At 43.8% G+C, this 57,671-nt stretch carries 42 protein-coding genes (1 of these 42 running past the window's edge); 22 read left to right on the forward strand and 20 right to left on the reverse strand.

Features of this window, described 5'->3' with window-relative positions:
• Window positions 1-35: 35 nt before the first annotated feature.
• From ACZW67_RS05365 to ACZW67_RS05390, 6 genes are all read right to left on the reverse strand, one after another.
• A complete protein-coding gene (locus tag ACZW67_RS05365; RefSeq protein WP_465182437.1) occupies window positions 36-551 on the reverse strand; it encodes a DUF2798 domain-containing protein in 516 nt (171 codons plus the stop codon).
• Between the two features lie 33 nt (window positions 552-584).
• Window positions 585-1,379 (reverse strand): siderophore-interacting protein, encoded by a 795-nt coding sequence (locus tag ACZW67_RS05370; protein ID WP_465182438.1) that lies wholly within the window; start codon window positions 1,377-1,379, stop codon window positions 585-587.
• A 12-nt stretch (window positions 1,380-1,391) separates the two neighbouring features.
• Window positions 1,392-1,835, reverse strand: a complete 444-nt coding sequence (locus ACZW67_RS05375; RefSeq protein WP_465182439.1) for a MarR family winged helix-turn-helix transcriptional regulator — start codon at window positions 1,833-1,835, stop codon at window positions 1,392-1,394.
• Between the two features lie 264 nt (window positions 1,836-2,099).
• The gene (rpoD, locus tag ACZW67_RS05380) at window positions 2,100-4,019 is read right to left on the reverse strand and encodes an RNA polymerase sigma factor RpoD (RefSeq protein ID WP_197100267.1); all 1,920 of its coding nucleotides are present in this window, start codon (window positions 4,017-4,019) and stop codon (window positions 2,100-2,102) included.
• 505 nt (window positions 4,020-4,524) lie between these two features.
• Window positions 4,525-6,699, reverse strand: a complete 2,175-nt coding sequence (locus tag ACZW67_RS05385; RefSeq protein ID WP_465182440.1) for a DNA primase — start codon at window positions 6,697-6,699, stop codon at window positions 4,525-4,527.
• 206 nt (window positions 6,700-6,905) lie between these two features.
• On the reverse strand, window positions 6,906-7,997 hold the full coding sequence (locus ACZW67_RS05390) for an outer membrane protein assembly factor BamD (RefSeq protein WP_465182441.1): 1,092 nt from the start codon (window positions 7,995-7,997) through the stop codon (window positions 6,906-6,908).
• A gap of 810 nt (window positions 7,998-8,807) precedes the next feature.
• On the opposite strand from ACZW67_RS05390, the gene ACZW67_RS05395 reads away from it, so the two are divergent.
• Window positions 8,808-10,037 (forward strand): RluA family pseudouridine synthase, encoded by a 1,230-nt coding sequence (locus ACZW67_RS05395; protein WP_465182442.1) that lies wholly within the window; start codon window positions 8,808-8,810, stop codon window positions 10,035-10,037.
• 223 nt (window positions 10,038-10,260) lie between these two features.
• The gene (locus ACZW67_RS05400) at window positions 10,261-11,157 is read left to right on the forward strand and encodes a purine nucleoside phosphorylase YfiH/LACC1 family protein (protein ID WP_465182443.1); all 897 of its coding nucleotides are present in this window, start codon (window positions 10,261-10,263) and stop codon (window positions 11,155-11,157) included.
• Between the two features lie 97 nt (window positions 11,158-11,254).
• On the opposite strand, the gene ACZW67_RS05405 is transcribed toward ACZW67_RS05400, so the two are convergent.
• Complete coding sequence (locus ACZW67_RS05405) at window positions 11,255-12,511, reverse strand: YeeE/YedE family protein (RefSeq protein WP_465182444.1); 1,257 nt, start codon at window positions 12,509-12,511, stop codon at window positions 11,255-11,257.
• Between the two features lie 490 nt (window positions 12,512-13,001).
• On the opposite strand from ACZW67_RS05405, the gene ACZW67_RS05410 reads away from it, so the two are divergent.
• The 4 genes from ACZW67_RS05410 to ACZW67_RS05425 all read left to right on the forward strand — a co-directional run bounded on the left by ACZW67_RS05410 (window position 13,002) and on the right by ACZW67_RS05425 (window position 18,496).
• Window positions 13,002-13,613 carry a flavodoxin family protein gene (locus ACZW67_RS05410; protein ID WP_465182445.1) on the forward strand — a complete coding sequence of 204 codons (612 nt, stop codon included), beginning with the start codon at window positions 13,002-13,004 and terminating at the stop codon, window positions 13,611-13,613.
• 875 nt (window positions 13,614-14,488) lie between these two features.
• On the forward strand, window positions 14,489-16,036 hold the full coding sequence (locus ACZW67_RS05415; protein WP_465182446.1) for a c-type cytochrome: 1,548 nt from the start codon (window positions 14,489-14,491) through the stop codon (window positions 16,034-16,036).
• Between the two features lie 165 nt (window positions 16,037-16,201).
• Window positions 16,202-17,803, forward strand: coding sequence for a flavin monoamine oxidase family protein (locus tag ACZW67_RS05420; protein WP_465182447.1), 1,602 nt, complete (start codon window positions 16,202-16,204; stop codon window positions 17,801-17,803).
• 30 nt (window positions 17,804-17,833) lie between these two features.
• Entirely contained in the window at window positions 17,834-18,496 is a 663-nt protein-coding gene (locus tag ACZW67_RS05425; RefSeq protein ID WP_465182448.1) for a c-type cytochrome, read from the forward strand.
• Window positions 18,497-18,828: 332 nt separating this feature from the next.
• On the opposite strand, the gene ACZW67_RS05430 is transcribed toward ACZW67_RS05425, so the two are convergent.
• The 4 genes from ACZW67_RS05430 to tolQ all read right to left on the reverse strand — a co-directional run bounded on the left by ACZW67_RS05430 (window position 18,829) and on the right by tolQ (window position 22,529).
• Entirely contained in the window at window positions 18,829-20,121 is a 1,293-nt protein-coding gene (locus tag ACZW67_RS05430; protein WP_465182449.1) for a translocation protein TolB, read from the reverse strand.
• A gap of 136 nt (window positions 20,122-20,257) precedes the next feature.
• Window positions 20,258-21,271, reverse strand: a complete 1,014-nt coding sequence (locus tag ACZW67_RS05435; protein ID WP_465182450.1) for a cell envelope integrity TolA family protein — start codon at window positions 21,269-21,271, stop codon at window positions 20,258-20,260.
• 72 nt (window positions 21,272-21,343) lie between these two features.
• Window positions 21,344-21,802, reverse strand: coding sequence for a protein TolR (gene tolR / locus ACZW67_RS05440; protein WP_465182451.1), 459 nt, complete (start codon window positions 21,800-21,802; stop codon window positions 21,344-21,346).
• 13 nt (window positions 21,803-21,815) lie between these two features.
• The gene (gene tolQ, locus ACZW67_RS05445) at window positions 21,816-22,529 is read right to left on the reverse strand and encodes a protein TolQ (protein WP_110922959.1); all 714 of its coding nucleotides are present in this window, start codon (window positions 22,527-22,529) and stop codon (window positions 21,816-21,818) included.
• 487 nt (window positions 22,530-23,016) lie between these two features.
• Between tolQ and ACZW67_RS05450 the strand changes: the two genes are divergently transcribed.
• The 8 genes from ACZW67_RS05450 (at window position 23,017) to guaD (ending at window position 38,130) form a co-directional block, all read left to right on the forward strand.
• Window positions 23,017-24,312 (forward strand): NCS2 family permease, encoded by a 1,296-nt coding sequence (locus tag ACZW67_RS05450; RefSeq protein ID WP_110922958.1) that lies wholly within the window; start codon window positions 23,017-23,019, stop codon window positions 24,310-24,312.
• Window positions 24,313-25,087: 775 nt separating this feature from the next.
• Window positions 25,088-28,339 carry a bifunctional proline dehydrogenase/L-glutamate gamma-semialdehyde dehydrogenase PutA gene (gene putA, locus ACZW67_RS05455; protein WP_465182452.1) on the forward strand — a complete coding sequence of 1,084 codons (3,252 nt, stop codon included), beginning with the start codon at window positions 25,088-25,090 and terminating at the stop codon, window positions 28,337-28,339.
• An 11-nt stretch (window positions 28,340-28,350) separates the two neighbouring features.
• The gene (locus ACZW67_RS05460) at window positions 28,351-29,040 is read left to right on the forward strand and encodes a 1-pyrroline-5-carboxylate dehydrogenase (RefSeq protein WP_110922956.1); all 690 of its coding nucleotides are present in this window, start codon (window positions 28,351-28,353) and stop codon (window positions 29,038-29,040) included.
• A 369-nt stretch (window positions 29,041-29,409) separates the two neighbouring features.
• A complete protein-coding gene (locus ACZW67_RS05465) occupies window positions 29,410-30,771 on the forward strand; it encodes a uracil-xanthine permease family protein (RefSeq protein WP_265090124.1) in 1,362 nt (453 codons plus the stop codon).
• 261 nt (window positions 30,772-31,032) lie between these two features.
• Window positions 31,033-32,661, forward strand: a complete 1,629-nt coding sequence (locus tag ACZW67_RS05470) for a xanthine dehydrogenase small subunit (protein ID WP_465182453.1) — start codon at window positions 31,033-31,035, stop codon at window positions 32,659-32,661.
• Between the two features lie 176 nt (window positions 32,662-32,837).
• Window positions 32,838-35,408 (forward strand): xanthine dehydrogenase molybdopterin binding subunit, encoded by a 2,571-nt coding sequence (xdhB, locus tag ACZW67_RS05475; protein WP_465182454.1) that lies wholly within the window; start codon window positions 32,838-32,840, stop codon window positions 35,406-35,408.
• Complete coding sequence (locus tag ACZW67_RS05480; protein WP_465182455.1) at window positions 35,401-36,471, forward strand: XdhC family protein; 1,071 nt, start codon at window positions 35,401-35,403, stop codon at window positions 36,469-36,471. The genes xdhB and ACZW67_RS05480 overlap by 8 nt, the downstream gene beginning before the upstream one ends.
• A gap of 216 nt (window positions 36,472-36,687) precedes the next feature.
• Complete coding sequence (gene guaD, locus ACZW67_RS05485; RefSeq protein ID WP_465182456.1) at window positions 36,688-38,130, forward strand: guanine deaminase; 1,443 nt, start codon at window positions 36,688-36,690, stop codon at window positions 38,128-38,130.
• Window positions 38,131-38,476: 346 nt separating this feature from the next.
• Here the strand turns inward: guaD and ACZW67_RS05490 are convergent, their stop codons facing one another.
• Window positions 38,477-39,649 carry a JmjC domain-containing protein gene (locus ACZW67_RS05490; protein WP_465182457.1) on the reverse strand — a complete coding sequence of 391 codons (1,173 nt, stop codon included), beginning with the start codon at window positions 39,647-39,649 and terminating at the stop codon, window positions 38,477-38,479.
• Between the two features lie 147 nt (window positions 39,650-39,796).
• Between ACZW67_RS05490 and ACZW67_RS05495 the strand changes: the two genes are divergently transcribed.
• The gene (locus ACZW67_RS05495; protein ID WP_465182458.1) at window positions 39,797-39,982 is read left to right on the forward strand and encodes an NF038104 family lipoprotein; all 186 of its coding nucleotides are present in this window, start codon (window positions 39,797-39,799) and stop codon (window positions 39,980-39,982) included.
• A gap of 25 nt (window positions 39,983-40,007) precedes the next feature.
• Here ACZW67_RS05495 and ACZW67_RS05500 read toward each other — a convergent pair whose 3' ends face one another.
• The 3 genes from ACZW67_RS05500 to mnmA form a co-directional block, all read right to left on the reverse strand.
• Window positions 40,008-40,655, reverse strand: coding sequence for a DUF2238 domain-containing protein (locus ACZW67_RS05500; protein WP_465182459.1), 648 nt, complete (start codon window positions 40,653-40,655; stop codon window positions 40,008-40,010).
• Window positions 40,656-40,695: 40 nt separating this feature from the next.
• Window positions 40,696-42,099, reverse strand: coding sequence for an adenylosuccinate lyase (purB, locus tag ACZW67_RS05505; RefSeq protein WP_465182460.1), 1,404 nt, complete (start codon window positions 42,097-42,099; stop codon window positions 40,696-40,698).
• Window positions 42,100-42,211: 112 nt separating this feature from the next.
• Window positions 42,212-43,438 (reverse strand): tRNA 2-thiouridine(34) synthase MnmA, encoded by a 1,227-nt coding sequence (gene mnmA, locus ACZW67_RS05510; RefSeq protein WP_465182461.1) that lies wholly within the window; start codon window positions 43,436-43,438, stop codon window positions 42,212-42,214.
• Window positions 43,439-43,712: 274 nt separating this feature from the next.
• On the opposite strand from mnmA, the gene ispF reads away from it, so the two are divergent.
• The 6 genes from ispF (at window position 43,713) to ACZW67_RS05540 (ending at window position 49,922) form a co-directional block, all read left to right on the forward strand.
• Window positions 43,713-44,213 carry a 2-C-methyl-D-erythritol 2,4-cyclodiphosphate synthase gene (gene ispF, locus ACZW67_RS05515; RefSeq protein WP_465182462.1) on the forward strand — a complete coding sequence of 167 codons (501 nt, stop codon included), beginning with the start codon at window positions 43,713-43,715 and terminating at the stop codon, window positions 44,211-44,213.
• A 123-nt stretch (window positions 44,214-44,336) separates the two neighbouring features.
• Window positions 44,337-44,687: a Grx4 family monothiol glutaredoxin gene (grxD, locus tag ACZW67_RS05520; RefSeq protein ID WP_110922946.1), complete on the forward strand. Its 351-nt coding sequence runs from the start codon at window positions 44,337-44,339 to the stop codon at window positions 44,685-44,687.
• A gap of 171 nt (window positions 44,688-44,858) precedes the next feature.
• Window positions 44,859-45,389, forward strand: coding sequence for a hypothetical protein (locus tag ACZW67_RS05525; protein WP_465182463.1), 531 nt, complete (start codon window positions 44,859-44,861; stop codon window positions 45,387-45,389).
• A 319-nt stretch (window positions 45,390-45,708) separates the two neighbouring features.
• Window positions 45,709-47,604 carry a tRNA uridine-5-carboxymethylaminomethyl(34) synthesis enzyme MnmG gene (gene mnmG / locus ACZW67_RS05530; protein ID WP_465182464.1) on the forward strand — a complete coding sequence of 632 codons (1,896 nt, stop codon included), beginning with the start codon at window positions 45,709-45,711 and terminating at the stop codon, window positions 47,602-47,604.
• Between the two features lie 259 nt (window positions 47,605-47,863).
• On the forward strand, window positions 47,864-48,823 hold the full coding sequence (locus ACZW67_RS05535) for an AEC family transporter (protein ID WP_197100289.1): 960 nt from the start codon (window positions 47,864-47,866) through the stop codon (window positions 48,821-48,823).
• A 67-nt stretch (window positions 48,824-48,890) separates the two neighbouring features.
• Entirely contained in the window at window positions 48,891-49,922 is a 1,032-nt protein-coding gene (locus ACZW67_RS05540) for an ornithine cyclodeaminase family protein (protein ID WP_465182465.1), read from the forward strand.
• A gap of 89 nt (window positions 49,923-50,011) precedes the next feature.
• Here ACZW67_RS05540 and ACZW67_RS05545 read toward each other — a convergent pair whose 3' ends face one another.
• From ACZW67_RS05545 to katG, 5 genes are all read right to left on the reverse strand, one after another.
• On the reverse strand, window positions 50,012-50,167 hold the full coding sequence (locus ACZW67_RS05545; protein ID WP_197216135.1) for a hypothetical protein: 156 nt from the start codon (window positions 50,165-50,167) through the stop codon (window positions 50,012-50,014).
• 48 nt (window positions 50,168-50,215) lie between these two features.
• Window positions 50,216-51,217 carry an LLM class flavin-dependent oxidoreductase gene (locus ACZW67_RS05550; RefSeq protein ID WP_465182466.1) on the reverse strand — a complete coding sequence of 334 codons (1,002 nt, stop codon included), beginning with the start codon at window positions 51,215-51,217 and terminating at the stop codon, window positions 50,216-50,218.
• 328 nt (window positions 51,218-51,545) lie between these two features.
• On the reverse strand, window positions 51,546-52,472 hold the full coding sequence (locus ACZW67_RS05555; protein WP_110922940.1) for a LysR substrate-binding domain-containing protein: 927 nt from the start codon (window positions 52,470-52,472) through the stop codon (window positions 51,546-51,548).
• Window positions 52,473-52,657: 185 nt separating this feature from the next.
• Window positions 52,658-53,242 carry an HAD family hydrolase gene (locus ACZW67_RS05560; protein ID WP_465182467.1) on the reverse strand — a complete coding sequence of 195 codons (585 nt, stop codon included), beginning with the start codon at window positions 53,240-53,242 and terminating at the stop codon, window positions 52,658-52,660.
• 140 nt (window positions 53,243-53,382) lie between these two features.
• The gene (gene katG, locus ACZW67_RS05565) at window positions 53,383-55,560 is read right to left on the reverse strand and encodes a catalase/peroxidase HPI (protein ID WP_465182476.1); all 2,178 of its coding nucleotides are present in this window, start codon (window positions 55,558-55,560) and stop codon (window positions 53,383-53,385) included.
• 801 nt (window positions 55,561-56,361) lie between these two features.
• Here katG and ACZW67_RS05570 point away from each other — a divergent pair.
• Window positions 56,362-57,671, forward strand: partial view of an AmpG family muropeptide MFS transporter gene (locus ACZW67_RS05570; protein ID WP_465182468.1) — the 5' portion only. 613 nt of this gene lie beyond the right edge of the window; the window shows 1,310 of its 1,923 coding nt (coding positions 1-1,310); its start codon is at window positions 56,362-56,364; its stop codon lies beyond the right edge, outside the window.

The following is a 57,671-nucleotide window of genomic DNA, read 5'->3' on the forward strand; positions in this document are numbered from 1 at the left end:
CTAGTTGGTTTTTTATTTTGTTAGACTTTTATTATTTAACTTTTTAAAAAGGCCTCAATTTTGGGCTTGATGGTCATGGACATAATGACCATTAAAGTCAATCCTACTGGCAAGGCGACCAAAAACCCTTCTAGCCAACCGTTCAAAAATGCTGTTTGATTAGCGAAACCAATCGTCTTTGAGGCAGTACTAAAGGCCAACATGGACTCCATTATACAAGCCATTAATATGCCTGTGATTAGATTGCGTTTATACGCTTTGGTATTAGGTAGCCTGTGATTAATAAATTTCGTGACCAGACCCATCAGTAATAAGCCAATTGGCATTATCGCATACGCTGCCAATAGCGCTCTAGACCAATCGTGAAAAAATGTATTGGAGTATCCGACATTCATATAGGTCATCACACCTGTTAATAGACCACCTATGACCGTCATCATGGTCAGTATTAATAACACTTTATAGAGCAACGGTGTTTTTTTGGTGCTACCAATGAGCAAAGTCTCGGTATTTGCTGGCACAGTATTTGGAGCCATAGGGTTTGGAGCCATAGTTATTTTCCTATCGTAACGAAGCACGGTTGGTTAGTCTGTGTTTTTCTCTGCTTGTCGATCGCTCACAGATTGGTCTTCAGCTACGCCAGCTTTCCAATAAGAAAAAGCATATAGCTCATCCTTTGACCACTGTTGCTCGACCTTTAAGTAATGACGCAGGGCTTTAACGGATGAAAACTCGCTAGCGATATAAGCAAAACGGCTTTGTTCAGCATTTGGTAACGTAAGAGACTTTACCGTATCGACTAGCTGACTGCCTTGCATAGGATGCGGGTTATGTAACCATGTCATGGTGATATTGGCTAGAGTAGGCAGCTCTTGCTCGTCTTCTGCACCATGCACTTCGATGATGCAGTGACCGGTCGCGCTCTCAGGTAAGGTTTCTAGTATCGAGCCAAGTACGGGTATGGCAGTGGCATCGCCAACCAGCAGAAAATTATCTGCATCGGGACAAAGGGCTTTGGTTTTAGGCTTCATTAAGATACCAATCTCGTCGCCAACTTGAGCATGAGTTGCCCAACCTGAGGCAGGTGCTTCATCACCATGAGCGACAAAATCAATCCATATCTGTTGTTTTTCGACATCGGCACCGCGATGCGTATAAGTACGGATAACGAAAGTAGATTTGTCCTCTAGGTCGAGAGGTTGCGTCTTGTCTCTAGGGATTAGTACTTTATTGTTGGCGCCTACTGTCATGGTGGCAATATTGGCGATCGTCTCTGTCTGACCTGTCAGGTATATACGAATATAGTGCGGGGTAATCATTTGCTTGTGGGCAACGGTCATGATTTCTCGTACGGGTTTTTGATTTATTGTGTTGTTCATACGAATTTTTCCTTATTTATTGGTAGTCTTGTTGGTGCTAACGTTGTCTATCATGGTGCGACTGACGCGAAAGAACAGGGCAATATCGACAGGGCTCAAATCTTGAGTCAGTTGCCTCTTGGTCCATTCCTCTGCCGCATCGAGCTTTGCCATAATTGCCTCGCCTTTGCTCGTCAACTGTAGTAATTGGCTACGACCATCCAATGGGTTGTCTGTCTTAAGGATTAGCTCAGCCGCTAATAGGTCATTTAAGGCACGAGTGATTTGCGCTTTGTCTCGTTGCATGTGCTTAGAGATGGATAATGCGGTACTCTTTGGGTTGTAACAAACCCCTTTTAGTGTTCGGATGTTTGTCACGGACAAACCCACACCTTGCTGCCGAATACCTTCTAATAATAGATTGGTATAGGTATGCATTAATTGATGCAGCGTTTCGCTCAATGAATTATCCGACATAAGAGAACCTTTAATATAGTTGATAGAAGCAACTATATAGAATAAGGTTGATAGTGTCAACTATAAAGTGGTTTTTGAAGTTAGCATTCTGCCTATGATTAGATATTGCTAGATAAGAAAGCCTTGCAGGTAGGGAGGCATGATAAGGAGTACGGAAAAGAGGGATAGAGGGTTTTATGATTAAAAAAGTCAGTAATTAACGAGTAGGCACAAAAAAGCCGAGATATACTCGGCTTTTTTATTAGTACTTAGCTTGCTTGGATATTAGTCATTTTCAAGGAAAGAGCGTAGGTGCTCAGAGCGTGATGGATGACGCAATTTACGTAGTGCTTTTGCCTCAATCTGACGAATACGCTCACGCGTTACATCGAATTGCTTACCGACTTCTTCAAGAGTATGGTCCGTAGGCATATCGATACCGAAACGCATTTTTAGGACACGTGCTTCACGCTCAGTAAGGTTGCCGAGTACATCACGAGTGGCTTCTTGTAGACCAGCAGCCGTCGCATCATCGACAGGGCTAGAGATCGTACCATCTTCAATGAAATCACCTAGGTGTGAATCTTCATCATCACCGATAGGGGTTTCCATAGAGATAGGCTCTTTAGCAATCTTAAGCACTTTACGGACTTTGACTTCGTCCATCTCTAAGCGTTCGCCTAATTCTTCAGGCGTTGGCTCGCGTCCCATTTCTTGTAGCAACTGACGTGAGACACGGTTTATCTTGTTGATCGTCTCAATCATATGCACAGGAATACGGATGGTGCGCGCTTGGTCAGCAATAGAGCGGGTGATTGCCTGACGAATCCACCATGTCGCATAGGTCGAGAACTTATAACCACGGCGATATTCAAACTTATCAACGGCTTTCATCAGACCGATGTTACCTTCTTGGATCAGATCCAAGAACTGCAGACCACGGTTGGTGTATTTCTTCGCGATAGAGATAACCAGACGTAGGTTGGCCTCGACCATTTCTTTCTTAGCACGGCGAGCTTTTGCTTCACCGACAGCCATACGGCGCGCCACGTCTTTCATATCGTGGATTTTCATATCGAGCTTTTGCTCGTAATCACGAATCTTCCGTTGTAATAAGATCACGTCATCAGTGACTTTCTCTAACGTAGCAGCAAAGGCAGGCTTGCCGCTTATACGCTCAATGAGCCAATCAACATTGGTTTCATTGCTAGGGAAGGTTTTACGGAACTCTTCACGCGGCATACGACCACGGCGAATCACCAAACGCATGATTTGACGTTCTTGCTTACGCACATCATCATAGACATCATGCATGATGGCCATGACTTGATCTGACAAGCGGTTGTTCAGCTTCAACATCATAAAGCGTTCAGCAAGTAGGGCATAAGCGGTATCTGCTTGTACACTACCACGGCCATAATCGATTAGGGCTTGCTTGGCTTTGATGAATAGGTTTTCGATCTCTTCTAGACGTAGGCGTACTTCTTCTGGATCGATACCGCTGGTTTCTTCTTCGGCCTCTTCCTCATCACCATCTTCGTCTTCATCGTCATCATCAAGTGCGGCTTTTGCACTGGCTTTTGGCTTGACTGGTGGTGGGTTTTCTTTCTCTTCTTTGATACGCTCTCTTTCTTCTTTCGCTGCTTCTTTTGCTTCTTGAGCAGCGATTTTGTCTGCTTCGGTTTCAGGATCTAAGAAACCAGTGATGACATCAGAGAGTTTTTTGTCGCCATCTTGTACTTTTTGATACTCGTCAAGGACGAACTGTACCGTACCAGGCCAGTAAGACATGGCATGCTGTACGTCACGAATACCTTCTTCGATACGCTTGGCAATGGCAATCTCACCTTCACGGGTCAGTAGATCAACCGTACCCATTTCACGCATATACATACGTACTGGGTCAGTGGTGCGACCAGGCTCAGTCTCAACAGAGGCGAGTACTGCCGCTGCCTCATCTGCTGCCATGTCATCATCACTTGAATCATCGTTCATCAAGATGTCATCGGCATCAGGGGCAGACTCAAAGATTTTGATGCCAACGTCGGTTAGCATTTGCACAATATCTTCGATCTGATCGCTTTCGGTAATAGAGTCGGGCAGTTGGTCATTCACCTCAGCATAGGTTAGATAACCTTGCTCTTTACCCATTTGGATTAAGGTGGCCAGTTGAGATGTGGACTTAGAAACTGACTTATCGTTCATAAATACTCGCTTACTTGCATCGGACATTTTTATATCGTGACGCGCTATCGCTGGCTGGGTGCGTTGATCTTATCAGTCGATTGATCAAAATATGGCGTAGAGGTTGTCAATAATATCAAAAATGAGTGGATATGAATAAAGGCTCAAAACACTACAATAACAATGCTGAAAAACAGCTAAACATTAAAAAAGACTTCAAAATAGCATTCATTAAAAACTGCTACTCAAAAATAATACCTAAAATTTGTGCCTGACGATGCATGCTTATGATAGTTCGCTAAGCAATGCTGCAAATATACAGCCGCATAGTTTAACACAGACCACAGTAATCAAGCACGAGACAGTGAGACTTACCGATCATTTTCTACTGATTATTTGCTATCAGTTGAATGTTTAACATTCTTTTAGATTCGGTTTTGACTACTCGGCATAATCATTAGTAGTGGGGGCAGCCGCTGTATTTTTAAAGGGTTGATAGTTTATTCATCAAAAATGAAGGTCAATGTCAAGATTTAACCGTGGTCATTTGCGCTGACTGCTCGGCTTGCTGTGCACGTAGCCAGTCATTTAACAGCTGTGATTGCTTACGGACAATCGCCAGCTTAATATGATCAGGATTTTTGATCAGCTCCTGCATCTTTTTTTGCAAATGTAGCTTGAGCAGTTGCATGACTAAGTTTTCGACCAATTCATCAAGGCTTAAAATATTTCTTGCCGTCAAGGTTTTATAAAAACCACCCCAACTACGGCTGAGTGTTTCTTGCGTCATCGGTCGCACGTTGGACAATATAAAGTGCGCCGCTGCGTTAGCGTCTGCTGGTAAATACCTTAAGCAACGCTTAATCGTACTGACAATATCTAGCAGGTCGGTATCTTGCAAATCTTCCCAAGCAAGTGGCCGCAAGGTATCGCTCGCAGCTTTTTGTTTGATATGTGCAGGCAGTTGTAAGTCACTGATACCTGCCTGTTGCCAAATCGACTCAATGGGATCTTCAAGTAGTGCACGTGGTTGGAACAAAAAGCACAGCTGCAACTGCTGACTGATGGTCATGTCACCATCAAAATCTAGCAGGGCGTCCTTGGCTTCAATATTCTGACTGCGTTTGCCGCCCAGCTTTTGATAAATGTCATTGTTAAGCAAATACTTAAAACTACTGCCTTTGGGCAATGCCATGGTTAATGCGCGTACTTGGGACATGAGCTTGGCTTTACCTTCTACCAAGGTCAAATCGTAGCGCTCACTTAAATACGCAAAAATATACTGAGACAAAGGTATGGCATTGGCGATTTGTGCACGCATGGCATCACCGCCCTGACTTTTGATAAACGTATCAGGGTCATGATTGTTCGGCAAAGTCAAAAACCGCAGCTCTTTGTCATCGGCAAGTACTGGTAGCGCAACTTCTAGGGTGCGCCAAGCGGCTTTTTGTCCCGCACTATCCCCATCGAAACTCAAGGTTAGTGTAGGGTTTAGCGTCAGTAATCGTGATATTTGGCTCTCATTAATCGCTGTACCCATCGACGCGATGGCACCATAAATGCCCGCTTGATAGAGGGCGATGACATCCATATAGCCTTCGACCACGAGCCAGTCATTGGCGCGCTGCTGGCGAGATTCATAATAACCATATAGCACATGTTGCTTGTGAAAAACGGGCGAGTCGGACGAGTTGATGTATTTAGGCTTTACTTCATCATCTAGTGCTCGACCACCGAAGCCAATCGTACGGCCTTGATTGTCTCGAATCGGAAAGATAACTCGATCACGTAGTAGGTCATAATCGCGTCCAGACTCTGACTGGCGCACTAAGCCTAACGCTTTAAGCCCTTCAATATCCTGCGGAAACTGATGCTCAAGATGCTGCCAACCAAAGGGTGCATAGCCGAGGCCAAAGGTCTCAAAGATGTCTTCAGTGATACCGCGAGATAAAAAGTAATGTTTGGCATGAGGATGAGTAGTCAGACTATTCTGATAAAACTGCTGAATTTGCTCTAGCAGATCGTATAGATTGCCATCTGCATCGGCACTATTATCCATACCGTGTAGGTTGATTGTCTCATCGCTGTCGCTGAGCCAAGCTGGTGAGTAGCTCGTATCATCTGGATACTCTGAACCATAAGCATCTGTTGGATAAGGCGCAGAGTCGTAAGCATCTAGCGGTGGATAATTATCGTAGCTATGAGCATCATCATAACTAGCCTGTGCCACATGGCTTGGTTCTACACCGCCTTGGTCTGTGCTGTTCTGACTTAAGTTGCTTTGGTCGACAGCTGGGCTAGGCACAGACGGTAGTGAGCTTGATTTAGGCGCACTAGTTTTAGGCGTGGTAATTTTAGAAACAGCAGGTTTGGGTGCACTACGCTGATAGCTAACGTTTTGCCGCTCTTCTTTAGGTACTTCGATGCCCGTTTGCTTGGACAGCTCATTGACTGCTTCGATAAAGGTGAGGTTTTCATAATCACGTAAGAAGCTAATGGCATTGCCACCGACACTACAGCCAAAGCAGTGATAGATGTTTTTTTGTGGATTGACATAAAAAGAGGGTGATTTTTCACCATGAAAAGGGCAGCAACCCTTAAACTCACCACCCGCTCTTTTGAGCGTAGTATGACGCCCAATAATACTGACTAAGTCAGCTTGGCTATTTAGTTGCTCAAGGATATGGTTAGGAATGCTCATACAAAAAACAGTTTACCATAGGTCAATTATGTTGGGCATCCAAAATCAGCGAGTAGTAATAGCTGATAGTAGATAAAGTATTAGATAAATAAAAACAGAAAAATAAGGCCAACATGAGCGTTGGCCTTATTTCTTATGAGACAGCTTCTAAGTCATTCATTATTCACATTGACAGAATGTGGTTGAAAAGACTATGGATTGACAGATTATGGGATGATAGGCGCATCTTGGTTTGGTTGGGTGATGCTGCGTGGTGGCTGACTGTTTTGCGGATTGCCATTTGTACCACGTGCAGGAGCAGCATTACTTGCTGGTGCATTGGCAGAAGCGGCATTTGCGCTAGGCAATCTTAGCTGGCTAGCATTACGAATCATCTGTGTTTTGGTTGCACCATTGTAGTTGCCTGACGCTACTGACTCATCGTCTACGCTTGAACGACCAAGCTTACCAAAGGTGATTTTGTTCAGCCAAGTGCTGTCACGTTTGGTCTCTAGTTTCACACTGCCATCACTGGTTAACCAGCTTGGATAGTTAATCTGTAATAGGGTTTTGTACTCGTTTGCCAAATCCGTTAAACCCAATTTTTCGTTGCTATAAGCTAGCGTGGCAAGGGCTTTTGGAATGGACTCACTGAGTGGGTAGTACTGGAATACCCATTTGGCGCGGTTGGCAGCGGCGACATAAGCTTCGCGCTCGATGTACCAATTGGCAGCACTCATTTCGCTTTCAGCAAACTGATTGTAAATGAAAGTCATGCGCTGTGCAGCATCTGGTGTATAAGGGCTGTTTGGGTATTTATTAACCAGCTCTTGGAAGTTGGCAAAAGCAATACGCAAATAAGCAGTATCACGTTCGGCTTGGTTCAGTTTGAACAGTTTTAAGCCTTCTGATGATCCTTGCATGTTTGCCACACCGCGCACATAGTAGGCGTAGCTTACTTGCGGATTAGAAGGGTATAGACGAATGAACTGTTCAGCGCTTGACGCTGCCATTTCATATTTACCGCTTTCATATTGTGCGTACATCATATCGAGTAGTGCTTGTTCAGCATATTGCCCGGTAGGGTAAAAGGTACGTAAGTTGGTCAATTCTTCGATAGCTTGTGTGTGGTGGCTCTTATCAAGCTGTTCGATGGCATCGTTATAATAACTTTGCTCTGATTTTTGAGCGGTTTCTACCGCATCGACGTCAGCACCGCCAGTCAGGTTCTTAAAAGTTTGACAACCGACTAGGCTTACACTTAGCGTAAGTAGAGTTATTGAGGACAGTTTGATAAACGTATTGCCAACAGCTTGCATACTTCTTCTCCGACACGAGGCGCATAATAACAGCAGCGCTATTATGCTACATAAAAGGTTAATAATAAAAAACGATGCTTTGAGGCATCCGCTAACTGTCTAGTATCAAGCATACTCATCGTCGAGCAGCCTCACCATCAACATGGTTTTTATTGAATGCAGTTTATTGTAATGGTGTATGGGCTTAACAGACCCTAATAAAAACGTTATTTTTTAATTCAGTGCAATAGCATACAGCAAAACATAGTCATACTTTATAGAATAACGTTTGCTTCGTCTATTTTTTCGATATGTGCAATCTATCGTATTGGATATTCGACCATGACACAGTGGCAAAGATTGTTTTTGCAAGATCTGAGTCAGGTCATGGTTGCCGAGCCTCAGTACTTATCGTGTTAGTACCTATTAGTGCTAGTATCTATGATATGGCTGGCAATACGGCTAGTAATAAGCCACATAATATCTGATTTCAGTTCGGCATTTTAGCATGAGCGGCTATCACGAGCGATATCGAATGTCGCTGATACCGATAAATATACAGTAAATTACAGCAATGTCATATTTTAGAGAGTTAACCGGCGATACTGAGTGTGTGTAAGTTATCATCAAAAATGACAGATAACGAGCAGCTTCTATAGGGCTTAAGCACTCGGCATGGTACACTATCGCGATATTGCTGCCGATTTTTTTGACGATGATTGCTATTATGATAAGCAATAAATACGTGACTGGCAGTCTGATTTTTTGTAAAATTTTTAAAAAGTTGCCTGACAGAATGAGGTTAGGCGCTTTGCTATGTATTAATTTATTATGAATAATAATGCTATAACCACCCATTTACCACCGAATCAATCGTTAGATACTGATTCATCAGCACAAGAGTCACCGATGACAAATGACGTTTTAAAAAATAGTGAGTTACTTGACGACAATCAGCCAGCGCTTGATGAGCAATTGCATGATGATGCGATTTCAGAAGAAGTGATGCGACCAGATAGTGATGCAGATGACATCGATGATGGTGATATTGACGATAGCGATGATGATGAGCCTTCAGTTTCGGGTCCAGCCGTCCCAGTAGCGATAGAGTTGACCCATACTGTCACAGAAGATCAGTCAGGTCTGCGTATCGATAAGGTTGCCTCGCTAGCATTCAAAGACTTCTCGCGTGTGCAGATACAGGGCTGGATCACTGACGGTAGCTTACTCTATAACGGTAGTGTGCAAAAACCAAAGGTTCGTGTCAAAGCTGATGATGTGTTGCATCTATCAACAACGCTAGAGCAGCATAGTGAAGACCAACCAGAAAATATAGACATCGATGTCGTCTATGAAGATGACGACGTACTGGTTATCAACAAACCTGTCGGCATGGTCGTGCATCCTGGTGCTGGCAATCAGACGGGTACGTTGGTCAATGCGTTGCTGTATCACTATCCGCAGCAGCACCATCTGCCACGTGCAGGTCTGGTGCATCGAATTGATAAAGACACCTCTGGACTGTTGCTTATCGGGAAAACCAAACCTGCTCAGATGGCACTGATGGAGCAACTAAAAGACAAGTCAGTCTATCGCCACTATCAATGTGTGGTGGCAGGTGATAAGGCAAGCCTAACGCGCCACCGTCATATTGACGCACCAATCGGTCGTCACCGCAATCAACGTACCAAAATGACTGTGATGACAGCAGGACGTGAGGCAGTCACTCATCTATTAAATGTGACGCCGCTTAATGGTAACTACTGTCTATTAGATGTAGGACTGGAGACGGGTCGTACTCACCAGATTCGTGTGCATTTAAGCCACATTACTTATCCGATAGTGGGTGACCGCGTTTATGGTGGTCGTCGTCAATTGCGAGCCGGTCTCACAGAAGCACAGCGTCAAACGATTAATAACTTTCCGCGCCAAGCCTTGCATGCTTATACATTGGGGTTTGTACATCCAACGACAGGTGAAGATATGGAAGTCACCACGCCGCTGCCTGAAGATATGCAACAACTCATAGCCGTACTTAGTGATGGTTATGATGCTGAGTAAGCAATTGTTCAGAGCAGTTGTATAAAATATAGTGTGTTCAATATAGTTTAGAAGAGACTAGACAGGCGAGTGAAAGTACTACACCTTGTAGACTGAGCGAGCCTGATATAAATCTGACTCTTTATTATCTACGTTATATAAGCTATAGAGCTAACTATAAAACCAAGTATTGAAATATTGTCAGCCACATATACATGATTCATTAAGATGGTAGATCTCAGTCATGATTAATAAGCTTCCTATGACATTGCTAGCGCAAATTGATGATGTTGTTGTTTTTCAAACGGCGGCTTTTTTGACTGATGTTGTCAATGATTCTGAGTCAAACACTCAGGAAATAGGGCAGCAAAATCCGGCAAGTTACGGTGAGCTGAATTTAGGTTTGCATGTCCATGATAATGCGACAAAGGTATTGCACAATCGTATGTGTCTACTGTCTGGCATCAATGAAAGCTTTTTAGCATCAGCATCAAAGCGCTTTCAATATGTACCGATTAAACGTTTGCATTGGGTCAGTCAAGTTCATGGTAATAACGTTCACGATGTCGATGCCACCGCGCTCAGTATGACACCCGTAGCAGCTGATGCGATGGTTAGTCAGCAACAAGGTATCGGACTGGCCATAATGACGGCTGATTGTGTGCCTATTGTTTTGTACCAACCGGCGACAGGACAGATAGCTGCTATTCATGCAGGCTGGCAAGGCTTGGCTTGCGGTGTTATCAAGACAACAGTGAATAGGTTTGATCATACGATGCCGATTCAAGCCTGGATTGGCGTTTGTATTAGTCAGGCGAATTATGAGGTGAATACAGACGTCCGCGACAAGCTATTAGCAGGGTGCAAAGAGAACCAAGCACTGTCAGAGACACAACTCGGTGATTTTGTGGCGCTCTTTTCTATACCCTCTCAAGATGACAAAATTAAGTTAGATTTACCGAAGCTTGCTGCTATGCAGTTAGAGACTGCTGGCGTGACGGTTATTAATGACTTACCTGTAGACTGTAGTTATGCCGACAGTCATTATTACTCGTATCGTCGTCAGACACATTTGCAGCAGCCAGCCACGGGACGTATGGCATTAGTGATTGCCCGTAGTATGCAGAGCAGTGATGGCTAAATGAGTGTTGTCTGATTAACACAATATGCTTTATATAACAAAAAACAGCAGGTTAATTTTAACCTGCTGTTTTTTTATTCAATCACCACTATTTTTATTAACAGACTGAGTCGCTAGACTTTGGCACTGATAAGCCGAATAAAGGACGTAAGTATAGAGCCAAGAACGTGCCAGCCATCGCGAGTATGCCCCAGATATAGCCATGTAAGCTAAAAGAAGCGATACCACCAAAATAAGCACCGATATTGCAACCAAATGCTAGACGTGCGCCATAGCCCATCATCAAACCACCAATCACTGAAGCTGCAAAGTTGCCCTTAGTAATGGTCGTAAATTTGAATAAGCCGCCAGCCGCTGACGCAATGAAAGCGCCAATAATGATACCGATGTTTAGTACCGTCGTTGAATCAGCAAATATAGACGCATTTAGCGCTGCTGCGTTTGCGCCTTGCCAATAGCCCCAACTCGCGACATCAACCCCAAAAGCGCTCGCAATTTTAGATCCCCATAATGAAAATGCAGATGTGATACCCCAAGGCTGACCACGTGTTGCTAGCGTTAATGCATTCAGTACACCCAGTACAATCGCTGCTGCAAATAGCGGCCAAGAACCACGGAAAATACGTTTCCAGCCTTTTTCAGAAGGAACAGGTGCCATTTTAGGGGCTTTGGTTCTTTTTTCAACGACCAAGGTTATCCATGCGATTATAGCAAAAAGCGCCAAAGAGACCATCCAGGCACCGCTGTAACCAAGACCGGTAGAGGTAGCCAAAGAAAACGGCTCAAAGCTCGGCAGATCTTCTGTCCAAAATGGTAGATGGTAAGCACCAATAGTGGCACCAACGATAAAGAATATGAACGTAATGAACATCACCGAACGACCACCACCGACTGCATATAGAGTACCAGAGGCACAGCCACCACCAAGCTGCATGCCAATACCGAAGACGAATGCGCCAACGAAGAGACTGACACCGATTGGCGCGACATAACCTGCGACTGGTCCACCAAAAATAGTCGTGCCAAAGGCTAGAATAGGGGCAAACAGCGTCACAGCAATGGCGAGCATCAGCATGTGTGAGCGCATCGCTTGTCCATTACCGACTGACATTAACCGCCTAAATGCAGAGGTAAAACCGAAGCGAGCATGAAAGAGGGTATAGCCCAGCAGCAAGCCAATGCCGAGCAATAGTGACTGAGAAATATGTTGCGTATCTAGCAAATAGACCAGCATGAGAAAGCTCACAATGGCACCGCCTGCTACCAGCATCTTTTGTGGATCATTCAAGCGAAGACTGTCTCTTACGATTGGATCTCGCGCCTCGTTTACGGGTTGAACTCTTAACGTTGTCACAGTAGTAGTCTCCTCTGCTTATCGGTTTGATTGTGATTTCTTTATAGCTTTCTTATGATTTTTTTAATTCATTAATTGTATTTATGCGTAACTTAGGAATAAGCGCTACATCATAATCCTATTACGGTAAAAATAGAAACAAGCCTGAAAGAAAAGCTGGAATTAACATATGCGTATATGGAATAAATAAAGGTGATTATTAACGATTATTTTTTCTTACTTAATACGCACAAGATGTGCTACATAACGTTCGACAAAGTTTCGATTTACATAAGTGAGTTGATAATTCGCTGAATATTGCTACTCTATGACAGTCTGTTAATAAGCAGTGTGATTATCCTTGCACCTGACGATAGCGTCATTAACGACAGCTATCCGGTACTAACGATATGATTACAGGCTATAATGGCTGTAATTACTCAGAAAATTCTAAACGTTACTATTATTTAGCTACTTATTATTCATCAATTCATTCATTACTAGAGCCCGTATGACTACATCTATATCGTCTGCTTCAACTGTCACTAACCAAGCCAATAATCTATCTATTGCGGTTATTTATCATAGTAATTATGGTCATACCAAGCGTGTGGCTGAGGCCATAGTGACAGGTGCTCGTCAGCAGCTACCAGAATCAAAAGCCAAGGCGGTAGATGTCCATGAGGTGGATTGGGCGTTTTTAGATCAAGCAGATCTGCTGGTATTTGGTAGTGCCGTATACATGGGTAGCGTCACGGCTGAATTTAAGACTTTTATGGATGAAACCTCAAAGCGTTGGTATCACCGTAAGTGGGAAGGGAAGTGGGCAGCAGCTTTTGCCAACTCTGGTGGATTAAGCGGTGACAAACTTGCGGTATTACAGCAGATTTCTCTATATGCGATGCAGCATGGGATGAATTGGATTGGACTACCATTGATGCCGACAGGTCATGAAACTCATGACCTAAATCGTCTATCTAGCTTTTTGGGTTTAATGACGCAGTCACTCGATGGCCCACCTGAAGAAACGCCAGGATCTGGAGATATCGACACCGCTATTTGGTTTGGTGATCATCTGGCCAAAACTATTATCAAGCATCAGCCAGCCAATACACAGAGTTAAAGCGACTTTATCGACCGTAACCTGAATACAAAAAGCAGACTATTAAGTCTGCTTTTTTTGTCTTTCTGTTCTGTTACTGGTTATTCAATTGAGTCAAATTCGATGTGACAGGAATCGGACTATCAACAAACTGGAACGACTGACAACCTGTTAACAACAGAATAGATGTGAGTATATAAGTAAGCGTTAATGACTTCATAATGATGTCTCAGGCGGCGATTGGCAACGTGGAAATAGCGCCTATCATAAACAAAATATGGTGAGGTGCAATAACTATGTGTCATATCATCATAAAAATATTATTTATAGTCAGGTGATTTTGATTTAGGTCTATGTATCCATTATGTACAGACCAAACGAATAATGATAGTAAATATCGCTTATTTGCAATGGTTCATCGCAGTGATAGATCATTCATGAGAAACGTAATATTGTTAAACAGTCTATTTAGCTATTGTTTTTAAAGGTTTTTTTGAAATACGTATTATTACTCTATAAAAACACATGATAATTTGCCAGAAATAGATGGCCGTCAGACAGTTCTTTAAGTTTTGTAAAAATTTTAGGCCAATAAGTTACCATTCAAGTAATAGTGGCGAAAAAGTCTTACATTGGTGAGGTGAGTAGACATTATCTAGAAACTATTTTTGCTAGATGCTTTCTTTACTAGGTGCTTTTTTTGTCAGATGTTTTCTATAAAGATAGTTTGCTCGTTATTTTATTTTTTAATAAATTGTTTGATGTTTGATGTTTGATGTTTGATGTTTGACACATAGAGCAGCAAAAATAAATAGCTATAAAGACGCTACTCACTATCGAATGTGTCGTCAAACCTCTCTGTGAAATACCCTAGGTACCAGCTATATGAGGATATTATGAAGCCAATTCCTATGATGTTATCGATGCTCGTAATGGGTATTACCTCCAGTGCTGTGATGGCTGAAGGGACAAGCCTCGCTGATACAAGCACGGCCAGTGCTGTGATGGCTGAAGGGACAAGCCTCGCTGATACAAGCACGGCCAGTGCTCGCTTGCCCACCACCACATTAGCTGATTCCAGTTTACCTAATGCCAGTTTGCCTAATGTGCGTCCCGCTAATAGCGATATCGTCAACCGCGGTGCCTATATTGCTCGTGCTGCTGACTGTATGGCATGCCACGGTGAGGATTATGCTGGCGGTACAGCGATTGACACTCCGATGGGGAGTATCTATTCAACCAATATTACCCCGTCTAAGCGTCATGGTATCGGTGACTATACCGAGATGGATTTGAAGAACGCGCTGCAAAAAGGTCGAGCACCCGACCATATGTTATATCCTGCCATGCCATATGCTGCATATAGCGGCATGAAGGAAGAAGACATCAGCGCGTTATTTGCCTATCTGCAAACCGTGCCAGCCATCGATGAGGCGCCAACGCAAAAAACTGAATTGCCATTTCCTTTTAACATTCGTACGCTCATGCTGGGCTGGAACTTTTTAAATGTTCCTTCTACCGAGAACCGTGATGGACTCACCCAAACACAGCAACGCGGTGAATATATCGTCAATAACCTAGAGCACTGTGGCACTTGCCATACCCCGCGTAATAGCACCATGGGTTTTGATAAAGAAAAATATCTATCAGGCGCTCAGCTTGGTCATTGGCATGCGCCCAATATCACACCTGACGAGTCAAGTGGCATTGGCAATTGGAGTGAGCAAGATATTGTCACGTATCTACGTACCGGCGAGCTTGACCAACGAGCTTATGCGGGTGGGCCGATGGGCGAGGCAGTTGCGCACAGTACTCGCTATCTTAAAAATGAAGACTTGAGTGCCATTGCTTCTTATTTAAAAGCCGTCCCTGCGATCCAAACAGAGGATAAGGTCACAGCCGTTGATATCTCTCGTCTACCAACACCAGTCAACGAGTCCATTACGCACGATTTACTCGCCCAAAATGAGTATTTGACTCAAGCTAAAGCAGAGGTTGGCAACGGTAGTGATTCATCAGAATCGCTATATCTGGTGGCTTGTGGTAGCTGTCACGGTGTCGATGGTAATGGACAGCCTGATGCACGCTATGCGCCTATCGTTGGACTCAGCAGTATTCGTCGCGACAAGCCGGATGCGCTCGTGAACATGATTCTTCATGGGGTAGAAGGGGCGACCAATACTTCGCCTATTATGCCAGGGTTTTCAGATGAGCTTAATAGCGAGCAAATCGCTGGTATCACCAATTATGTACGTGTGAACTTTGGTGGCCTTACGAGTAGTGAGGTGAGCGCTGATGATGTCGATCGCATCGCAACGACGGGTGCTGATACGCCATTTTTAATCAAATATGCGGGCCTGCTGGCAATAGTCGGTATTATCGTGGCCGTCATTATTATTGTGTTTATCATACGAGCAATCTTGCGTGCTAGGCGTCGCCGTTAATCCAGTGATTTTATAAATACGATTTAAATACTTATGACAAGAAAGGCGTTAGAGGCAACACGGTAAGGCACGACAGCTTAAACAAAAAATGAAAAATTAAGCCGAGCTGATTCATCGTATCAATGCCTTCTGTTTTGCACGAACGCCTACTTTAAGGACTTTATTATGAAAGACATGCCTCAGTCTCCAACGCGGCGCCAACTGCTCTCGATGATTGGTAAGACAGCGGGTGCAACGGCGATGTATCAGGCAATGACGACATTGGGATTTGCTTCAGAGTCGAGTTTCAAAGAGACCATGGATCTAAAAGGTGCACCTCCGGGTGCTAGCATTGTCATTCTCGGTGCTGGTCTTGGTGGACTGACAGCGGCTTATGAGTTACGTAAAGCAGGCTATGATGTCAAGGTTCTCGAATATCAGAACCGTGGCGGTGGTCGCAGCTGGACGTTGAACAGCGGTGATAAATATACAGAGCTTGGCGGTGAAGAAGTCACTTGTGATTTTGAAGAAGGCAATTATTTTAATGGTGGGCCATGGCGTTTGCCCAGTCATCACTATGCCATCTTCCATTATTGCAAACAGTTCGGTGTTGAGCTACAGCCATTTATTCAGACCAATGATCGTGCGTATTTGCATCGTAGCACTCATTTTGGCGGTGTGCCCCAACGTTTGGGTGATGTAAAAAACGATATCCAAGGTCACGTCGCGGAGTTGTTATCGAAGTCCGTTAATGTCGGCGCTCTCGATCGTTCGGTGAATAGAGAAGACAAAGAGAAACTGTTAGAAGGCTTAAAAGGTTGGGGTGTGCTCGATAAAGACTATCGCTACCATGCCAGCAATGAGACCAGCAAGCATCGCGGTTTTAGTGTGTTTCCGGGTGGCGGCTTGATGCCTGATGCGACCCCATCCAAGCCTTTACCTATCAGTGAGATATTAGAGTCGGGTATGTGGGCAGATATCTATAGCAATCATATGACTTATGGTCATCAGCCAACCATGTTTCAGCCAGTGGGCGGTATGGGTAAAATCGGTGATGCATTCACCCGTGAATGTCGGGATATGATTGAGTTTAATGCAAAAGTCACCAAAATTCATCAAGACGAAAGTGGTGTGACGGTCGATTATGTCGATAGCAACAGTCCAGATGGTGCCACTAAGACCATCCGTGCAGATTGGTGCGTCTGTAATATCCCACTAACGATATTGACGCAGATGGATATCAATGTCTCAAAACCTATGAAACAGGCGATGGCCGCTGTGCCTTATGAAACCTCTTATAAAGTCGGCTTAGAGTTCAACCGCCGATTTTGGGAAGAAGATGAGTGGATATTTGGTGGTCTGACTTATACCGACATGCCCATTGCGCAGATTGCCTATCCGTCACAAAATATGTTCAAAGATGGGACAGGGGTGTTGCTAGGCGCCTATGGTTACGGCCCGACGTCTTATAAGTTCAATACCCTAACGCCGAAAGAGCGTATCAATGTTGCGCTTGCCTATGGTAAATATATCCATCCTCAGTATCCCAAAGAATTCCGCGCAGGTACGTCAGTTGTCTGGCACCGTATCCCATGGACGCTTGGCTGTTATGGGATTTGGAATGAGTCGACCCGTCGGCAGCATTACGATACCTTGTGCAGTATTGATAATCGTATCGTACTGGCAGGCGAGCATTGCTCACACATTCCAGCATGGCAGGAAGGCGCTATTCTATCTGGTATGGATGCCGCAAAGCGCCTGCATAAAAAAGCAAAAATGCTGGGTTAATACGAATAACTATAAAATTCAGAGGCTATCATGGATAATGCAATCGTGAAGAAGACAGTCATAAAAAACATGACACCCAAACTGCTGACTGTGATGTTGCTGAGTGTGTTGAGTAGTGCGGCACTGCTAGGTTGTAGTCAACAGTCGGATGACATACAAACGATAGCCAGCGTACAAGAGAAAGAAGCTACGCAGCCTGCTGACTATCAAGCAAGCCGTAATACAGGCGCTTGGGGTGCTGTCCATATGAGTCGTGATGAGCTTGCAACACCTTCTATGAATATCGTTGATGACAGCTCACTGCCCAATATGAAAAATGACCCAAGTATTACTAAGTGGGAAGCAAAGTTTGAAGGCACCAATGCATTTGTGACAACAGATGGTGAAAAGCTATATCACGACTCTTGTGCAGCCTGTCATATGCATAAAGGCGAGGGTGCTTACGGTGCAGGTTATTATCCACCACTGGCTAATAACAGTAAGATGCAATCAAAGTATTACATCATTGATATCTTAATGAATGGTTTTCGCGGTATGCCGTCATTTCATGGGATGATGAATGATGAGCAGATGGCTGCGGTTACTCAATATGTGGTCAGTGACCTGAATGGCTTTACTGAGACGGTAACGGCTGAAAACGTGGCAAAACTGCGTCATGACAACCCACCAGCAGGTGATCCGAGTGATGATTAATACTATTTACACTTTTAGCTAATGGCTATTAAAGAAAAATATCTAGGGCGTGTCCTCATTTTAAAAATGGTGATAAAAGTGAGATAAATCGCAGTCAAACAAGGAACATAGCGCAGATAATATCGAGATATTAGTCAGCTATTTGACGCTGTTTGGCAAGATTTAGCCATTTTTAACCCATTTAGATGACTATCGATTGAATTGAGGACACGCCCTAATATACAAATTACTTCACTACTGCTCTTAGAAAACAAAAAAAGCGCTTAACAGATAGTTAGGCGCTTTTTTATATACAAGGATTTATAGATTGAGAAAGACAGCAAGTGGATTATTTACTTTGGACTGGCTGACCATACTGGTGAGCGAATAGTACCTTGTCCAGACTTGCCAAACGTCTCACCACCATTTAGTGATTTTATTGTAATAATACCTTTACCACCTTGTTTTGAAGCATAGACTACGCGCTTACCGTTAGGCGAAAAGCTCGGTGCTTCATCAATGCCCGTATTGCCCAAATTAGCCGTTATTGCACCATTGCTATTCATGATAGCGGCTGATGAGCCATTCAAAAAGGCAATTTGTGAACCATCGCTATTGAACTGCGGGCTAGTCGCATAACCACTATTTGATAGCTTCGTAGTACGTCCTGAGCCAAATTCATAACGATAGATTTGTGGCTTATTGAAACCTGCGCGGTCACTGACGAACACAAAAGATTGACCATCAGGCGCATAGCTTGGCTGTACTTCACTGCTTGGCCAGCTGGTGAGTCTTTTAGGTTGACCGCCACTGGCACTTATCTCGTAAATATCAGCACTGCCTTCAAAGCTGCTAGAGAATAATATTTTGCTGCCATCTGGTGAGAATGATGGACTCAAGTTACTACCAGAGAAGGGTGTTAATGCGGTTGCGCCGCCGCCATCAACGTTTTGTACGTAGATGACTTGATACGATTGATCACGTTGTACAGAGTAAGCAATGCGTTTGCCGTCTGGTGACCAAGCGGGTGAAAAGATAGACCCTTTGACTTCAGCAAGTGTTCTCGCATTTTCACCATCAGCATCCATAATTTTTAGGCGTGAGACTTTATTCTTACCGCTTAATTCCTCTTCAATATAAGCAATACGTCCTGAAAAATCTCCTGGCGTCCCGGTAATCAACTCATATACTTTATCTGCGATGACGTGCCCAGCATAACGCATACTTTCTTTATCGTTATTAGCCGTTAGACTTTGTTTTCCTGCTAGTATTCGCCCTGACTTTACTTCAATGACTTCATAGTTGGTGGTCACTTTACCGCGATTGGTACTGCTGCTACCGACGACTAGGTAAGGAATACCGATACTTTGCCATACGGGTAGGGTACCTGCTAACTCGTTGCTACTATACGGTTGCTGTGGCAAATTTTCGCTAGTCACTTTTAGCTCGGTTTTACCTAAGTCATTTAGGATAATAGAAGACATGACGGTGTCACCAGCGAAGGGAACAAAAGCGGCTTGGTTTTGTTGAGTAGGAATGTCGTAATCTAGTTCCAGAACGACAGGAGCTGCAAATATACTTGGAGCGACCAGCAAAGCTGAGGCACTGGCAAGTAAAGATGTGAGTAGTTTTTTATGAGTACGCATGAGTAATTCAAGCTCCTGAAAAAGTATAGTGATCATTTCTACAAGTAATCAATCAACCATAAAGGTATGGGAATACCTTTAACAGTATAAGATTATTAAGGTAACGTTATCAATAATGTGAGACATGAGCAACTTATTAGTTACTACCCCTAAACTGTATATCGAAAGTAGGATATTTTGGATCGCTAGTATCTATTGGGAAGCTATCCGCATCCCAAGCTGCTTGTTTGGCTGCCTCATTGACTCTACTATCAGGTCCTGAAACTGAGACATTGGTCACCTTGCCGCTAGCATTCACAGTAATCGTTAGAGTCGCGCGCTGAGTCGTGCCTTTCGCTCCTGTCGGTGGATTATAGTTACGTTTGATTAAGCTGATAATTTCATTGTTGCTAGCACCGCGATTGCCACCTGCTGCTGAACGACTGCTTTCTTTTGTGGTGCTTGTTGTATCGCTAGATACGACAGAGTCGCCTTTTGCTAGACTGTAATTCTTAGGTGTGCCATCAGAATCATTACTTTCAAATTCTATATTGGTGCTTTTATTATTAGGACGTATAATTTTGGGAGTGTCATTTGGCTTATTACGATACTCTTGGAGCCTTTGTTGATCTTCTATTTGCTCATCTCTCTTGTCTTGCTCAATAGCATCGTGCTTTTCTGTCACTGATTCATCTAATTGTTCTGCCAACTCAGCCATCTGTTGCTCATATTCTCTATTTCGTTCAAGCAAACGTTGATGATGCTCTTCGCTCATCAATAAAGGGCGGCCAGTAGTATCATCGGGGCGGCTAAAACTAGGTACTGGTTGTGAGCTTGATTGGGCACTATTTTGGTTGGCATTGTTACTGTTAGACTCATTTTCTTGCGTAACTGTCGACGAGCTGCTGCTAGCATTGGCTGCTTGAGCTTGCGCGGCAGCACGATTGGCCAGTATCTGATTTTGCATATCAGCCAGTTGCTCAGGTGATACCATGACCGTTTCGATACTACCAGTCATGTCGACTTCAGTGTGTTGATAGTTATAAACGAGCAGGCCAATCACAAGGCCATGTGCGAGTAAACTGAGTAGCGTAGGCAAGGTCAGCCCATTGCCTTCAGGTTGGGTAGGCACATAGACGGCAGGAGCATTATGCATAATATTTATACTCATGAACGTGGTTCATTGGGTTGACTACGATTCTATTATAAGCTTGATCGAATGTGGTGCTTATTAATCTGTTGATTACAGTGAAGGCGTGGGTAGAGGAGCGCCTGTTAGTAGTCCTACCTTTTGAATACCGGCTTGTTGTAACGTCGCCATTAGCGTCATGATTGCACCATATTGATTGTTTTGGTCGGCATTTATCATCACCTGTACGGGTGACGCTCCGGCATCACTGTTTTGAGTCTGCAAATTAGATAAGGTGTTAATCAGTTCAGGTTCGCTCACTGGCAAATCGACATTACTTTCGTAACTGATAAAAATCTCTCCATTACCAGTTAGAGATACGATCACCGGTAGCTGGCTTTGGCTCATGGTGTTGGTTTGCTCTTTTGGCAGATCGACATTAACACCTGTAATCAACATCGGCGCTGTCACCATAAATATGACCAGCAGCACCAGCATCACATCGATGTAAGGAACGACATTCATCTCCGCATTTAGCGCTTTCTTTTCACGGCGATAGGGACTTTGCTTCATGGCTTCATCGTCCTTATGCTTGACTAGTGGTAGATTGCGTTTCTCTGCTGACAGGGTTTGCTGCACTCGTCTCACGTTGGAGCATGCCGGTCATCTCATCACAGAACAGCGCCCGCGAGTCATATAAGCGGCTAGATTTTGCCGTAAAGTGATTGTAAGCCAGTACAGCAGGGATCGCTGCAAACAGACCCATGGCAGTGGCGATTAAGGCCTCGGCGATACCAGGCGCAACAGAGGCTAGGGTGGCCTGTTCTGTCTGCGACAATCCTAAAAAGGCATTCATAATACCCCAGACTGTACCAAACAATCCGATATAAGGCGCCACTGATCCGATACTGGCCAGCGTTGTCAGCCCTGATTCGAGCAGTTGCTGTTGACGACCTAGCCCAACTCTTAGCTTACGCTCAACGCCATCGATAATGTCATCTTTAGGCTGGCGCTTTTTATGCATTCTTAGGTATTCTGAAAACCCAACATAAAAAATCTGCTCAAGTCCTTGGCGTTCAGGCGAGCCTTGCACACCTTGATATAGTTTGGCTAAATCTTCACCTGACCAAAACCAAGTTTCAAACTGTTGATCGAAACTTTGAGCCGTACCAAGCCGCGCACTCATACGAAAAATAATGATCCAACTGAATAAAGATGCTAATAATAATAGTGCCATCACAATCTGCACCAATAGACTGGCTTGGGTAATAAGATCAATAATATTTAATGACTCAGGCATGTAATGAACTCACGGATAATGGACAAGAGCTGGCATGGTGCAATACGCAGGCCAAATAGGGTATTCGATAACATAAAAACTTGGTGGCGCAATAATTCTGCACACTTATATTAACCGCCTAGTGTACTGCTAAATGAAGTAAAGGTCATTTAATAAAGTGTTAAATACCAAATAATTAATGAATGTTTAGCTATGTTGTTTTATTCAAAAGGTAAATTCTGTTTGTGCATCTATCGATAGATATCTTGAAAATATGTTTTATTTACCTAAAAGCCTGTCCAAATATGATTTCCAAGTAACAGGAGAAATCGTGTTTGTACGCTTCGGGTACTGGTAGTGATTGAATTTATAGTGTAATTTCTCTAGAATGTTACACTTCGTTACTGCTGCCTTTCTAGAGATGACGTCACGATTTGTCTGCTGACGTTGTGTTGACTTTAGGCATTAATAAATTTGTTCTTTCACTAGCAAGCTGGGCGCGACACTTATGAATGCAATCGAACGCTATTTTGGGATTAACGGTGAAAACACCACGGTAAGAACTGAAATTCTTGCTGGCTTGACCACTTTTTTAACGATGGCCTATATTATCTTTGTTAACCCCAACGTGCTAGCAGATGCTGGCATGGATAAAGGCGCTGTGTTTGTTGCTACTTGTTTGGCAGCAGCAATCGGGTGTTTGATCATGGGACTCTATGCTCGTTTACCTGTTGCTCAGGCTCCTGGCATGGGTCTTAACGCCTTTTTCACTTACGGCGTGGTACTTGGTATGGGGTACACATGGCAAGTTGCGCTTGGCGCGGTGTTCTTATCTGGTTGTATTTTTGTGCTGTTGAGTCTGTTCAAAATTCGCGAAATGATCATCAATTCTATTCCCGTGTCGCTCAAGCAGGGCGTGGTCGCTGGTATTGGTGCATTTCTAGCGTTCATTGCATTACAAAGCTCAGGCGTCATCGTCAATCATGACGCTACGTTGGTTGGCTTAGGTGATATGACAAGCTTTGGACCGGCGATGGCTGCTGTTGGGTTTATTGTTATTCTCGCTTTGTCCTATAAGAAAGTCCCTGGTGCGGTGACTATTGGTATCTTGCTTGTGGCTTTGGTCAGCTTATTAACTGGCAATACGCATTTCACTGGTATTATCTCTGCACCGCCATCGATTGTACCTACATTCATGCAGCTTGATATTGCTGGCGCGTTTGATGTGAGTATGATCAGCGTTATCTTTGCTTTCTTATTCGTCGATTTATTCGATACAGCTGGTACGTTGATTGCAACCACGCAACAGGCAGGCTTGGTAGATAAAGATGGTAAAGTTAAGAACATGGGTAAAGCGATGTTTGCAGATTCTACTGCGACAGTAGCAGGGACTTTACTTGGTACGTCATCGACAACCAGTTATATCGAAAGCGTTTCAGGTATTGCTGCAGGTGGTCGTACTGGATTGGTCGCTGTGACTGTCGGCGTGCTATTTTTGCTTAGTATATTCTTTGCGCCATTAGCCAGTATGATCCCTGCTTATGCAACAGCAGGCGCGATATTTTATGTGGCGGTATTGATGTTAGGCACTCTAAAAGACGTAGAGTGGTCTGACTTGACTCAAGCAGCGCCAGTCGTTGTCGTATTATTATTTACCCCACTGACTTACTCTATCGCAGATGGTATCGCACTTGGTTTCATCACTTATACGGCAACCAAAGCATTGACGGGTAAGTTTTCTGACATTAGCATTCCAGTATGGATATTGACTTTCGTACTATTGGCAAAAATTGTCTTTGTTTAACGGTTTAAAGCCAGTCAGCAGTCTTTGCTAAACGATACAGTTTTAGCTTAGCTTGCAATAAAAACCCCTCCTTATCTGGTATAGATAAGGAGGGGTTTTTTTTGATATAAGTGCTATACCGAATATTAGCCTATTGAGATGACTGTCGCATGAATTGAAGGCATACGCTAGTATTTTTGATACTGATATCTAGCGCTGTAACGACAATCAATCGGCAATAGTAAACGAAAAAACATAACCAAAGCGTCATGGTCGGAGATTGCGACATAAGCTATTGTTATATAAAGAGTTATTTATTTATAAAAATGAGAAAAATCGTTAGTTCGAATTTTTTTTTCATGATATTATAGCCACGTTAAGCGCATCACCTCAATCAACGCCGTAGAGGTTTTTCTTACAGTGAATTAGCGTCAGCTAAGATGATAGATTGGTGTTTATTAAAGCGACTGTATGTCGTTTCGATAAACTGGTATCTGACCATCATACTCCTTTCACTACTAACAAGAAGAAGGCACTAATGCCGCTTAGCTTTGCGTTGTTGCCTTTGTATTGTTAGCGTAGCCCGTTTAACAGTCGAACGACCTACTTAACCGTCTCCAGCCTCTGCTGGATTTTTAGTTTTGTGATGGCGCCGTTTGGTCTTTTGATTATTACTGTGAGTATCCGTTAATAACCACTATTCAATTTGATAGCGGTTGTGAGCCGTCACACAGGACGATCAGACTTCCTAAAGCACCATTTATTATGGTTTTTAAACGATAGTTATGGAGTTATTATGAACCCAGTAGACCAGTTTACCCCGCAAGAGCCTATCTTGTTTTCTGCTGTTGATTTGCTGAAGCCGGCATATCTTACCCAGTCATTAGAAACGCTACATACCCGTATTTCACCGCTATATAGTGTGGATGAAGTGCGTTGGTTGTCTGAGCTGTTACCCCTTGCCAAACCTAGTGATGAAGAGCGCGATGCTGCTGCTGAGCAAACGCGTAAGTTGGTCGAGCACGTGCGTAATGATGGCAAAGCCGTCAAAATGGTCGATTCATTGTTGCTTGAGTATAGCCTTGATACCCAAGAAGGTATCTTGCTCATGAGCTTGGCAGAAGCCTTGATTCGTGTGCCAGACAGCTATACGGCCGATGCTTTGATTCATGACAAAATGAGCGTGGCTGATTGGAAAAAGCACATCAAAAATGACAATGGCTTTATGGTCAATGCCTCCACTTGGGGCATGATGATGACTGGCCGCGTCGTGAGCATTGATAGCAGCACGACAGCGTCAGGCTTCTTAGACCGTATGACTAAAAAGATGGGCGAGCCTGTCATTCGTAGTGCGATGCAAAAAGCCATGCGTATTATGGGTCATCAGTTCGTATTGGGCGAAACCATTGAAGATGCTAATAAAAACAGCCAGCCGTATCGCAATAGAGGTTACACCTACTCATTTGATATGCTAGGTGAAGCGGCCATCACGCACAGAGATGCTGAAAAATACTTCAACGACTATCTGCATGCCATCAAAGCCACGGCGAGCATCAAAGTTAAAGACGGCATGCCAAAGCCATCGGTGTCGATCAAGCTATCAGCACTGCATCCTCGCTATGAAGCCACGCAAGAAACGCAAGTCATGGGACTGCTGCGTCAACGCTGCATGTTGCTTATTGAAGCGGCACGTGAGGTCAATGTTGATCTGAGTATTGATGCTGAAGAAGCGGATCGTCTTGAGATTTCTCTAAAACTGTTTGAGTCTTTGTACCGTGATAACTTGACGTCTGGCTGGGATGGTTTGGGTATCGTTGTACAGGGTTACTCTAAACGCGCTATCGCAGTCCTCGCTTGGTTGGCTTGTCTCTCAAGTGAAGTAGGCGACCGCATCCCAGTACGCTTAGTTAAAGGCGCTTATTGGGATACAGAGATCAAACTGGCACAGCAAAAAGGTCTATCAGGTTATCCTGTATGGACTCGTAAAGAAGGCACAGATACCGCTTATCTTGCTTGCGCGCGTTTCTTATTATCAGATCATTTGCGCGGGCTAATCTGGCCACAGTTTGCGACGCATAATGCTCATACATTAGCGTCAATCATTACGATGAGCGCGCACAGAGACTTTGAATTCCAGCGTTTGCATGGCATGGGTGATGCACTTTATGATCATATTTTAGATGCGTATCAGATTCCAGTACGTATCTATGCACCAGTAGGCGCTCACAAAGACTTACTACCGTACTTGGTACGTCGCTTGCTTGAAAATGGTGCAAACAGCTCGTTCGTCCATCAGTTGCTAGACAAGTCTTATCCTATCGATAAGCTGACGGTGCATCCATACGACAAGCTGCTAACCAATGCCACGTTGAACAACCCAGATATCCCATTACCATCAGAGATTTATGGTGCGCGCCGTGCCAGCTTTGGCCCTAATATCTTTATTGACTCGCAGTGGGCACCGTTTACAGCAGCTATCGATGGCTACTTAAACAAGTCTTGGTCAGCGACCTCTATCATCAACGGTAAAGCTGTTAATGATTACGAAGTAGATGGCACAACGCATCAGCTTGATGCTCAGACAGTACGTGCACCTTGGAACCATGAAGTCAGTGCTGGTGACGTTAAATACGCCAACGCCCAATTGGCTCGTCAAGCCATTGATGCTGCTGTTGCTGGTCAAAATGAGTGGCAAAACGTATCAGCCATGAAGCGTGCTGAAATCTTGCGTAAGATTGCAGAGTTATACGAAGAGAACTATGCTGAATTGATGGCATTGTGCCAAGTTGAAGCGGGCAAGACGCTGCAAGACGGTATTGATGAGATCAAAGAAGCGGTTGATTTCTGCCGTTTTTATGCAGATGAAGCTGAGCGTTTAGACGTGACTGCTTATGAGTTTACCGATTTGTCTGGTAAACAAGCACGTCAAGTCTACAAAGCACGTGGTACTTTTGTCTGTATCAGTCCATGGAACTTCCCATTGGCAATCTATACTGGTCAAATCGTGGCGGCACTAGCTGCAGGTAATACGGTAGTGGCCAAACCTGCTGAACAAACCAGTTTGATTGCGCACTTTGCTGCACAATTAATGTATCAAGCGGGTATTCCAGCAGCGGCCCTGCAATTGGTCACTGGTGCAGGTGATGTGGGCGGCGCATTGACGGCAGCTGATAATATTGCAGGTGTGGTCTTTACCGGCTCTACTCAAACCGCGCAGCGTATCAATCAAAGCCTAAACGACCATGCCCAAGCCAGCGGTGAGCTGCCAGTATTTATCGCAGAAACGGGTGGTCAGAATGCGATGATCGTTGATTCAACGGCACTGCCAGAGCAGGTTGTTAGAGACGCGGTATTATCAGCGTTTGGTTCAGCGGGTCAACGTTGTTCAGCTTGCCGTATCTTATGCGTGCAGGAAGAGATGGCAGATGATTTGATCGAGCTACTACAAGGTAACATGGCAGAATTGTCTGTTGGTAATCCACTTTATGCTGCCACTGATGTGGGCCCAGTGATTGATGCGGATGCCAAGCAAGGTCTAGAGGCACATATCGAGCGTATGGCAGCAGAGCCAACCGCGACGATTTTGGCACAGACACCAATGAGCTCAACCTCAGTCGTGAGCCAAGATCAGTCTACGTTTGTATTGCCAACGGCGATTGAAGTCAAAAGCATCGATGTCATCGGCGGTGAGCACTTTGGCCCGATTTTGCATGTACTGCGTTATCAAGCTCGTGATTTGAACAAGCTGATTGATGCGATTAATGCGACAGGTTTTGGTTTGACTTTGGGTATCCACAGTCGTATCGAAACCACCACTGAAAACATCGAGCGCCGCGCGTTTGTCGGTAATACCTATATTAACCGTAACCAGATTGGTGCTGTGGTCAACGTCCAGCCATTTGGTGGCTGTGGTCTGTCTGGTACTGGCCCTAAAGCGGGTGGTCCACACTATGTATCACGCCTCATGCAGCTAGTCTCAGAGCCAACGACTGATATCGAGGCTAGCAATAGCCAAGCCCAAACCACCACTCAAACAGAACTTGCATAAGGAGTAGCATCATGGCGACTGAATTCAAAAAAAATCATGCACAGGTCTGTGAGTCTTGGAGATTACTGGGCGCAGTAAACCGTGCAACCTATCTACAGGCAGCCATTCCAAAGCTGGCGCTGCTAACTGGTGATGCCAACAAGGCCAAGCGCTTATTCAATCATCTGTTGAGTGCAGCACCTAGCTTGGATGAGATGCATCGTATGGTTGGTGCCACTGGCGAGTCGAACGACTTGTATGTTACAGGTCGCGGTAAGACGATGGTGGTGGGCGGTGAGTCTGCCCGTGCAATGGCCGTACTAGGCCAGCTGGTTGCAGCACTATTGACAGGTAATGAAGTCATATTACATTGCCCAAGCCAAGATGAGATGTGTGTTGAAGCAGCAAAAGTGCTTTATGAAACGGGCATTAGCGAAGATGTGTTGAGCGTTGCTAATGACTCACAGACCATTACTTTGTTGTATATCGATCGTCTTGCACAAGTGGCAGTGTCTGGTAGCCGAGCTGATGCACAGACAATCAGCCAAGAACTGGCTAAAACTGATGGTATTTTGACGCAGGTTATTAGCGTGACGGATATGGAAGGTTTGTCAGAAATGCTCACGCCTGATTATCTGCATCGTTTTGTCACCGAGCGTGTGAAAACCATCAATACCACGGCTATCGGTGGTAATGCTAGCTTGCTTGAGCTTGGGACATAAGAAAAATTAAATGTGCTAGGTAGTAAGATGCTACTTAGCATTGTTTGAATAACGGTTGATGTTTGTTTTCAAGAGCTTCAAAACTCTTAGAAAATGAGCATTAACCGTTTTTTTATGGCTGCTTTTCAAGTATTTCATATTTTAGACGGTGAATACTTAAAATCTTATGACTTATGAACGCTATTTTATCGCTTGTCGGCAAACAGCAGTAGTGATATCATCATAAAACCTGACCAAATGGTCATCTTTCAAAGCGGTGTTATCACTAACGTCGAATTGCTCAGACCAAAACTATTAGCGAGGCTGCTGACACCTGTTATCAAGAAGTGTTAGTAGACTTAAAAATATATTAATCAAGGATGATTAACAGTGCCTGAATCTATAGAGTCTCAAAAAAACAGCGAGTTGATGTATCAGCTCAATGACAATCCTAGTTTTTGGCCGGCAAGCTTCGCCGCTTTGCAACATCTACTAGCCAGTATCGTTGCTATTGTTACACCCACTTTGATTGTCGCTGGGACTTTGGGGTTGGGTGAGTATGTCCCTTATTTGATTAGCTGTGCTCTAATATCCTCTGGCATTGGCACTTATATTCAATGTAAAAAAATAGGTCCCGTAGGTGCTGGCATGTTAAGTCTACAAGGGACTAGCTTTGCTTTTTTGACAGCGATTATTTCTGCTGGCCTAATTGTAAAAGGACGTGGTGGTTCACCAGAAGATATTTTGGCCACCATCTTTGGCGTTAGTTTTTGCGCTGCCTTTGTTGAAGTCGTCCTGAGTCGTTTTATTCATAAATTAAAAAGAATATTTACGCCTGTTGTCACTGGTACTATTATTATTCTCATTGGTGTTCCATTAATCGAAGTGGCCATGACTGATATTGCAGGTGGCTTTGGTGCCGAAGATTTTGGTAGCTTACAGAATCTGTTTTTAGGTATGGTTGTACTGGTATCAGTGATTGTTTTTAACCGCTCAAAAAATCCTTTATTAAGACTTTCCTCGATTGTTATTGCTTTAGTTTTAGGTATGCTAGCCGCCTTTTTTATGGGCAGGTTGGATTTTTCTTCACTGAGTAATGTTGGCTTCGTGACAGTTCCTATCCCCTTTAGATTTGGTTTTCAATTTGATATCGCCGCCTTTATTCCATTAGCCATTCTGTATTGTGTAAGTGCGCTTGAGACGACAGGCGATTTAACGGCAAATGCCGTGGTGTCAAAAGAACCTGTCACAGGACCTGTCTATCTCAATCGCATTCAGGGTGGGGTATTGGCAGATGGTGTGAACTCTATGATTGCTGCGACTTTAAACAGTATGCCGTCGACGACTTTTAGCCAAAATAATGGCGTTATAGCGCTTACCGGAGTTGCCAGTCGCCATGTCGGGATTTATATTGCAGCTCTGATGATTATCATTGGGATGTTTCCTATCTTCGGCGCCTTATTACAAACCATGCCTCAGCCAGTACTGGGCGGTGCAACCTTGGTGATGTTCGGCACAGTAGCAGTGGCTGGTATCAAGGTATTGTCGACCGCCAAGCTCGACCGTCGAGATATGTTGATTGTCGCGACTTCTGTCGGAATGGGAATCGGTGTTTCTATGGTGCCTGAAGTATTATCACATGTGCCTGAATTGATACGTAACGTGCTGATATCACCTGTAGCAATTGGTGCTATCACAGCCATTACATTGAGTTTGTTCTTACCAGTGGATACTCAAGACGCTGATATATAATAAAAATATAGTCAATCATTTATAAAAGAGTGACAGCGTTAACCTCGCTTGAAGTATCACAGTTACATCTGCACTCGGTTGCCTTGACGCTCTTTTAAAATGAATTAACTATCTAGCCAAAAAGTATTATTAAATGCCATTATTGTTTAAGGTTTATTAAATATAGATTGATTGTTTTGAGCGATTTAGTAGATATTTATGTTGGTGGTTTATCTGAGCTGCCTAATTTTATAAAGCCCAATTTTTTAGCCGAGTCTTGCTATGATTAGTTTCTATCTGAACGGAAAGCACCATGAGATAACCCACCTCAATCCGAATACAACGGTACTTGAATATTTACGCTTGCACGAACGACAGACCGACACCAAAGAAGGCTGTGGTAGTGGTGACTGCGGTGCCTGTACCATCATGGCGCAACGATTGGCTATAGATGATAGCGAACAATCTACCACTCCTTTTTATACTCTAAACTCCTGTATTACTTTGCTGTCATTGATGGATGGTCACCATCTGATGACAGCGGCTTATCTCGCGGACAATCCTGAGCATCATCCAGATCGCGCCTCATTGCACCCAGCACAACAAGCGATGGTTGACTGTCATGGTTCGCAGTGTGGCTTTTGCACACCTGGGTTTGTGATGTCGCTTGCCAGCGTTTATGAAAACCATCGTCTGCAAAAAGTGCAGGATGCGACGATAGATGCGCTAAGCTATGATGATATTGTCGCTTCAATATCGGGGAATTTGTGTCGCTGTACGGGTTATCGTCCTATTATCGAAGCTGGTCTGGCCATGGGCAATATTGGTAAACAGCGAGACGAAGCGCAGACAGACGCGAAAGATCTCATGATAACGCTAGCTACTGATGCGATGGCAACTAGCAAAGCGCCTATTTCAACGAAGAGTAATGCTATTGAACCGGCATTGACGCAAGACTCGCGGCAGTTGTTTATTCCGCAGTCAATTGATGAGCTGAATCAGGTGCTAGCGGCTAACCCAAAGGCGACTATATGGGCAGGCGGGACTGATTTGAGTCTAAGTGTGACACAGCATTTGGTCGATCATGAACTGATAGTGCAGCTGTCTGCGATTGATGAGCTAAAATCTTGGTCAGTGGTAGATGCTAATGACAATGCGCTATCAGATGATAAGCAAAACGTAGCATCAGCATCTACAAAATCGCTAGTACTTGGTGCTGGTATGAGTTATAAAAAAATGCTGCCTGTGCTTGAGCAGTATTTTCCTACATTTGCTGCGGTATTTGAGCGTATTGCTTCACCACAAATTCGGAATATGGGTACTATCGGTGGCAATATTGCCAATGCCTCACCGATTGGCGATTTACCACCGATTCTGTTGGCGTTAGATGCGCAGGTTCATTTACGTCATTGTGATATGGCCAACCGTACTGACAAATCTCAAGCATCTTACACTGATGAGATAATACCTTTATCAGCATTCTTTTTAGATTATAAAAAAACCAAGCTACGTGCAGGCAGCTATGTGGTCGCTATTCACATACCACTTCTGCAAGACAATCAATATCTATACATTCATAAAATTAGTAAGCGTTATGAAGATGATATTTCTGCCTGTCTGCTTGCAGCGAGACTGGATATCTCAGCAGACGGTATGACCATCGAAGATGCCAAATTTGGGCTTGGTGGTATGGCGGCGATACCTCTGTTAGCGAAAAAATCTCAGCAAGCATTGATCGGACAACCTTTGACGGTAGCTAGTTTTGAGACGGCGGCACAGATGCTACCAATGGATGTGTCGCCAATGACGGATGTGAGAGCCAGTCGAGAGTATCGTATGCATGTGGTGCAACGACTACTCACTAAGTGTGGTAAGCAATTAATAGCAGAGCTGCAAACGATAAGTGCTTGATAGAGACAGTTAATATCTAAAGTGGCTCTAAACTTCTTTTGCCCCCAATATAGATATTTATAACCGTTATGATTTTAACTTTTAATCCAGCTGTTCGTTATATCGTTCTTATCATGCCGCCAAAACGCTAGAATCCGAATATATAGGTTTGACCAAAAATATAAGAGAGCCCCATCATGAGCCATCATTCTTCATTATTTGACAGCTACAGTATCCGTCGCGTACGTCCACCTAAAAACAAAATCGGTACTGGCGCAAAGCATGATAGTGCGATCAGCCATGTGATGGGCACTGCCACTTATGTCGATGATATGCTAAAGCCTCAAGGCACTTTGCATTTAGCCATCGGCAAGAGCACTCATGCGCATGCACGTGTATTGAGCATGGATCTGGATATGGTGAAAGCAGCCGATGGGGTAATAGATGTTATTACCTTTGAGGACATACCGGCTAAAACTGATATCGGCCCTGTCTTTGATGGCGATCCACTGATGGTGGATAAAATCACAGAATATGTGGGTCAGACACTATTTGTCGTCGTTGCTACCAGTCATCGGGCGGCCAAAAAAGCTACGCTTAAAGCAGTTATAGAATACGAGCCATTACCAGCGATATTGACTATTGAAGACGCATTAAATCAAGAGCAGTTTGTGCGTCCTAGCCATTTTATGACGCGCGGGGATGCTCAAGTAGCACTTGAATCTGCGTCTACTCGTATTGCAGGCCATATTCATATGCTAGGGCAAGAGCATTTTTATCTCGAAGGTCAGGTGTCATACGTTGTGCCTTGTGATGATGGTGGTCTGGAGGTTTACACTTCATCGCAGCATCCTAGCGAAGTACAGCAGCTCGTCGCTGAAGTAGTCGATCTGCCTTTTCATGCAGTGACTACCGTGGTACGTCGAATGGGTGGTGGTTTCGGTGGTAAAGAAACGCAAGCCGCTGCTTGGGCTTGTCTGTGCGGTATCGTGGCCAAACGCCATAATGTGCCAGTGAGTATGCGTCTAGACCGTCAGGATGACATGGTGGTGACGGGTAAACGCCATGAGTTTGCCAACCGATATGATGTGGGTGTCGATGATGCAGGTCAAATACTTGGCGTGGATATGCAATTATCAGGATTGTGTGGTTATTCGCCTGATTTGTCTGATGCTATCGTTGATCGTGCGATGTTCCATTGTGACAATGCCTACTACTATCCAGCGGCACAGATAGCAGGTCATCGTTGTAAGACACACACCGTATCCAACACGGCATATCGAGGTTTTGGTGGTCCGCAAGGGTTACTAACGGCTGAATATATGATGGATCATATCGCTTATACGTTGGGAAAAGATCCGCTACAAGTACGATTAACGAACTTATATAAAGATGGTCAGAGCACCCATTATGGACAGCCGATTGAGCATTTTGATCTGGCCACGATTATGAAGTCGCTAGCTGATGACAGCGAATATGATAAACGTCGTCAGCAGGTTCTAGAGGCCAATCAAAAAGCAGACGCCGAGGGTAGTGATAAGCGCTTAGGTCTTGCATTGACGCCTGTTAAATTCGGTATCTCATTTACCGTACAGCATTTGAACCAAGCAGGGGCATTGGTACATATCTATACCGACGGTACTATCCAGATCAATCACGGCGGTACTGAGATGGGGCAAGGGTTATATGTCAAGATTGCCCAAATTGTCGCCAATGAATTTGATGTAGATTTAGACACTGTGAAAGTAACGGCGACACGTACAGACAAAGTGCCGAATACGTCGCCCACAGCGGCTTCATCGGGTACAGATATCAATGGTAAAGCGGCACAGAATGCCTGTATTACTATTAAAGAACGCTTGGTTGAGTTTGCCGCTGAGCATTTTCAAGTCGTTGCAGAAAGCATTCAGTTTGAAAATAATCACGTTTATATTGCCGATAAAGCCATGCTTACTTTTGCTGAACTAACCCTACTGGCTTATCAGCATCGTATTAGTTTGTCTTCGACTGGCTATTATAAAACGCCAAAGATTTTTTATGACCGCTCAAAAGCATGGGGTCGTCCATTCTTCTACTTTGCACTGGGTGCATCGTGTTCAGAAGTCGAAATTGATATTTTAACGGGTGAGTATAAGGTACTGCGCTGCGATATCTTGCATGATGTTGGTCAATCCATTAATCCAGATATTGATATTGGTCAGATCGAAGGTGGCTTCGTTCAAGGTATGGGTTGGCTGACCGCGGAAGAGCTGATTTGGGATAAGACAGGCAAACTTGCTTCCAATAGCGCGGCAAATTATAAGATTCCAACGGCTCATGACTTACCAAAGCAGTGGAGCGTGAAACTGTTCGATCGTAAGAATGAAGAGCAGACTATTTATAATTCTAAAGCAGTGGGCGAGCCACCATTTATGTTGGCCGCCAGCGTCTGGTGTGCGATTAACAATGCGGTCGCAAGCTTAGGTGATTATAAGAAAAATCCAGAGTTGACCATGCCAGCGACGCCAGAAGCCGTATTGAAAGCTGTGATGCGTATGCAAGGCCAAGCATGGGAGATTGCTGATAAAGTAGATACGGACACTATTGAGAGCTTAACGTCAGTTGACGATAATTACGGTATCGATGATGATCGAGTACAGCCGCAGCAAGTACCTCATGGCAAAGATATCAATCCGACAGAAACTGAAGGCCAGTTATTCGACGATCAGCCCGAGGCGATAAAAGATCCAAACGTATCAACGGCTAGGGGTCCTGCGCACGGTGAGTAATCTATCAGCGTCACAAACACCAGCATCACAAATAGCCGAGCCACACGTAACATCGTGTTCAGCTGTACACTCGATGCCCTTGATATCCTCGACGCGTTGGTATGATGGACTGGCACAATATCAGCAGCGGGGTGTTGCACATGTTTTGGCCACTGTCATTGCTGTTAATGGTTCAGCACCTCGAGAGTTACAGTCTAAAATGATTGTAACGCTGGATGACTGCTGTGACACGTTGGGCGGCGGTAGTCTCGAGCATGATGTGACGATAACTGCTAGGAAGCTACTAAAAGGTGAGCTAGATACAGATGACTCAAAAGGCTCTAAACCATCAAGAGAAGGTAAGTCTGAAAAAACCAAAGCAGTACGCCGTGACGCTGTTTATACCAAACATTACCCATTGGGTGCCAAGTTAGCGCAGTGCTGCGGTGGTAGTGTCACCGTCATGTTTGAGTGCTTTAATGTGATGCCGCCCATGTCGTTATTGGTTTTTGGAGCAGGGCATGTCGCATCGGCATTAATGACCATACTTGCCGATTTACCTTGTCAGGTCGATTGGGTGGATAGCCGCGCTGAAATGTTCGAGCGTTATGTGACGCAGGATGCTGATGCTATAGATGACCAAGTCACTTATCAATTGCCTGCGCATATTCGTCCACATATCGAGGAAGACCCTGTGGACTTTGTACGTCCATTCGTTGCAAACAGCCGCCGGAATGCAGCCGCCAACAAAGGGTCTCAGCACTTTATATTAGTCATGACTCATGATCATAGTCTTGATTTTGACTTGGTGCGTGCTGCATTGGATGCTTCTATAGATATAAATGCCGATGCTCATGAGGCCAATACCGACGATAGCGCATTACAATCTATGCCTTATCTTGGTTGTATCAGCTCAAAAACCAAAGAAAATCGTTTTAGAACTCGTTTGCTTCAGCGCGGCTATAGTGAGCAAGTGATTGCCAAGTTAACCATGCCAATAGGACTTAAAGTTGGTGGCAAAGAGCCTATGGCCGTTGCGGTATCTATCGCTGCGCAAGTTTTGCAGCTTTATCATCGTGCATAAATGTCATAGGTCATAACTGGTATTGATTTATAAACTTTGCATTACTGTTCAACTTTCTATTATTTAGACATTACTTTCGTCTTTTATCTTTGTACGCCATAACGATATATAGGCTGCACTCAGTCACTTTGTGTTCAAAATATGCTCGTCATGTTTGAGTGTTTAACATGGCCTAATCTTGTGCCAAAGTGCTGATCCATTAATGTGAGATTTTTTATGGCCATACATATTTATCAAGCCCAATTACTGCATTATCTTACCGAAGATGACCTTGCTATCCGATCAAAAGAATTGGAGGCTGCGGCAAAAGATTCAGACAATGCCCAGTATCTAAATACCATAGAGCTGGATAGCAGTATCTCACTATTACCTGTCATCGCAGGCATGAACGTCTATCCTGAGTATATTGCCGACGGTGCACTCGTGGTCGATGATGCGACAGGTCTAGTCGTGGATTACGGACATTGTGCATCAATGATGTCGCAGTATGGCAATGAGAGCGAGCAAGAGAGTAAAGCATCAGTACAGATTCATAATTGTAAGCACAATCTCATCATGCCAGGTTTTATCGATACTCATGTGCATTACCCGCAGATAGATATGATTGCTGCTTTTGGAGAGCAGTTACTCGATTGGCTCAATAATTATACTTTTGTCACCGAGGCGAATTTTGGTAATCCAAAAATTGCCCATGATACTGCCCAATTCTTTTTAAACCAGTTATTGGCCAACGGTACGACGAGTGCATTGGTGTTTTCGACCAGTCATCCGCAATCGGTAGAGGCTTTCTTTACTGAAAGCATTCGACTGAACACACGCATGATTGCTGGTAATGTGCTGATGGATCAAAATGCGCCTGAGAATCTGTGTGTGCCCACTGAGCAAGGCATCCGAGATACACAAAATATCATCGATAAATGGCATGAGCGTGGACGTCAGCATGTGGCCATCACCCCAAGGTTTGCGATTACATCGACGCCCAAACAATTGCAAATGACAGGTGAGCTATACCGCAGTTACGATAGTGTTTATCTGCAGACGCATCTGGCCGAAAACCTTGATGAAGTGGCTTTTGTACGTGAGCTTTATCCCAATCATAAAGGCTATTTGGATGTTTATCATGATATGGGCTTACTGGGCAGACGAACCACACTGGCACATGGTATTTACCTTGAAACCCCAGAGTACGAAGTGTTACGTGATACAGGCACTCAAATAGCGCACTGTCCAACCTCCAATTTATTTTTGGGTAGTGGTCTGTTCGATTTGTCCAAAACCTTGAGTTATACCGGCGTGAGTATTGCGACTGATGTGGGGGCGGGTACTAGCTTATCGATGCTGACGACTTTATCAGAGGCCTATAAGGTTCAGCAATTACAGAGAAAATCACTATCAGCCCATCAAGGGTTATATCAGATTACATTGGGTAATGCGCAGTCGCTATTGTTGGATGATAAGATTGGTAATTTCATGCCAAACAAAGAAGCTGATTTTGTCGTGATAGATATGGGCGGTACGGAATTGCTTGAGCGTCGTATGACGCAGACTAAGTCACTTGAAGAGCAGTTGTTTGTGTTGATGATGCTAGGCGATGATAGGGTGATTGAGCAGACCGTTATCGCTGGCGTGAGTCGCTATAAAAGATCTACGGTTTTATAGGATAAGTGTTTGTAGAATAAGTGATAAAAATATGGTGTTGTTTAACACAGTATAGCGCTTCAAATGACAGCGTTTAAATGCCCATATTCGAATGGCTTTTATTTGAAGGGCTCTTATTTTAATAGCCTTTATCTGAATAGCACCCAGTGTCTATTGTACTAAAGTTACTCTGTAAATAGACACTGAGTATGTTTCGCTATGAAGCCTGTTTAATATTTAGTCCGCTACTATAGTCAATCCTCTATAAAAGAGTGACAGCGTTAACCTCACTTGAGGTATCACATATACATCTGCGCTCGGTTGCCTTGACCTTCTTTTAAACTGAATCAACTATATCGCTAGTGGATTATTCAGGATAATTAATCCAAACCCAGCCGTTTTCTAACCATTCACTCAGTTCATCTGGATCAATATCCGTGACATCTTGATTTGTTAAATGCTCGCCACTGGCCAAGCGTATCAACACCGTCGTTGACGCATCATCTAGCCCATCAATACGTTGACCGTTCGCATATAGTAGGATGCCATCAGCAGTGTGGCTGTAGATCAAGCGGTTGTTGTAGTCTGCTTGCAGTGTTGCGCCTTCAGCTAAGGCTTGCATCAGCTCATCTGTATCCAAAGTTTCTTCTGGTACGAGCGCATCATATTGACGCTTGCTAACCACTTCAGACACGGCTTGGCGAATCATGTCATCACCACGATCAGATTTTAGCATTTGCAATAGTTGGTTTTTGATCGCTTGGATACTGTCAGCTTGTAGCTCACCTGATGCTTGTAGCGCTTGTGGCAGTATCATCGGTATAAATAAATCGCTGTCGTTGGTTGCGATATCAGCCATATTATCGATGATTTGCATCAAGTTTGGGCGACGGCAGCCAAAAGAAAACGTCAAACAGTCATCTTGTGCAACACCAAAGTGCGATAATTTAGGTGGTACGTACAGCACATCGCCAGCTTCTAATATCTCATCAAATATAATCTCGCCCATATCGTCAAAAAGCCTGATTGGCTCATCGGCGACGAACTCTGTGCTTTTATCACAGAATTTGCCTAGCTGCCAACGGCGATGACCGTAACCTTGTGCCAAAAATACATCATAATCATCATAGTGTTTGCCTACTGAGCCGCCTTTTGGCGCATATGAGACCATAATGTCATCGCGCTGCCACTGAGGTATAAAGTCAAAAGCTTGCCACAGTTGACCAAGCTCAGGAGACCATTGCTCTAGATTCTGTACGAGCGCTGTCCATTGCTGAGGCAAGTTATCAAAATCAGCTTCAGTTAACGGTTTTTTTTTGAGCTGCCACTGTGCTTGGCCTTCGGTCTTGGTCGCAGACTGGGTCAGTAGACGAGCGCTAGCATCTTCTTCTAGTGCTAGGCCTAGCATGTCATCAGGTTCAAACATGCCGATGAGTTGTGGCAAGCCTTGCTTAATAAGGAGCGGTTTTTTTTGCCAGTATTCTGCTAGAAATTGTTCAGCAGTGATAGATGCTGGTAAACATAGGGGTATAGAGGTCATTGGTGAATCCGTGTTATTACTTACATGAGTATGAGATTAATAATGAGAATTGCTTTATAGAAAGGGCTTAATAGTTTATGATTATCACCTATCTGATAGCTAATATAGTGGTCACTATCAAAGCCTCTCATTAATCGTAGGAAATTTATGAAAAAGTTACATTTTATCGTCATCATCGCTAGTGCTTTTCTATTACAGGCCTGTGTGCACAAGCTTGTGACTGTCCCTGCTAAGATTGCTTATAAAACCACTAAAGGCGTGGTTAAAGGTACGGTCGCAGTGGGTAAAGCCATCATACCGGGCGATAGTGATGACGACAAAAAAGATGATTAGTTTATTATCTGGCTATTGTTTTTAGCTACTTGATCACGTTGATCATAGCCCTATCGTGACGAATTTGAAATAGAGTAATCACCGCAGCAATTAGCCCACCAAGTAGTGCTAATGCCATGTCTTTGTGGGCATCCCAAACATCACCTTGCTGACCATTATAAGCTTCTGCTGCTTCTGGCGATAAGGTGGTTGCAATTCCCCATTCTAATAGCTCATAGAGCAAACTTGACGACATATTAGTCATGAGTGCAATCGCTATCAAAAGTTTGATGGATGATATCTTAAAGATAAATTTTGAGCTCTCAACCATCGCACTGAACAGCAAAAGCCCATAGCTAAAATGTACGAGCCTGTCATACATATTCCGCTGCCAACCAAATAAATCGTTTAAGCTGACGCCAAATATGAGCTGTGTCCAATCATCATAGGGCACATATGAGTATAGATAACGTGCACCGATAATATGAATGAATAGAAATAGTGAAGCGAGGACATAGGAGCGTGAGCTAATATGCCAATAACGATAGGCTAGCAGCATAAACCCTAAAAAAATCAAGGTACCCAACTGATGTAGTAGGTAGCTTGACCATTCTAGAGGCTCAATACTTGCCAGCACCATTACGATGAATACCGCAATGGTACTGACAACCACAGATTTAAAATGTCGCTGCATTTTGCTCGCTTATTTTTTGCTCGCTGTTAATAGCAGCCAGTTAAAGCTTGGCAATCCAATCTTTAATGGTAAGGGCTTGCTCAGTAGCATTACCAATATAAGTGGCCGGTGTCATGTCACGTAGGCGTGCTTTATCAGCGTCGCTCACGGCAGACAATTCATCACTTTCAACAAACGTTAGCATGGCTTCGCGCGTCATGGCGTTACCACGGGTCAATGCTTTAAGCTTCTCATATGGGTTCTCCACACGGTAGCGACGCATCACGGTTTGAATTGGCTCAGCCAATACTTCTTGTGCATTGTTTAAGTCGTCATTTAAACGCTGCGCATTCAATTCAAGTTTACTAACGCCTTTTAAGCAAGCGTCAAAAGCGATCATGCTTTGTGCCAGACCAACACCGATGTTACGCAATACGGTAGAATCTGACAAATCACGCTGCATACGTGAGATAGGCAGTTTTTCGCCCAAATGTGCCAACATCGCATTTGCAACGCCCAAGTTACCTTCTGAGTTTTCAAAATCAATTGGATTGACTTTATGCGGCATGGTAGAAGAACCAACTTCGCCGTCTTTTAGACGCTGTTTGAAATAGCCTAAGCTAATATATTGCCAAATATCACGGTTAAAATCGATCAAGATTGTATTGAAGCGTTTGACGGCATCAAATAGCTCAGCGATATAATCATGTGGCTCAATCTGAGTGGTGTAAGGGTTGAACGTTAGCTCAAGACGCTCACCGATGAAGGTTTCGGCATGTGATTGCCAATCTACATCAGGATAGGCTGAAAAATGAGCGTTATAGTTACCAACCGCGCCATTGATTTTACCCAATAGCTCAACTTGACCAATTTGTTTGATTTGGCGGGCTAGGCGATAGGCCACGTTTGCCATTTCTTTACCAAGGGTCGTTGGGCTAGCAGTCTGGCCATGTGTACGCGACAACATAGGTTGCTCGGCATGAGTAATGGCCAAATCAACGATGCTATCGGTCACTTGCTGCATTTTGGCAACCACAATCTCGCGGCTGTCTTTGAGCATCAAGGCATATGATAGGTTATTGATATCTTCACTGGTACAAGCAAAGTGAATGAATTCTAGCGAATCAATGAGTGCGTCCTGACCACGGAATTTGTCTTTGATGAAGTACTCAACTGCTTTTACATCGTGATTGGTTGTGGCTTCGATGTCTTTGATGGCTTGCGCATCTGCTTCACTAAAATCATCAACGATAGCATTTAAAAAAGCATTCGTTGCCTCATCAAATGCTGCTAATTCGCCGATAGCGCTATTATCAGCCAATGACTGCAACCAGCGAATCTCAACGGTAACGCGAGCTTTGATCAGACCGAATTCAGATAAATAAGGACGTAAACTGTCGGCTTTAGACGCGTAGCGACCGTCGATAGGAGAAAGGGCTGTCAAGGCAGAAAAAGAGGTGGTCATAGATATCCTTTAGCTTAGTCAGTGATTGTAGTGAAATAAATCGTTTTAAGTACAACAGTAAAAATAATTTAATAATGGTGTCGCGGTTCTCGAAAGTAACGCTATAATTCTTTTAGAAGCCGCAAGGCGCATCAATCGTGGCAATCACGCCACCACCCAGACACACTTCGTTGATATAAAATACAGCTGACTGACCCGGAGTGACGGCACGTTGTGGCTCGTCAAACACCACACGGACATCGTTTCCGTCAGCACTTGTTGCAAATACATGACACGCTTGGTCTGGCTGACGATAGCGAGACTTTGCCATACAGAGTAGACCCTCTGTGGTAAACACTTCTGCAGGTGGTAGGCCGTCGACCCAATCCATTTTATAAGCCGTCAGCTCATTACTAAGCATCATTGGATGTTCGTGTCCTTGACCGACGATCAAACGATTTTTGTCCAAGTCTTTTGCCAATACAAACCAAGGCTCTTCAGGACGATCTTTCACACCGCCAATACCAATACCGCCACGTTGACCTAAGGTGTAATACATCAGGCCATCATGAGTGCCGATGGTATGCCCATCGTCGGTTACGATATCGCCTTTTTGGGCAGGCAAGTACTGTTGTAAAAAGTCCTTGAACCGGCGCTCACCGATGAAGCAGATACCAGTAGAGTCTTTCTTTTTAGCAGTTGCTAAATCATGCTCTTCTGCAATCTGGCGTACCACGGGTTTTTCAAGCTCACCGACTGGGAATAATGTCTTGGCAATTTTATCGCCACCGACAGCATGTAAGAAGTAGCTTTGATCTTTATTATTATCTAGACCACGTAAGAGCTGAGCAACTTCATCCCCATTAGCATTGGTATAATTTACACTGCGCCGCGTATAGTGACCAGTAGCGATGTAGTCAGCACCAAGGGTCAAGGCATAGTCTAAGAATGCCTTAAATTTGATTTCTTTGTTGCATAAAATATCAGGGTTTGGGGTGCGACCGGCTTTATATTCCGCTAAAAAGTGCTCAAATACGCGATCCCAATATTCCATGGCAAAGTTGGCCGTGTGCAGCTTCATGCCGATTTTGTCACACACGGCTTGCGCGTCTGCCAAATCATCCATCGCCGTACAGTATTCCGTACCGTCATCTTCTTCCCAATTCTTCATAAACAGGCCTTCTACCTTAAAGCCTGCTTGCTGGAGTAGGACGGCAGATACAGAAGAATCAACACCACCTGACATACCGACAATCACATGCTTGGTGCTAGGATTATCAATATCGGCAAGCGTCAAAGTACGCTGGGCGCTCAAAGAATCAGAAACGGGTATGCTTGATGTATTTGGGATGGCTGACATAAGACGGCTCAACTATTTATACCTTAATTCAAAATTTGACATGACCATATAAGCTGGTGCTGCTTACTAAAGTTAATAGATTTAGTAAGTTGACCACATTGACACTGTCATCTCATCTTTCAGATTTGGTATTATGATAAAATAAGCGTCATATTATACCAGTTAATTGAAACTGGTGGCGACCTATGGCATCTTACTGCTCGTAAAACTGCTTTGAAAATTCAGATAGTAGTTTTAAATTATTTTAATCGCCTTTATTTTATTTGGAATACTAATGATAAAAATTGGACAAGGTATCGATGTTCATGCTTTCCATAATAATGGTCAGCAGCAGCAATATGTCATATTAGCAGGCGTGCCCATTGAGCATACTCACAGTTTGCTTGCACATTCTGACGGTGATGTAGTGTTACATGCGCTTGCTGATGCCCTGCTTGGCGCACTGGCGCTTGGTGATATCGGTCAGCATTTCCCTGATACCGATGCGGCACATGCGGGTTTAGATTCGCGAGTCTTGCTACGCTACGTCTATGGCAAAGTACAAGAAGCAGGGTATCGGTTAGGAAATGTGGATATTACTGTGATGTGCGAACGTCCAAAGCTGGCGCCGCACAGTCAGGCAATGCGTGATAATATTGCCAGTGATTTGCAAACGGATATCAGTAATATCAGTGTGAAAGCCACCACGACTGAAAAGTTAGGGTTTACAGGTCGTCAAGAGGGCATCATGGCCAATGCCGTGGTATTATTAGTGCCTCATAGAGTTGATGTTTAACCGATATATAATCATACTTGTAATATCGTGTTGATTGCCCCATGTATCAGCCGTCTCTTTACTCAATTATTTTGTAATATTAATTACTGTTTTCAATGAACCGCTTTATCAATAGGAGCTTTTATGACTGAGCAAACCCCAAACACTGCTGCAAATGACGTTGAACAATTGATCCGTGATCAAATCCGTGACAATAAAGTTATTATTTATATGAAAGGCACACCGCAGTTTCCACAATGTGGCTTTTCTGCTAAATCGATTGAAGTTCTTACTCAAATCGGTCGCCCATTTGCCTTTGTAAATATTTTAGAAAACCCAGAAATTCGTGCAACTTTACCAAAAGTGGCGAACTGGCCAACGTTCCCACAATTATGGATCGACGGTGAGTTGATGGGTGGATCAGACATCATCTTGCAGATGTATCAATCAGGTGAGCTAAAGCCATTGGTTGAAGCAAACAGCCCAGCTGCTTAATGCTAAAAACACTTATCTAAGCTTTTTTATTATCAAGCGGATAAGTTTTAACAATAAAAGCTCGAGTCAGTCCTTAATTGGTCGCTCGGGCTTTTATTGTTTTTGTCAGTCTTGACCCCATATATGGCTCAACAGCAAATATTATAAAAACATAAATAGTGAGAGAATATTATGAGTAATCAACCAACAGAACAACAATTGGCTGAACCGGTATCTGCTGAGCAAGCAGCAATAGAGAAACGCCGCGAGCATTTACAAAATGAATCCACGCGCATTATCGAGATTGCCAGTAGTGAGTCAAATTCAGCACTGAAGTGTATCCATCAGCTTAGTGTGGCAGGCGGCGCGACAGAAGCGACGTATATTGCTATTGAACAGCGCATTGTCGCCGATCAAGATACGGCAGGTGCTTATCATTTGGCATTACTGGCACAAAACACACCAGATCTACCAATTGACGCGCGCCAATTGATTGAGTTAGTGGCCAACAAAGGTGATAACCAACAGCGCTTGGCATTGCTTAAAAACTTATTATTACCGCCTGTTGAACTGATTAAAGAGCAGATTTTAGCGAGTGATGATGGCGATGCGATTGGTCAGATGAATGCGTATTTGCAGATCAATCCAGAAGGCTATGGTAGCCATCATATGCTTTCTAGTGGTCAATTCGATCAGATCGTACCGCTGAGCCCGGGTAACTAGTTATTAAATTCGATGATGCTTAACACTTAATGTGAATAGTTTTTGCTATGACGTTTTTTAAGCATAAAAAAATTGTTATAATGATGGGTTATCTAGGGCGTGTCCTCAATCTGAACGAGAGCACCTAAGCGGGCTGCAATTTTTATCACTATTTTCAAAATGAGAACACACCCTAACCAACTACGAACGACTTATCTGAGTCGTTAACTTTTTTAAATTCGACTGACGTTTATTTGCTGATTGCTATACTGTTCTATAATCACATTGTTTGATAATAGAATAGGGCAATCGGTAGCGTTATGAGTCAAGTGAGGCATATATGCAATACCCAAAACATTACGACGTGATAGTAATCGGTGGCGGTCATGCTGGCACAGAAGCTGCTCTGGCAGCCGCACGTATGGGCGCGCAGACCTTGCTGTTGACGCATAACATTGAGACACTCGGACAGATGAGCTGTAATCCTGCGATTGGTGGTATCGGTAAATCACATCTGGTGCGTGAGATTGATGCACTTGGTGGAGCCATGGCGCTAGCAACGGACAAAGCAGGTATCCAGTTCCGCGTATTGAATAGCCGTAAAGGTGCTGCCGTTCGTGCTACACGTGCGCAAGCGGATCGTATTCTTTATAAAGCCTCTATCCGTCATACGCTAGAAAACCAGCCAAACCTTGATTTATTCCAGCAAGCCGCTGATGATATCTTGGTCGAAAATGGCCGCGCGACAGCAGTGGTCACCTCGACAGGCATTATCTTTAAGACTGAAACAGTGGTGCTGACCTCAGGGACTTTCTTGGGCGGTGTGATTCATATCGGTTTAGAGAACTCAAATGGTGGTCGTGCAGGGGATCAGCCATCTATCAAGTTGGCAGATCGTTTGCGTGAGCTTAAGCTGCCAGTCGGTCGTCTAAAGACAGGTACGCCAGCGCGTATTGATGCGCGTAGCGTTGACTTTAGTGTGATGACCGTACAGCCGGGCGACACACCGCTGCCAGTGATGAGTTATATGGGTGATGTGTCTATGCATCCAGAGCAGGTCAATTGCTATATCACGCATACCAATGCGCGTACTCATGACATCATCCGTGAGAATTTAGACCGTTCGCCTATGTTCTCTGGCAAAATCGAAGGCGTGGGTCCACGTTATTGCCCATCGATTGAAGACAAGATTCATCGCTTTGCAGACAAAGACAGCCATCAGATATTTATCGAGCCAGAAGGTCTGACCACGCATGAGCTATATCCAAACGGTATCTCAACCAGTTTGCCATTTGATGTGCAGTTAGACTTTATTCATAGTATGAAAGGGTTAGAAAATGCCCATATTACCCGTCCAGGTTATGCCATTGAATATGATTATTTTGATCCGCAAAACCTAAAGCCAACGCTAGAGACTAAGTCTATCGATCGCTTGTATTTTGCTGGTCAGATCAATGGTACCACGGGCTATGAAGAAGCGGGTGTACAGGGTTTATTGGCAGGTACAAACGCCGCATTGGTGACCACTAATAATAGTGAATTTGACGTGTGGACACCGCGCCGTGATGAAGCGTATCTTGGCGTGTTGGTTGACGATTTGATTACCCATGGTACGACTGAGCCGTATCGTATGTTCACGAGCCGCGCAGAGTATCGTCTATTGTTACGTGAAGACAATGCGGATCAACGCTTGACTGAAACGGGTCGCAAGCTTGGCTTGGTTGACGATGTGCGTTGGCAGGCTTATCAAGAAAAAATGGAAGCGATTACGACAGAGACTTCACGCCTAAAAGACATGTGGGCAACCCCTGCTAATGCGCTAGGCAAAAAAGTGACAGAGCAAACAGGAGAGGTGCTTAGCAAAGAAGCGACAGCCTTTGATTTGCTCAAGCGTCCGCAGATACATTTTGCTGATATCGCTGCTATTACTGATTCGCAGGTCGATACACAAGTGGGCGAGCAGATAGAGATTTCTGTCAAATATGCAGGCTATATCGATCGCCAGCAAGAAGACATCGATCAAATGAAACGTCTCGAAAATACCGCACTACCGATGGACTTTGACTATAGTGTCGTATCTGGATTATCAAATGAGATTGTGCAAAAACTCACGCAAGTCCGTCCTTCGACTTTAGCCCAAGCCGGACGAGTGAGTGGTGTTACGCCTGCTGCCATTCAACTGTTAGCCATGACGGTTAAAAAACAGAAAAAAGCGAAGGCTGCGCTAGATTCATAATAGCCGTATTAATTTTTGATGACAGCCTAACAAAGCCTTTCATAACAAAGTACTTACAATAAGCAAAAGCCCGTAACGACATCTCGTTATGGGCTTTTGTTTGTTATGATTACAGTTGGTTTCGAAACAAAGGAGCATGCGACCTTGTCTTACTTGCTACTTTATCTCTATACTAGGTCATAAAATCCTCTTACTACTTGTAAATTTATGTCGCTGATGTCCATATTATGATGGGCTTGTCACCGAATTGAGCCTATTTATGATTGATGCTATTGTATTTGCTATTACTATCGTCTTACCCAACCTTGCCTTAATGTGGTTGGGTTTTTTTATGCAAAGACGCGGTGAGGCGAGTAAGACGTTTATCGATCAAGCCTCTAGTTTTGTCTTTAATTACTGCTTGCCTTGTTTACTATTTTTCAGTGTGGTCGACAGTGATGTCGATTATGCCAAGCAAATCACACTGATTATCGCCGGTATCTTAGTGACGTTCCTCTTGTTTATCGGGGCAGAAATATACGCCAAGTATTTTGTGAGCAAACCTGCTGACCAAGGCGTATTTGTGCAAGGTGTGTTCCGTAGTAATATGGCGATTATAGGGTTGGCCACGGTTGCCAACGCCTATGGAGAGCGAGGTTTAAGTATCGGGGCCGTCTACATGGGAGTCGTCACGATATTATTTAACATCTTAGCCGTGATTACCCTCAGCCGTGTATCTAAAAGTGTGGATGATACGTGGTCCAGTCGCAGCATTATGATTGTCAAAAAACTATTGACCAATCCACTGATTCTAGCATTGGTCAGTGCTTTTGTTTATAAAGCGCTGCCATTGCCGCCTATTACTGGCGTCATTCATACGACCGGCGACTTATTGGCAGCAGTAGCCTTGCCATTAGCACTTATTTGCGCAGGTGCGAGCATAGACATGAAGTCCATGTTACATCCATCAGGACTGTCTATGCAGGCCAGTATAGGACGTATCGTCATTGCGCCAATCGTTGCTATCGCCATTGGCTTGGCATTTGGTCTATCTAGCGTACACATGGGCGTGCTGTTTTTGATGGTGGCATCCCCAACCGCAGCAGCCAGTTACGTGATGGCAAAAGCGATGGGTGGCAATGACATACTCGCGGCCAATATTCTAGCGTTTACCACCGTCGTTGGTATGTTTGGCATGGCAATTGGCGCGGCAACTTTACGCGGATTGGGTATGATGTAAGCTCTGTTTGGGCGCTATAAGATGACACGCGAGTTAAATAATAAATTCATAAGTAGGAGCATTAACAGTGCAATTGTTAAATAAAGCAGTCGTGACGGAACACCTTAATATGCAGGCAGCCATTGATGCGATTGAGACATTGTTACATCAGCAAGCAGCACATCCTAATTGGATTAAATCCCCTGAGCGTTTGGTGATAAGTACCTTTACTGATTCTGATAGTCATCGTTCAGGCTCACATTTATCTATGCCAGCCACGATGTATGATGGTGAGAGCGAATACACGGTCGTAAAGTTAGTGACTATTTGCCCTGATAATCCCAGTCGCGATATGCCAACGACCACAGCTATTGTTACCGTATCAAATAACGATACTGGCGCTATACTAGCAGTTATGGATGGCATCTATATTACGCAGGTACGTACCGCCGCATTGTCAGGTATCGCGACCAAGTATATGGCAAAAACCGATTGCCAGAGTGTCGCAGTGGTTGGTTGTGGCGGTATGGCTTATGAGCAATTGCATGCAGTGCTAACGGTACGTCCAGAGATTAAGACGGTGTATTTATGGAATAGAAATTATGAAGGTGCACAGCAATTTAAAACGTGTTTTGCCCGTGATTATGCCCAATGGAATGTAGATATTCAGGTCTGTGAAGCGTTAGACGATGCCGTCCGTGGTGCCGATATTATTAACGTAGCAACCCGAGCCACTGAAGGTTTATTTAGTATTGATCAAATCAAATCTGACGTACACATCAATGCAGTCGGAGCCTATCAGCCTTCGATGAAAGAGATAAGTAATGATGTTATCGCCAATAGTAAGATGGTCATCGTGGATGATTTGGCTGGCAGTCATCACGAAGCGGGTGACTTAATTCAGGCGCATGACAGCGATGACTGTACGTGGGTATGGGATGACCTGAGCGGTGATTTGCAAGCATTGGTTACCGCAGCATTAAAACAAGAAAGTGCTAAGAGCGATAAAGGTATTACGCTATTTAAATCGGTTGGTGCAGCCAGTTTCGATGCGGCAGTTGCATTATATGTGGCAAAACAAGCCCAACAACAGAGTCTAGGTTCTTCAGTAGATTGGTAAAACTGCTTATCATTTAAAATGATAAATGATAAATGATGATTCGCGAAATTAAATAAGCCCCCTTTTCAAATAAGAGAAGGAGGCTTTTTTTATGAATTCAAATTGTCTTTATTGCGTTTATCTTCTCTACGCTGTTTGCGTTTTGGGCTAGTGCGGTACGTCAAATAACCGCCAACGACCATCACGGCGAGAAACGCGACAATGTACAAAAATATCGATGAACCAATCAAAGTAGAAGTTTCCATAGCACTTGTCTTATTAGGGTTTATCAATAATTATGCAATTGTCCTATATCATTGTAAAGTAAACAAATTTAGCTCAGATGTAAGTTCAAGTGAACGCAAACGAGCTGCTTGATCGTAGATATTGGCAGTCACAATCAGTTCGTCTGGCTCATACTGTGCGAGAAATGCAGCAAGTTTTGGTTTGACGGTTCCGACAGAGCCGATGAACGATACCGACAATGCATTATCTACCATTATTTTTTCTGCTTGGCTCCAAATACTATCCATATCGTGAGTAGGCTTTGGCATTTGACCTGTTTCACCGCGGCGCAAGCGTACAAAGCTCTGCTGCGCTGAGGTAAAGTGATACTGTGCGGTCGCATCATCATCAGCCAGTAACAAGTTCGCGGCTAGCATGACATAAGGCTTGTCTAAATAAGCAGATGGCTTGAACTGCTCACGATAAGCGGTAATTGCTTGCTCAAGCATTTGCGGGGCAAAGTGAGAGGCAAATACATAAGGCAGTCCAAAATGTGCAGCCAGCGTCGCTCCAAAAAGAGACGAGCCTAATATCCAAATAGGAATGTTTGATTTTGCTCCTGGGAACGCTTGCACAGCACTGCCATCTGTATCATTGCCTAAGAAATACATCAATTCTTGTACGTCTTGCGGGAAGCGCTCCGCATCTTTCATTTGTCTGCGTAACGCCTGAAAAGTCGCACCATCAGTACCGGGTGCACGGCCCAGACCTAAGTCTACACGATCGCCATACAAGGCTTGCAAAGTGCCGAATTGCTCAGCGATAACGAGCGGCGCATGGTTGGGCAGCATGACACCGCCTGCACCGATACGTATACGCTTGGTTTGGCTACCGATGTGAGCCAATAGTACTGAGGTTGCCGCACTAGCAATACCGGGCATGTTGTGATGCTCGGCCATCCAGTAGCGGTTCAGACCGAATTTTTCTGCTTGCTGTGCAGTGTCAACGGTCTGGGCAATACCTTCAGCGATGGTTTTGCCTTGAGGTACGGGTGCTAGGTCTAAAAAAGATAAGGGAATGGTTTTACTCATAAATCACCTGTTTGGTCAGTTTAAAAGCATTCATCGTTTTTCTGACAGTCTTATAGGCTGCTTATAAAAAACGTTGAGTGCTTGACCTTTAACATGATGGGGCAGTTCTACTGAATATAAAGGTCAGAGATGGAGACGATAACAAATCTTAATAATGTGATATGAATACAAGAGGAGAAGATTGAGAGTAAGTTCTTAACAGAAATGGCAGTATGAAAAGCAAACCGCACCCTTATCTAGTGACGAGGGTGCGGTTGAATTTTGTATGAATGGACATGTTAGCTAATTTGTCTTTTGAATTTAAAAGGCTTTTTAGCTAAGATAGATTTTAACTAAATTGCTTTTGGCATAATTCCATAAAAGCACGTCCATATTGGCGAATTTCAGCATCGTCACGTACTGCCATCCAACTGGTAAAGCGACCAAAATGATCGACTGGAATTGCAGTTAAGTTCTGATAATGACTCGGCTCAAACGCCATCTCGGCGATAATGCCGATACCTAGGCCTAGACCAACATAGGTGCTAATCACATCAGCATCAAGCGCTGCTAGCACGATATCTGGCTCTAACCCTGCTTCTTCAAACGTTTTGTCAATCGCGCCACGTCCAGTAAAGCCGCCGTGATAGGTCACGATCGGATAGCTGGCAAGCGTGGGCAAGTCGATAGACTCTTGATTCGCAAGTTCATGGTCGCTTGGCACGATGACCCGATGCGTCCAATCATAATAGCGATAACAGCGTAGATAGTTATTGTGTAGCAAAGACTCGGTTGCGATACCAATGTCGGCTTGACCACGAATAACCATCTGGGCGATGGTCTCTGGATCTGCCTGTTGTAAGATTAGATTAACCTTCGGAAAACGCTCTTTAAACTCTTTTACCACTTGCGGCAATACATAGCGAGCCTGCGTGTGAGTGGTGGCAATGGTCAACGTACCGATATTTGGGTTATTAAAATCAAGACTAAGATTTTCAATAGTACGAATTTCAGCGAAGATAGACTCAATGTGAGGCATGAGCGCTGTACCCATAGTCGTCAGACCTGTTAGGCGTTTGCCTTGACGCACAAAAACCTCGGTCTTTAGCTGGTTTTCAAGCGCTGCAATATGCTTTGACAGACTTGATTGGCTGGTATGTAGCACGGTCGCTGCTTGACTTAAGTTATAGCCATTAATCACTGTATGCCATACTGTTTCCAGCTGCTTGAGCTGAATCTGTAAATGTCGCTGATTGACCACTACATCGATTGCCATAACTTAGTCCTGTTATATAAATATACAAACCCTGTCCGTATACATAAAATAAAAATGTATCAATATATAATAAGAGAACAGTGTAAAACAAAGCGGTTATTCTTGTATATACTAAATAGTTATCTATTTATGTTTTTTTGGAATATAAGTATAAATAATATGTATTGGAAGTTGTTTTTGAGTACTCAGAAGTGCTGATAGAATCTTTCATCTGCTAGACTCAGCAATTCTTCATCTTCTAATGTGTCTCCATAAGCATATATGGTGTCAAAATTACTTAGATTATATTTTTGTTCAACCAACTGCTTTTTCGTTATTCCGCTACAGTCATCATTGAGATAGTTACCCGTCAATATACCATCAACGACATCTACCTTAGTACATATCAAGTCTAGTCCATATTTTGTACACCACGGACTGAGATATAAATCCAAAGATGCAGAGACGATAACGACGATGTCTCCTCTTTGTTGATGCCATTTTATTTTTTCGAAAGCATTAGATCTTATATAATTCGGTATCATCAGCTCAGAAAATTCTTCACCTTTTATTCTAAGCTGTCGCTCATTTGTCCCTTTAAAAGCGAAGTTATAAACTTTTTTTCGAATCTCGCTACCGTGTAATCTACCTAGCTTATATTTAACGATAGTTGGTAATAAGATGATTTTACCTACATTAATTTTTCTTTTATTTGCTGCGAATAATATAAATTTGGTAAAGGTATCTGTGTTTGTTATGGTGCCGTCAAAATCAAATAAGGCTATATTCATAATTTAATTCTCTAATAAATAGGGCGTACTCATTATAATATTTACTTTGGATTAGATGTGATACAAACATAAAAAAACAGCCACCTTTCGATGACTGTCTTAGCTTACAACTTCAATAATGATATGATTTGTGGCGGTTTCTAGCTGAAACGATCCGCATTCATGACTTTATTCCAAGCATTAACGAAGTCTTTGACGAATTTCTCTAAGTTATCATCTTGTGCGTAGAGCTCAGCATAAGCGCGTAGGATAGAGTTAGACCCAAATACGAGGTCGACACGGCTGGCTTGCCATTTCACGTTACCAGTAGAGCGCTCACGCAATTCGTATAGTGTCGTGGCTTCATTGTTATCGGTTTTAACAGGATTCCAAGTGTAGCTCATGTCAGTCAAGTTCACGAAGAAGTCATTGCTAAGCGTACCCGCACGCTCAGTGAAAACGCCTTGTTGGTTCTGAGCATAGTTGGTATCGAGTACGCGCATGCCACCGATCAATACCACCATTTCAGGAGCCGTCAAACCCATTAGCTGCGTACGGTCTAATAGCATCTCTTCAGGAGAGACCACGTAGCTGCCTTTAATCCAGTTGCGATAGCCATCATGTAACGGTTCAAGATCAGAGAAGCTTTCGGCTTCAGTCATCTCATCGCTAGCATCACCGCGACCAGCATTGAATGGTACTTCAATCTCAACACCTGCATTAGCTGCGGCTTTTTCAATGGCAGTATTACCAGCCAATACGATTAGATCCGCTATGCTTACTTCTTTATCAAAGTTCGTTTGGATAGTCGTAAGCGCTGCAAGTACGCGATTTAATTGCTCAGGCTCATTACCTGCCCAGTCTTTTTGCGGCGCTAAACGAATGCGTGCACCATTGGCACCGCCACGATAATCCGAAGCGCGGAACGTACGAGCGCTGTCCCATGCGGTAATAATAAGCTCGCGATGATCAATGCCACTGTCTAATATCTGTGCTTTTAGGCGATCGATATCATCAGTACTCAGATCAGCATTACCTTCTGGAATTGGATCCTGCCATGTGAAGTCTTCTGATGGTACATCTGCACCTAAGTAGCGAGATTTCGGTCCCAAATCGCGATGGGTTAGTTTAAACCAAGCTCTTGCAAATACTTCGTCGAAGTACTCTGGGTTATTGTGGAAATTCTCTGAAATTTCACGATAAATAGGATCTTTAATCATCGCCATATCAGCGTCAGTCATGATTGGGTTACGGCGTACACTTGGGTCATGCGCATCTAAAGGACGATCTTCTTCTTTGATATCGACTGGCTCCCATTGCCACGCACCGGCTGGACTCTTCGTTAATGCCCACTCATGATTGAGCAGTAGATCAAAATACTCATAGTTCCACTCAGTTGGATTTGTGGTCCATGCGCCCTCGATACCACTTGAGACGGTATCGCCAGCATTACCTGTGCCTTTAGGGTTGCGCCAGCCTAGGCCTTGCTCTTTGATATCAGCGCCTTCTGGCTCATCTTCTAATAGACTGGCATCGCCATTACCATGACATTTACCAACCGTATGACCACCAGCTGTCAAGGCGACTGTTTCTTCATCATTCATCGACATACGGCCAAAAGTGGTACGGATGTCTTGTGCTGTCTTGATTGGATCAGGATTACCATCGACGCCTTCTGGATTGACATAGATCAAACCCATTTGCACAGCGGCTAAAGGATTCTCTAATGATTCGCGCTCTTCATCACTGTCGTAACGGTTTTTGGTAGCGGCAAGCCATTCGCGCTCAGAACCCCAATAGATATCTTTTTCTGGATGCCAGATATCAGCACGTCCACCAGCAAAACCTAAAGTCTTGAAGCCCATAGATTCATAAGCCATGTTACCTGCTAGGATCATCAAATCTGCCCAAGACAGTTTATTGCCGTATTTTTTCTTGACTGGCCATAATAGACGACGAGCTTTGTCCAAGTTGACATTGTCCGGCCAGCTATTTAGAGGGGCAAAGCGTTGATTACCCGTATTAGAACCACCACGGCCGTCAGCACGGCGATAGGTACCGGCAGAATGCCATGCCATACGAATCATTAGCCCGCCATAGTGTCCCCAATCTGCTGGCCACCATTCTTGTGATTCTGTCATTAGGTTTTTTAGATCAGTTTTGACCGCTTCTAAGTCTAGCTGTTTGAATGCTTCAGCATAATCAAAATCTGCACCCATTGGGTCAGTTTTGTAATCTTGCTGATGTAAGATATCTAGATTAAGCGCATTTGGCCACCAATCTGTTGCAGCAGATGCAGTGGTAGTATGTGCTTGATGCATCACTGGGCAGCCACCCATGCTAGGACGCTGAGGCTCGTGCGAGTTATCAACGTTTTCGCTATGGATCGTTGGGCCTTGACCATCACCTTGATCATAGGTGGTATTGGTTGATGCAGTATTGCTGCCTTTATGATCTACAGGACAGCCGCTATTATCTGCTGTGTTCTTATTGTCAGTTGAAGTATTGGTTGAGTCAGACATGGTATTACTCCTGGGTTATGATAATCGAAAAGAACAAACCGTTAATCTTGGTAACCGTTGTTTATGTAAAGAGCATAACCAAACTTAGTAGATTTATAAAACTAATATATAAGAATTATATGTTTTAAATTATCAATCATAAAAAGTTTGATGTTTTGTTTATTAAAATCGTTGTTAGTACCATCGCTCATTACTATTGGTTTAATAACAGCTGGTTGAACATACGGCAAACCTACCAAGCAGGCATCCATTCCATTTTTGTTTATATATTGCCTATCTATTACATGTTGCCCATTGATAATGCCATTATTAGAACCCTTTAAAAAGGGGTGCTAGTAAGAAAAAAGAAAGCCAAACTAACCCTAGTGAAATATTACTACCATTTGCGTTACTACTTAGAAAGATAGTCTACTGTACAAAGGCCACGGGCCATAAGTTAATGCAAAAACATCTAGTCAAAATAAAGGTTCTCAAGTACCATAACTGAATTTTGTTGTAATCGTAATATTAGTGCAACGTAGAGCAATTTTTATCGATCCTTTCGTTTGTAACTTATTCTAAAGATTGATAAAAATTGTGCACGGTTGTGTTCTTTGTCTGAATTGTTGGTGAGTTATTATGTCTGCTGTCAAATCTGTGCCACCCAATCAACCGGCTGTCAAAAAATCATGGGGAGAGGCTGCAAAAGCTTATTTAGACCCCCGTGTCATTATCATGTTGTTTTTGGGCTTTTCAGCGGGTATTCCCATACTGCTTATTTTCTCAAGCTTGTCCTTATGGCTAAGAGAAGCTGGCATTGATCGTAGCGTCGTGACTATGTTTAGTTGGGCCGCACTTGGCTATTCGTTTAAGTTTATATGGGCGCCATTAATCGATGCGCTCCCTGTGCCATTTCTGACCAAGTGGTTGGGCCGACGCCGTAGTTGGATGGTGGTATCGCAGCTACTTATCATATTGGCTATCTTTTTGATGGCAAATGTAAACCCTGTTAGTGAAGACGTTTTAGTCTATATGGCAGGGGCTGCGGTGCTGTTGGGCTTCTCTTCTGCCACACAAGATATCGTGATTGATGCTTACCGTATTGAGTTGGCACCGCCATCGATGCAGTCGATTCTATCTTCTATTTATGTGTCAGGTTATCGCATCGGTATGATTGTCGCTGGGGCAGGCGCTTTATATTTGGCTGACTTTTTTGGCTCGAATGAGACTTTTTATAGTTATGAGGCATGGCGTAATACTTACTACATTATGGCAGGGGTCATGACGTTAGGGGTATTAACCACGTTTGCCAGCTATGAGCCAACGGCTGAGACGTTGCAACACAAAAAGCAAAAGAGCAATCTTAAAGTATTTCTGATTTATTCTGGTTTGCTACTAATACCGGGATTGATTTTTAGTTTGATATATCTAATCAATATTTTGGTCAATAAAGTATTTAGCAGTACCATAGCGATGATACCGTTAATGGCCATGCCAGCGATTAAATTTTACTTTTTGGCATTGGTCGCTTGTGCGCCTTTATTGCTGCTGTACTTCATTATCAACCAACCTAAAATTATTAATAAAGCCCCACTAGTTGCTGAAACTCGCGAAGATTACGTAAGATTGGTATTGCTATTTGTATTCTCTGTCGTTGCATTTGTCATGGCTTATGTCTTGATTGGACCATTATTTCCAGAGTTCGAAGGCGCGTTTTCTAGCTTCTTTGTAGAAACATTACATCTGCTGATAAGCTTGGGTGTGGCAATGGCTGCAGGCTATGCGCTCGTACAAGTAGGGTTGGTCAAAAAAGAAGTGGCGATGGCCACTTGGGTTGAGCCTATTTTAGATTTCTTTAGACGCTATGGTAAAAAGGCGTTTTTATTATTGGCACTCATTGGGTTATACCGTATTTCAGATATTGTGGCAGGCGTGATCTCCAACGTCTT

The sequence above is a fragment of the Psychrobacter sp. TPE 89C genome, assembly GCF_055522395.1.

Bases quoted from the DNA above. Each gene is read 5' to 3' on its own strand.
- ACZW67_RS05365 (WP_465182437.1), bottom strand. From the start codon at position 551: ATGGCTCCAAACCCTATGGCTCCAAATACTGTGCCAGCAAATACCGAG.
- ACZW67_RS05370 (WP_465182438.1), bottom strand. From the start codon at position 1,379: ATGAACAACACAATAAATCAAAAACCCGTACGAGAAATCATGACCGTT.
- ACZW67_RS05375 (WP_465182439.1), bottom strand. From the start codon at position 1,835: ATGTCGGATAATTCATTGAGCGAAACGCTGCATCAATTAATGCATACC.
- rpoD (WP_197100267.1), bottom strand. From the start codon at position 4,019: ATGAACGATAAGTCAGTTTCTAAGTCCACATCTCAACTGGCCACCTTA.
- ACZW67_RS05385 (WP_465182440.1), bottom strand. From the start codon at position 6,699: ATGAGCATTCCTAACCATATCCTTGAGCAACTAAATAGCCAAGCTGAC.
- ACZW67_RS05390 (WP_465182441.1), bottom strand. From the start codon at position 7,997: ATGCAAGCTGTTGGCAATACGTTTATCAAACTGTCCTCAATAACTCTA.
- ACZW67_RS05395 (WP_465182442.1), top strand. From the start codon at position 8,808: ATGAATAATAATGCTATAACCACCCATTTACCACCGAATCAATCGTTA.
- ACZW67_RS05400 (WP_465182443.1), top strand. From the start codon at position 10,261: ATGATTAATAAGCTTCCTATGACATTGCTAGCGCAAATTGATGATGTT.
- ACZW67_RS05410 (WP_465182445.1), top strand. From the start codon at position 13,002: ATGACTACATCTATATCGTCTGCTTCAACTGTCACTAACCAAGCCAAT.
- ACZW67_RS05415 (WP_465182446.1), top strand. From the start codon at position 14,489: ATGAAGCCAATTCCTATGATGTTATCGATGCTCGTAATGGGTATTACC.
- ACZW67_RS05420 (WP_465182447.1), top strand. From the start codon at position 16,202: ATGAAAGACATGCCTCAGTCTCCAACGCGGCGCCAACTGCTCTCGATG.
- ACZW67_RS05425 (WP_465182448.1), top strand. From the start codon at position 17,834: ATGGATAATGCAATCGTGAAGAAGACAGTCATAAAAAACATGACACCC.
- ACZW67_RS05430 (WP_465182449.1), bottom strand. From the start codon at position 20,121: ATGCGTACTCATAAAAAACTACTCACATCTTTACTTGCCAGTGCCTCA.
- ACZW67_RS05435 (WP_465182450.1), bottom strand. From the start codon at position 21,271: ATGAGTATAAATATTATGCATAATGCTCCTGCCGTCTATGTGCCTACC.
- tolR (WP_465182451.1), bottom strand. From the start codon at position 21,802: ATGAAGCAAAGTCCCTATCGCCGTGAAAAGAAAGCGCTAAATGCGGAG.
- tolQ (WP_110922959.1), bottom strand. From the start codon at position 22,529: ATGCCTGAGTCATTAAATATTATTGATCTTATTACCCAAGCCAGTCTA.
- ACZW67_RS05450 (WP_110922958.1), top strand. From the start codon at position 23,017: ATGAATGCAATCGAACGCTATTTTGGGATTAACGGTGAAAACACCACG.
- putA (WP_465182452.1), top strand. From the start codon at position 25,088: ATGAACCCAGTAGACCAGTTTACCCCGCAAGAGCCTATCTTGTTTTCT.
- ACZW67_RS05460 (WP_110922956.1), top strand. From the start codon at position 28,351: ATGGCGACTGAATTCAAAAAAAATCATGCACAGGTCTGTGAGTCTTGG.
- ACZW67_RS05470 (WP_465182453.1), top strand. From the start codon at position 31,033: ATGATTAGTTTCTATCTGAACGGAAAGCACCATGAGATAACCCACCTC.
- xdhB (WP_465182454.1), top strand. From the start codon at position 32,838: ATGAGCCATCATTCTTCATTATTTGACAGCTACAGTATCCGTCGCGTA.
- guaD (WP_465182456.1), top strand. From the start codon at position 36,688: ATGGCCATACATATTTATCAAGCCCAATTACTGCATTATCTTACCGAA.
- ACZW67_RS05490 (WP_465182457.1), bottom strand. From the start codon at position 39,649: ATGACCTCTATACCCCTATGTTTACCAGCATCTATCACTGCTGAACAA.
- ACZW67_RS05495 (WP_465182458.1), top strand. From the start codon at position 39,797: ATGAAAAAGTTACATTTTATCGTCATCATCGCTAGTGCTTTTCTATTA.
- ACZW67_RS05500 (WP_465182459.1), bottom strand. From the start codon at position 40,655: ATGCAGCGACATTTTAAATCTGTGGTTGTCAGTACCATTGCGGTATTC.
- purB (WP_465182460.1), bottom strand. From the start codon at position 42,099: ATGACCACCTCTTTTTCTGCCTTGACAGCCCTTTCTCCTATCGACGGT.
- mnmA (WP_465182461.1), bottom strand. From the start codon at position 43,438: ATGTCAGCCATCCCAAATACATCAAGCATACCCGTTTCTGATTCTTTG.
- ispF (WP_465182462.1), top strand. From the start codon at position 43,713: ATGATAAAAATTGGACAAGGTATCGATGTTCATGCTTTCCATAATAAT.
- grxD (WP_110922946.1), top strand. From the start codon at position 44,337: ATGACTGAGCAAACCCCAAACACTGCTGCAAATGACGTTGAACAATTG.
- ACZW67_RS05525 (WP_465182463.1), top strand. From the start codon at position 44,859: ATGAGTAATCAACCAACAGAACAACAATTGGCTGAACCGGTATCTGCT.
- mnmG (WP_465182464.1), top strand. From the start codon at position 45,709: ATGCAATACCCAAAACATTACGACGTGATAGTAATCGGTGGCGGTCAT.
- ACZW67_RS05535 (WP_197100289.1), top strand. From the start codon at position 47,864: ATGATTGATGCTATTGTATTTGCTATTACTATCGTCTTACCCAACCTT.
- ACZW67_RS05545 (WP_197216135.1), bottom strand. From the start codon at position 50,167: ATGGAAACTTCTACTTTGATTGGTTCATCGATATTTTTGTACATTGTC.
- ACZW67_RS05550 (WP_465182466.1), bottom strand. From the start codon at position 51,217: ATGAGTAAAACCATTCCCTTATCTTTTTTAGACCTAGCACCCGTACCT.
- ACZW67_RS05555 (WP_110922940.1), bottom strand. From the start codon at position 52,472: ATGGCAATCGATGTAGTGGTCAATCAGCGACATTTACAGATTCAGCTC.
- ACZW67_RS05560 (WP_465182467.1), bottom strand. From the start codon at position 53,242: ATGAATATAGCCTTATTTGATTTTGACGGCACCATAACAAACACAGAT.
- katG (WP_465182476.1), bottom strand. From the start codon at position 55,560: ATGGGTGGCTGCCCAGTGATGCATCAAGCACATACTACCACTGCATCT.